Below are 57671 nucleotides of genomic sequence, written 5' to 3' on the forward strand. Positions count from 1 at the left end.
GTCGGTCAGCGCCGATACGACGCCCGCAGACACCCATTTGCCCGCCGCGTCGATCACCTGCGCGCCGGCGGGCACCGCGACGCCGCGGCCGGCGGCGACGATCCGCCCGTTCGCGATCACGACCGTGCCACCCTCGATCGGCGCGGAGCCGTCGCCGATCGCGACCGTCCCACCGGCGATCGCGACCGTTTGCGCGGCTGCGGGAGTCGCCAGCATCGTGGCGAGGAGCAGGAGCGCGCGCTTCACTTGACGTCTCCCGAGCCGGGCTGGCCGAGTTCGAAGTCGCTCACCGGGCGACGTTTCGGATCATTGGCATCGTAGAGCAAAGCGCCGTCGACCCAGACCTTCTCGGGCCGGGTGTAGACGCTGAACGGGTTGCCGTTCCACAGCACCACGTCGGCCATCTTGCCCGGCTTCAGGCTGCCGGTCTGCGCGTCGATGCCGAGCGCCTTGGCAGGCCCGAGCGACAGCCACTTCCACGCGGCCGCGTCGCTGATCTGGATGCCCGAGTGGCGCGCCGACGACAGCACCTTGGCAACTTCCTGATTGAGCCGCTGGATGCCGTTCTCGTCGTCGGAATGGATCATCGCGCACGCGCCGGCATTCTCGAGGATCGCGAGGTTCTCGCCGATCCCGTCATAGCTTTCCATCTTGAAGCCGTACCAATCGGCCCATACCGCCGCGCAGGTACCGCTTGCCTTCAAGAGGTCGGCGATCTTGTACGCCTCGACCGCATGGTGGAAGGCGGTGACGTGGTATCCGAACTCCTTGGCCATATCGAGGACGATCGCCATCTCGTCGGCGCGATAGCAATGGTTCTGGACCATGATCTCGCCCGATAGAACGCCGCGCAAAGTGTCCATGCCGATGTCGCGATCGGGGGCGTCGCCGCCCTCGGCCTCGTACTTGTCCCATTTGCGCTTGTAGGCGACCGCCTTCGCCCAGGTCTGGCGATCGACCGCGACATTGCCCATCCGTGTCGACGGCTCGCGGTTCTTGCTGCCGTAGACACGCTTGGGGTTTTCGCCGCACGCCATCTTCAGGCCGTAAGGCGCGCCGGGAAACTTCATCGCCTGCATCGTGCGGGCGTAGACGTTCTTGAGCACCACGCTGCGCCCGCCCATCAGATTGGCCGAGCCGGGCAGGATCTGAAGCGTCGTGACGCCGCCGTTCGCCAGCGCGCGGCCGAAGCCGGGGTCCTGTGGCCAGACGCTATGTTCGGCCCAGACGTCGGCGGTGATCGGCGCGGTCGCTTCGTTGCCGTCCGAATGCGCCTGCACCGAGGGTGTCGGATAGTCGCCGAGGTGGCTGTGGATGTCGACGATGCCGGGCGTCACGTACTTGCCCTCTCCGTCGATCACCGTCGCGCCGGCCGGGGAGTCGAGCGTTTGTCCGACCGCGACCACTTTGCCGTCCGCGAACAATATTGCACCGCCATCGATCCGGTTGCCCTCACCATCGAACACCGTGACGTTGCGCAAGAGCGTCGGCGCGCCGGGATAGGCGCGATAGGTCGAGGGATAAGGATCGCGCGCGTAACGAATCGGCGGCGCCTTCTTCGTGGCCGATGCGGGCTTTTCGGAAGTGGTCGTCGCACAGGCTGAAAGCGGCAGCGCCAGCAACGCTGCCGACAGCAGAGCGCGTCGTGCGCGGTTCGAATTCATCGCGAGGCCCCTTTTTATTCATTTTTTCTTGTCCCGATCATGGACGCGGTCTTGCGCTGCGGTCAAGCGACACCCGTGCCATTCGCGAGCAAAGCGCAGGGGATAAAAGGTTCCCAACCGATATTTACTGTCGCAAATACTTGTATGTTGATTTCATTTGCCCGGCGCGTTGACCTGTCCGGAAACGCTGTCTAGGGCGAGCTATGTAAATAAGGGAGCATCCCATGTCCGAAGATACGATGACCGCCAATGCAGTTGAGCTTGCCACCGAACTGACCATCGCATGGCTCGCCAATCCCAACACCCGCGCTTCGGGCGAGGATGTGCCGGCATTTCTGCGCACGATGCATGATGCGGTGACGAACCTGTCGTCGTCGACTGCACCGTCGGCGCCGGAAGAGCCCGCCGCAGAATATACGCCGGCGGTATCGGTGCGGAAGTCGCTTGCGTCGAAGGATCATCTGATCTCGCTGATCGACGGCAAGCCTTACAAGACACTGCGTCGCCATCTGGCCGGCCATGGCCTTACCCCGGACGACTATCGTCAGCGTTACGGCCTGAAGCCCGACTATCCGATGGTCGCCGAAAGCTACTCGGAAGCGCGCCGTGACATGGCCAAGAAGATCGGCCTCGGCCGCAAGCCTGGCGCACGCCGCGGCGAGGCTGCCGCTGCCGCCGAGCCGACGACCGGTGGGCGTGGCCGCCGTAAGGCCGCTCAGGCGGACGGCTGATCGCCCGAAACGCACGGGCGTCACGCCGATGTCGATCGTCGATCCGATGATCGCACCGGCGGTTGACCGCGCCCGTGCGTCGCTCGCGCAGGCCTTGCGCGATATGGTGGGCAGCGGCGAGCTGGACCTCGCCCGCCCGCCCGGCGACCGCGGACTGATCGCCGACACTTCGCCCGCTTGGCGGGTGCATGGCGATTTCTCCGCGATGATGATCGGCGGCATTTCCGCCTTGCTGGTACAAATGTTGCATCCCGGCGCCCTCGCGGGGGTCTGGGATAACAGCGACTTTCGCCGCGATCGGCTCGGTCGCTTGCGACGCACCGCGCAATTCATCGCCGTCACCACTTACGGTCCGACCGACCTGGCCGAGCGTACGATCGCGCATGTCCGCATGATCCACGACCGTATTCACGGGCAATTGCCGGACGGAACGCGCTATGACGCCAATGATCCGGTACTGTTGACTTGGGTGCATGTCGCCGAGACCGACAGCTTCCTGCGCGGCTATCTCCGCTACCGGGATGCAACCTTATCTCCCGTCGATCAGGACCAATATGTCGCCGATGTCGCGATCGTCGCGGAGCGGCTGGGCGCGCGCGACGTGCCGCGATCGCGTGCCGACATCGCCGCTTACTATCGCGCCGTCCGCCCGCACTTGCGTGGCGACCACCGCGTGCACGAAGTCGCCGATGCGTTGCTTGCTCCTGGTCCTGATCGTGCGCAGGCTGCCGGATTGGCGGTAGCGGCGGCGGCGGCGCTCGATCTGCTCCCGGACTGGGCGGCGGCGCTACATGATCGCCGCCCGCCGCCACTCGTTCGGCCGGCGATCCGGGCTGGGGCGGACGGAATGAGCCGCGTGCTGCGCTGGGCATTGCGCGCGCCCTGAACCGTTCGGCATGATCGCTCGTTCTTCGAGGAAAGGAGCCGGGACGATGCCGCTGACCACCGATACCGAGATCAAGACGTTGCTCGAAGAGGTGCGCACGATCGCACTGGTCGGGGCGTCCGATCGTCCGACGCGGCCGTCGAACGGCGTCATGGCGACCTTGCAGGGGCATGGCTATCGCGTGATCCCGGTCAATCCGCAGATCACAGGTACGCATATCCACGGCGAGTTCGTGTTCCGCAATCTCGAACAGCTCGGCGACCCGATCGACATGGTCGATATCTTCCGCCGCTCCTCGGAGGCCGGCGCGGTGGTCGATCAGGCGATCGCGATCGGGGCGAAGGCAGTGTGGCTGCAACTCGGCGTCATCGACGAGGCCGCGGCCGCACGTGCCGAGGCAGCGGGGTTGAAGGTGGTCATGGATCGCTGTCCGGCGATCGAGATCCCGCGGCTGGGCGTGGATCCGGTGGGCGCCTGAGCCCAATTCCTAACCGTCATTCCCGCGGAGGCAGGAATCCAGAACCTCTGACGTCTCGCCTTTATCGACAAGCCTGCGCGTCTGGATTCTCGCCTTCGCGGGAATGACGAAAGAGGGTGTGGACCCTCCCCAACACTCGTCGCACCTGTTACATTCCTCCCCAAGAGATAAGAAGGGGAGCCCATGTCCAGTCTGTTCCGGCGCAAGCCGATCGCGGTCGAGCACGGCGATGGTCCCGTGCTCGCGCGTACCTTGTCCTGGCCGCATCTCGTCGCGTTGGGCGTCGGTGCGATCGTCGGCACCGGTATCCTGACGCTGATCGGTGTCGGAGCGGATCGTGCGGGGCCGGCGGTGATGCTCAGCTTCGTCATCGCGGGGGCGATCTGCGCCTGCGCCGCGCTTGCCTATGCCGAGATGTCGACGATGATTCCGGCGTCGGGGAGTGCCTATACGTACAGTTATGTCGTGCTGGGCGAGGTGATCGCCTGGGTGATCGGCTGGTCGCTGATCCTCGAATATTCGCTGGTCGTGTCGACGGTGGCGGTCGGCTGGTCCGGCTATGCCTCGGCGCTGCTGACTTCGCTGGGCTTCCCGGTGGCGCTGACCAACGGGCCGGAATTGGGCGGGATCGTCAACGTGCCCGCGGTGTTCATCATCGCGGTCGTCGCCGGGCTGCTGTGCTTCGGCACAAAGGAGAGCGCGACGCTCAACGCGGTGCTGGTGGCGGTGAAGCTGGTCGCGCTGACCGTGTTCGTGTTCGTCGCGCTGCCGCATTTCGACGCCGCCAATCTCCATCCTTTCATGCCGCACGGCTTCACCGCCTCGGTCGATGCCGATGGCAAGGAGCGCGGGGTAATGGCGGCCGCCGCGATCATCTTCTTCGCTTTCTATGGGTTCGACGCGATCTCGACCGCGGCGGAGGAAACCAAGAACCCCGGACGCGACCTGTCGATCGGGATCATCGGGTCGATGTTCGGGTGCATCATCATCTATGTCGGCGTCGCGGTCGCGGCGGTCGGCGCGCTCAGCTACACGCATTTCGCGGGCTCGCCCGAGCCGCTGGCGCTGATCCTGCGCGACATCGGCAAGCCCGGCTTCGCAACCTTCCTCGCGGCCAGTGCGGTGATCGCGCTGCCGACCGTATTGCTGGGATTTCTGTTTGGACAGAGCCGGATCTTCTTCGTGATGGCGCGCGACGGGTTGCTGCCGGCCGGGTTGGCCAAAGTGTCGCGACGCGGCGCGCCGGTGCGGATCACGCTGATGACCGCCGCGCTGGTCGCGGTGATCGCGGGGGTTATGCCGATCGACGCGATCGCCGCGCTCGCCAATGCCGGGACGCTGGCAGCGTTCGTCGCGGTGTGCGTGTGCATGATGGTGATGCGCCGCCGCGCGCCGGATGCGGAGCGGACGTTCCGCACGCCGATGGCGCCGGTGGTGGGGACGCTGGGCGTGCTGGGGTGCGTGTATTTGTTCTTCAGCCTGCCGCAGAAGACGCAGGTATATTTCCTGCTGTGGAATATGGTGGGGCTGGTGGTCTATTTCGCTTGGGGGCGGAAGCGCGCGGTGGTGGCCTGAGGCTACCCTGACCGCCGTTCCCGCGCAGGCAGCGATCCAGGATCTCTGCCGTCGCGCTTCTATCAATAGGCCTGCTCGTCTGGATTCCCGCCTGCGCGGGAATGACGGTGGCGGATTATCGCTTCTTCACGAATTCCGCACGCAGGACCAACCCCTTGATGCCGTCGAAGCGGCAGTCGATTTCCTGCGGGTCGCCGGTCAGGCGGATCGACTTGATCGCCGTGCCGCGCTTGAGCGTCTGGCTGGTGCCCTTGACCTTCAAGTCCTTGATGAGCGTCACCGCGTCACCGTCGGCGAGCAGGTTGCCTACCGCGTCGCGAACCTCGACGCCGTCGGCCGTTGCCGCGGCACTGGCCTCACCCGCCGGCACCCATTCGCCGGTCGCTTCGTCGTAGAGATATTCCTCGCTCAACCTCGTGTCCCCCAAAAGCAGAAAGGGAGGACCAGCGGCCCTCCCTTCCCGAAATCACCCTGATCGTCGTCGCTTACGCGGCGAGGTTCCGCAGCACGTACTGCAGGATGCCGCCGTTCAGGAAGTATTCCAGCTCGTTGACCGTATCGATCCGGCAACGCGTCTGGAACTGCTCGGTCGACCCATCCTGGCGCTTCAGCGTGACGGTCACATCCTGACGCGGACGCAGGTCGGCGACGTGGTGGATGGTGAAGGTCTCGTCGCCGGTCAGCTTGAGCGTTTCGCGGGTCACGCCCTCGGCGAACTGGAGCGGGAGGACGCCCATACCGACGAGGTTCGAGCGATGGATGCGCTCGAAGCTCTCGGTGATAACCGCCCGCACGCCCAACAGGTTCGTGCCCTTCGCCGCCCAGTCGCGCGACGAGCCGGTGCCATATTCCTTGCCGGCGATGATGACGAGCGGGGTGCCGTCGGCCTTATGACGCATTGCGGCGTCGTAGATCGGCATCACCTGACCCTCGTAACGGCTCATGCCGCCCTCAACCCCCGGAACCATCTCGTTTTTGATACGGATGTTGGCGAAGGTGCCGCGCATCATGACCTCATGATGGCCACGGCGCGCGCCATAGCTGTTGAAGTCGGCGCGGCTGACCTGATGCTCCTGCAACCACGTCCCCGCCGGGCTGTCGGCCTTGATGCTGCCGGCCGGCGAGATGTGGTCGGTGGTGATCGAATCACCGAGGATCGCCAATGGCTTGGCCTCAATGATGTCGGTCACCGGGGCGGGAGTCATGCCCATGCCCTCGAAGTACGGCGGGTTGGCGACATAGGTCGAGCCGCCGCGCCACGCATAGGTGTCCGACGCGGTAACGTCGATCGCCTGCCACTTCGAGTCGCCGGCATAGACGTTGCCGTAGCGGGCGCGGAACATACCGTCGTCGATGTTGGCGGCCATGAGGTCGGAGACCTCCTGGTTGGTCGGCCAGATGTCGCGCAGGTACACATCCGCGCCGTCCGTGCCCTGACCGATCGGCGTCTCGTTCATGTCGGTGGTGACGGTGCCCTTCAGCGCATAGGCGACGACCAGCGGCGGCGAGGCGAGGAAGTTGGCGCGCACGTCGGGCGAGACGCGACCTTCGAAGTTGCGGTTGCCCGACAGCACCGAGGCGGCGACGAGATCGTTCTCGTTGATCGCCTTGCTGATCGGCGCGGCCAGCGGCCCCGAATTGCCGATGCAGGTGGTGCAGCCGTAACCGACCAGGTTGAAGCCGATCGCGTCGAGATCCGCCGACAGCCCGGCCTTGTCGAGATAGTCGGTCACGACCTGCGACCCCGGCGCCAGCGAGGTCTTCACCCACGGCTTCGGCTTCAGCCCCAAAGCGTTCGCCTTGCGCGCGACCAGACCGGCGGCGACCAGCACCGACGGGTTGGAAGTGTTGGTGCAGCTGGTGATCGCGGCGATCACAACGTCGCCGTCGCCGATGTCATGGCCACGCTCGTCGACCGCGACGCGCGCCGGCTTTTCCTTGTGGTACAGCTTGAACAGGTCGCCGTTGAACACCTCGTCGACGGTGTCGAGGCTGACCTTGTCCTGCGGGCGCTTGGGACCGGCGAGCGACGGGACGACCGTCGACATGTCCAGTTCCAGCGTGTCGGTGAACACGGGGTCCGGCGCGTCGGCATAGCGCCACATGCCCTGTGCCTTGGCATAGGCCTCGGTCAGTGCGACGACCTCGTCGGGGCGGCCGGTGAGGCGCATGTAATCGAGCGTCTTGTCGTCGACCGGGAAGAAGCCGCAGGTCGCGCCGTACTCGGGCGCCATGTTGGCGATCGTCGCGCGATCGGCGAGCGTCATCTGGTCGAGGCCCGGGCCGTAGAACTCCACGAAGCGGCCGACGACGCCCTTGGCGCGCAGCATCTGCGTGACGGTGAGCACCAGGTCGGTCGCAGTGATACCCTCGCGCAGCGCGCCGGTCAGCTTGAAGCCGACGACCTCGGGGATCAGCATCGACACCGGCTGGCCGAGCATCGCGGCCTCGGCCTCGATCCCGCCGACGCCCCAGCCGAGCACGCCCAGGCCGTTGATCATCGTCGTGTGGCTGTCGGTGCCGACCAGCGTATCCGGATAGGCGATCGTCGCACCACTTTTGGCGTGGTCACCGGTTTCCGCCGACGCCCAGACCGCATGGCCGATGTACTCAAGGTTCACCTGGTGGCAGATGCCGGTGCCCGGCGGCACGACCTTGAAATTGTCGAGCGCCTTGCTGCCCCACTTCAGGAACTCGTACCGTTCGGCATTACGGGCGTATTCGAGATCGACGTTCTCCTCGAACGCCTTGGGCGTGCCGAATTCGTCGACCATGACCGAGTGATCGATGACGAGGTGGACGGGCACCTGCGGATTGATCTTCGCCGCGTCGCCACCCAGCTTGGTGATGGCATCGCGCATCGCGGCGAGATCGACCACGCACGGCACGCCGGTGAAATCCTGCATCAGCACGCGCGCGGGGCGATACTGGATTTCACGGTCCGAACGGCGCTCCTGCTGCCAGTCGACGATCGCCTTTACGTCGGCCTCGGTGACGGTGACGCCGTCCTCGAAGCGGAGCATGTTTTCGAGCAGCACCTTCATCGAGAAGGGCAGGCGGCTGATATCGCCGAACTTCGCCTCGGCGGTCTTCAGCGAGAAATAGTCGTAGGACTTGCCCCCGGCCTGCAGCGTCTGGCGGGCGTTGAGCGTATCCTGGCCGATGGCCGTCATGGGCAAAGTCCTTTCTTCAAGGGCCGTCGCCCGGCGGCGTGCGCGTGTGGCGACGGGAGCGAATTTCTCGGTCGCCGCGGGCGATAGCAGCCGTGCCGCATGTGCGAAAGGGGGAGGGTTGTCAGCGTTTGTGGCTGTGGCGCTGGATGGTTGACCGTCAGGGTGCAGGCTCAGGTGAGAGAGCGGCTTTCCCAAAGACGATGGTATAACGGGAAAGCGGAGATGCTTCTTATTTGGCCCGGTTGATAACCAGATCGAGCGATCCCGTGGTCAAAGTTACCGAAGCGGCCGGAAGAAGGCCCGTATATCCTCCGCGAGAGCTTCAGGTTGTTCGAGTGCAGCGAAATGCCCGCTCTTGGGCATCATGCTCCAGCGCCGGACATCGAACACGCGCTCGACCCAGCTACGAGGAGGCATGGGCAACTCGCGCGGAAATACGGCCACACCCAACGGCACAGCGCTTCTCTCATCGGGAGCGAAGGCGAGCGGATCGAGCCTGTTTTCCTTGTAGAGCCGGAGCGATGCGTCGATCGTACCGGAGAACCAGTAGAGGGAGACGTTGGTGATGATCGTGTCCAGCGGGATCACGGCTTCGACATCGCCGTCATGGTCGCTCCAGGCATCAAACTTCTCGGCCATCCAAGCGGTGAGGCCGATCGGACTGTCCGACAGCGCATAGGCCAAGGTCTGCGGCCTCGTGGCCTGCAGGGCCGCATACGCCCCGCCCTCGGCCGCAAATGCCTTTACGCGATCGAGGAAGGACTGCTCGTCCGGAGTGACGGGGGCGACCGCTGCGTCGATGCAGGGTGCGAAGCTGCTTGGAATGTAGTTGAGGTGGACGCCCGTCAGCGCCTCCGGACGCTGTCTCGCCAGCCACATCGACACCCCTGCACCGATGTCGCCGCCCTGTGCGCCGTAGCGATCATAGCCCAGCCCAGCCATGAGACCGGCCCACATGCCGGCGATGATCCTGGTACTCACGCCGGTCGACTGCGGTGCCTGACTGAAACCATATCCGGGCAAGGACGGTACGACCACGTCGAACCCGTCCAGCGGGTCCCCGCCGTGCGCCGCAGGATCGGTAAGCAGCGGCAGGATGCGCTCCATCTCGATAAACGATCCCGGCCATCCATGTGTCAGTATCAGCGGCATGGGAGCGGGGCCGACGCCACGCTGATGGACATAGTGCACGTCCAGTCCGTCGATGCGGGAAATGAATTGCGGAAGCCTGTTGAGCCGGGCTTCCGTCGCTCGCCAATCGAAGCCGTTGGTCCATCGATTCGCCAGACGCCGTACCAGTCGTAGACTGGTGCCGTCTTCGCTGCTTTCGGGATCAATCGGGTCGATCAGCCGTGCTGCACCTACGCGACGCAGCAAGTCGGTAAGCGCTTCATCTTCGACTGCGATTTCGAATTTCCGCCGCGTCACTGCGTTCATCGTTTCAAACGGCGGCCAACGCGGCCTTCAAATCAACCTTGCTCCAGACACGATCGTCCTGCGGTGATAGCCCCCATCGTGCAGTAAATGCCTCAATTGGTGCATTTATCCATCAGGTTCGTTTATCCAGCCGGCGGCTGCATGAACTCTATCGTGATATGATCCGGGCCTGAAACATAGGCCACCAACGTTCCCTTTTTCGGGCCGCCGGGGATCGGCTGCGGACTTCCCTTGGCCTTCCATCCTGCCGCTTCGACGCGGGCGATGGCGGCGTGGATGTCCTTTACGGTGAAGGCGAGATGGGCGGCTCCGATCGATCCCGCGCTGTCGGGCAGCACCCCGTTCCGGTGCCCTTGCGAATAGTGCAGCAATTCGACCACGTAGCCGTCCGGTGCCGTGACGATCGCCGTCTTCACCTTCGGATCATTGACGCCTGTCACTTGACGCAGGAAGTCACCCCCCATCTCCGATTGCCGCTCCAGCGTGAAGCCGAGCGCTTCCGTCCAGAACCGGATGGCTTCGTCCAATGACGATACCGCGAAGCCCGTATGATCCGCAGCGATTACATTGGGGGTATAGGTCATCGCTGCATCCTTAGTGTGTCGGCCTTCCGGCGTATCGATCTGTGCGCCGGCAAGAACCGGCAGCAGCAGCATGGCGAATATGATCTTCGTCGTGACGCTTCAGGACTCGAACCCGTTCCCGCAACGGAACCTGTGTGGCGATTTCGACCTGCCGGTGCGCGCTGTCCTACATGCACCGCCCTGCGGTATCTGGCGGCAGCGCGGCGTGGGGGATCGCAGATGGATGATGAGACGAAGGAAGCCGGCGGTGGCGGCGAGGCGGCGTTCCGGTATCGGCATGACGGGTGGACGCCGATGCGGCAGGTCGCGTTCCTTCGCGCGCTGCGCACCACCGCGTGCGTGCGGGACGCGTGCGCGCAGGTCGGGTTGAGTTCGACCTTCGCCTATCGGGTCAAGCGGCGCCTTCCCGAATTGGGTGCTGCGTGGGACGCGGCGCTCGCCTATCAATTGCCGGCGCTGGAGCGTGCCGCTTATGCGCGGGCGGTCGAGGGCTGGCTGGAGCCGATCGTCTACAAGGGCGAGGTGGTGGCGCACCGGCGGCGCTATTCGGATGCGATGCTGCGCTTGTTGTTGCAGCGCGAGGATGCGCGGCCGGTCCCGGACATGGCGAAGGGGAGCGGCGGACGGCTGGTGACCTCGGCGCGGGCGCGGGCCGAGGCGGAGCTGTTGCAGCGGCTGAAGGCGATGGCCAAGCGGCAGCGGGCGCGTGGCGAGGGCGGGCCGCGGGCGTCGGGGCAGGAAGCGTCCGAAGAGCGATGAGCGGCCGGGGGCCGACATGGAACCGACCCACATTCGTCATTGCGAGCGCAGCGAAGCAATCCAGAGCCGGATCAGGACGCCCTGGATTGCTTCGCTGCGCTCGCAATGACGACTCCGGTTCGACATGATGTCATCGCGCCTACAGCGTCCCGATCATCTCGGTCAGCACCTGGAGGCAGGCGACGCCGAGTGCCTTCGACCGGTCGGCGCTCCACCCCAACGCCGGGTCGGGGTTGGCGTCGTGATCCTTGAACGGCATTTCCAGCGTCACCGACACCGCGCCGAACCGCTCGGCGAGCTGGTTGGTCGACATCGACAGATTGGCGGTGCCGGGGGCGGCCTTCTCGTAACCGAGCTGGGTCTGGAAGTCCGGGGTGTGCGCGGCCAGCCGGCGGCCGAACTCGGTGAAGCTGTTGCCGCGTGCGTCGTTCCACGACGGAACGCCTTCGAACCCGGCGATGAAATTGGCGGCGATCGCCTCGTCGCCGTGGACGTCGATCGCGAAGGTGACGCCGGTCGCGTCCATCTCACGCAGGACGCACAACACTTCGGGGCTGCGCTCGGGGGTCGGCGCGTGCCACTCGCGGTTCAGGTTCACGCCCGCCGCGTTGGTGCGCAGATGCCCGCGGCGCGTGCCGTCGGGGTTCATGTTCGGGACGACATGGACGGTCGCTTCGCGCAGCAACGGCGCGGCGGCCGGGCTGGTCAGCCAGTCGAGCGCGCCGTCCATCCACCATTCGGCCATCGATTCGCCGGGATGCTGGCGCGCGTAGAGCCACACCTGCTTCGCGCCGGTGCCGAGCCGGAAATAATCGATCGCCTGCCCGTCCAGCGTCGCGCCGAGTTCGCGATGCTCCACGCCCGGCCGCCCGGCGATCCGTGCGACCAGCCGCGCGTGCATCTCCATCGTATAGGGCGCGAAATAGGCGAACCACGCCAGGTCGCCCTGCCCGGTCCAGTCGAAGCTGAGCACGCCGCCGTCGTAGCGGGTGTCGATCATCCGCCACTGGTCGAGATCGGTCGAGGCGCGTGTCTTGTAGCCCGGCCAGCCGAACGGATAGGCCGACTCGCCTGCGTTGAGGATGCGGAAGGCGACGCGCTTGCCGCGCAGCCCGGCGACGCGGAAATAGAACCATTGGAAGAAGTCGGACTGGTGATCGTGGACGATCTCCAGATCGCAGCGCCAGTCGTCGCCCGCGCCCTCGACGCCGACAAGCTTGATGTTGCCGCCATCGAAGGCGGCGTTGATGTTGAGCGTCATTTTACCTCGACCGTCCGCCCCGATTCGCCGGGGAAATTCTTGAAGAGCGCGCTCGCGAGCCGTCCGGCGACCGATGCGGCGTCGGCGTCGGGCGCGCTGGTGTCGGTCAGCGATTGCGCCTGACCCTCCCAGATCGCGTCCGCGCCGTGGCGGATGCGGACCGCCAGCTCGGTGACCAGCCCGAGCCGCCCGCCCGAGTCGCCGCCGACCGGGAAGCTCACGCCGCCGCCCAGCCCGGTACCGCCGCGCCAGCCGCCCGAATAGCCACCGCCGCCGATCCCGATCTGGATCGGGGAGCGCTTCGGCGGCAGTCGACGCTCGGCGCGGGTGAAGCCGACGGTGGCGATGAAGTCGGGCTTGCTGCCCGGCGCGGCGCTGGTGAAGCCGTTGCGGAGCAGCTCGGCCTCTACCGCGGCGGCATAGGTCTTGTACTCGAGGCTCGCGGACGAGGGGCCGGGCAGCGGCTCGACCATGATCGTCCCGCGCTCCGCCACCGCATCGTAATGGAAGCGCGTCGCCTGTACCGGGAAGCGTTGCGGCCCGGTGGTGCAGGCGGCCAGCGGTGCCAGCGAAAGAACCAAGAAAATCGCGCGACGCATGACACACCCTCGATAAGATCGTTTCGACATAACAACGCACGCTTGCGGCGCAAGCTCCGGGCGACCCACGCTCGCACCGCAAGCGCCCGCTCGGTTGACTTTCACGGCCGCGCTCTCTAGGCGGCGCGCTTCCCAGTTTTCGAAGAAGCGCAGCCATGAAGATCCGCAACAGCCTGAAGTCGCTCAAGGACCGTCATCGCGACAATCGCGTGATCCGCCGTCGCGGCCGGACCTATGTCATCAACAAGACGAATCGCCGGTTCAAGGCCCGCCAGGGCTGATTTCCGGCGTGACGCCGACGTCGGTCATCTTCGACGTCGGGCACGTCCTGTACGATTGGAACCCCAGGGTTCTGTACGAGCGCCTGTTCGACGACGAACGGGCGCTCGACGTGTTCCTGAGCGAGGTCGCCACGCGCGAGTGGCATTTCCAGCACGATGCCGGTCGCCCGTTCGCGGAGACCAGCGCGGAGCTTGGCGCGCGATTCCCGGAACATGCCGCGATGATCGCGCTGTGGGGGCCACGATTCGGCGAGCAGCTCCCGGGGCAGATCCCCGGCATGATCGAGATCGTCGAGGAACTCGACGCGGCGGGCGTCCCGCTGTTCGCGATCACCAATTTCAGCCACGAATTCTTCCCGCCGTTCCGCGCACGCGAGGCGGCGGTGTTCGATCGCTTCCGCGACATCGTCGTTTCCGGTGACGAGCGGCTCGTGAAGCCCGATGCGGCGATCTACCGGCTTGCGCTCGGTCGTTTCGGACTGGCGCCGGGCGAGGCGTTCTTCATCGACGACAATGCCGCCAATATCGACGGCGCGCAGGCGCTGGGCATCCACGCGCATCTGTTCACCGACGCGGCGACGCTGCGTCCCGCCCTGGTCGCCGCCGGCCTGCTGCGCTGAGGCGCGGCGGAACGATCGGGCGTACCACGGCTTTCTGGCTCCGACCGCATCAGGAGAGAGCCATGGAAGACGATCGCGTATGGGCGTTCGAGGAAAGCCTGTGGACCGGCGACGCCGAACATTACCGTGAGTCGATCGACCAGTCGGCGCTGATGGTCGTGCCGCAGCCGCCGTACGTTCTCGAAAGCGAGGCCGCGATTGACGCGGTGTCGCAGACGCCGCGCTGGGAGAAGGTGTCGTTCAGCGACGGACGGATCGTGCGTCCGCAGGAAGGGCTGATCGTGATCGCCTATGGCGTCGAGGCAGTGAAGGGCGACGAACGCTATGTCGCGCATTGCACCTCGACCTACCGTCGGCTGGAACATGAAGTGTGGAAGGTCGTCCAGCACCAGCAGACGCCGCCGCTGACCGCAGAAGTGCGCGTGGCGGAAGGGTGATCGGGGCGCGCCAAGATTGCGAGCCGCGATCTTGGCGCATCACCTAGTGGATGAACTGGACTGTGAAGATAACGGCGCCGCATGCACAAAATTCGTGTCGCCGCGGTATAATTGATCTTCTAATTCAGCGATGTAGTCGATCAGCATCTGCATCGACAGCGGGTCGGTGATCATGGCCGAAGCACGTTGCGCAGCCGCCAATTCCGACCGCAATTTCTTTTTGCGAACCATCCGAATCATCGTCGTCCATCCCACGCCGTGCCGCACGGACTGACAAAGCTTGTGACGATTCGATTGTATAAATAAGTTCGTTGCGCAACCGAAACTTACAAGTGTGCGAGATGGTGTGACGAAGCGTTCTGCCACGTCGATAAACCGTGTTGCTTTTTGCGGCGTTAAGGGAACCAAGTTCGATCTAGCGAAAATAGTAACCGTGGCAGGTCGATAATTCGCGCCCATCGCTCTCCCGGTGGAGCGATGGGCGCGGGTAGGTCACTGCGCGTCGGGCGAGCGATAATCCTTCAACTCGTCGCCGACGATCTGGACGACGTGCAACACGTTGGTCGAGCCGGGAGTGCGGAACGGCACGCCGGCCATCACGATTACGCGGTCACCCGCCTTGGCGATCCCCTGACGCAGCGCGGTGCGCTTGGCCTTGGCGACCATCTCCTCGAACGACTCGACATCGCGCGTGTTGACGTTGTGCGTGCCCCACAGCAGCCCGAGCCGGCGTGCAGTGTCGGTGCTGGGCGTCAGCACAAGGATCGGCACCGACGGGCGTTCGCGCGCGATGCGGCGCGCGGTCGACCCCGACATGGTGAAGCAGATGATCGCCGCCGCCGAAACGGTGTCGGCGATGTTCTTCGCGGCCTCGGCGAGCGCGTCGGCGGTGGTCGGATCGGGGCGGGTGACGGTGAAGTGGATGCGATCACCGTGCATCGGGTCGCGCTCCACCGCGTCGCCGATCGCGTTCATCATCGCGACCGATTCGACCGGCCACTGGCCCGCGGCGCTTTCCGCCGACAGCATGATCGCGTCGGCACCGTCGTAGATCGCGGTCGCGACGTCAGAGACCTCGGCGCGAGTCGGCGACGGGCTCTGGATCATCGACTCGAGCATCTGCGTCGCGACGACGACCGGACGGCCCATGCGGCGCGCCGTCTCGACGATGCGCTTCTGCAGCGGCGGCACCGACTGCGGCGGCAACTCGACGCCGAGATCGCCACGCGCGACCATCACGCCGTCGCACGCCTCGACGATCTCCTCCAGCCGCTCGATCGCGGCGGGCTTCTCGATCTTGGCGAGCAGTGCGGCCTTGCCGCCGATCAGCTTGCGCGCCTCCCAAAGATCCTCGGGCCGCTGCACGAACGACAGCGCGATCCAGTCGACACCCTGGTCGATCGCGAAGGCGAGGTCGGAGCGATCCTTCTCGGTCAGCGCCGCCATCGGGATGACGACGTCGGGGACGTTCAGCCCCTTGTTGTCCGACAGCGGGCCACCGACCTCGACCGTGGTGACGATGCGATTTTCGTCATGGTCGGTGACGCGCAGCACCAGCTTGCCGTCGTCGAGCAACAGGCGTGCGCCCGGCTCGATCGCGGCGAAGATCTCCTTGTGCGGCAGCCGCACGCGCGATGCGTCGCCCGGCGTCGGATCATGATCGAGCGTGAAGGTGCTGCCATGTTCGAGCATGACGCGGCCGCCATCGAACTTGCCGACGCGCAGCTTCGGCCCTTGAAGATCGGCGAGGATCGTCGTCGGGCGCTTGAAGCGCTCCTCCATCGATCGGATCGCTTGGATGACCGCAATCTTCGATTGCTGGTCGCCATGGCTCATGTTCACGCGGAACGCATCCGCGCCCGCCTGGAAAAGGGTGGTGATCATCTCCAGCGTGTTGCTGGCCGGGCCGAGCGTCGCGAGCACGCGAACCTTGCGCGAACGCGGAGCGATATGATTCGGGTTCAGGGTCATGCACCTTCCTGCTTTGCCGGCACGGCCTTAACGAGTAACGGCGCAGGATCAAATCCGGGAGATGACATGGACCGCCTCGACACGCTGGACGATGCCGTAGCCGCGGCCGCTTTCCGCCGGCTCGTCCGACACTTGCGTCACCGCACCGACGCGGAGAATATCGATTTGATGGGATTGGCGGGTTTTTGCCGCAACTGCTTGTCCGACTGGGTGGGCGAGGCCGGCGGGCTCGACAAGGACGACGCGCGCGAGGCGATCTACGGCATGCCCTATGCACAGTGGAAGGCCGCGCATCAGGGCGATGCGACGCCCGAGCAGCTTGCGCGCATGGCCGAGAGCGTCGCGAAGAACGCCTGATCGCAGCCGGCGGGTCGATCACCGGCGACACCCTTGAGCATCGGCGCGCGCGGGCGTAGACGCGCCGCCGCACCCTTATCGGGTATCCACCACGCCGTCCCCGCCCGCGCGATTCGCACCGGCGTTGCGGGCGGCGTCGTTTTTTCTGGGGAAGTATGATGGCGGAAGAGCGTGGCGAAGGCATGGGCGGCGGTTCGGTGGCAGCCGACGAGCTGCGGCTGCTGATCGAGCGGGCCGAGCGGCTCGAGGAAGAGAAGAAGGGCATCGCCGACGACATCAAGGACGTGATGGCCGAAGCCAAGAGCCGCGGCTACGACGCGAAGGCGATCCGCAAGATCTTGCAGATCCGCAAGAAGAAACGCGAAGAATATCAAGAAGAACAGTCGATTCTCGAAGTGTATATGCAAGCACTTGGAATGATCTAGATCATAGTCGGCCGCTCATCGGGCGGCCGTTAATCTCGTCTTCGCTTCTTCCGCGATATATCGTTTTTTATCGAGCGGGCGTGGGGGTAAGCGACAGGTGCTGGCGGGTTTGCAGTCCGGTTTCCGGCCGCGGGAGGAACGGGTGACCGTGCTCGTCCCGTCGCGGATGCGGGTGGACGCACGCTGGCTCGACATCGTGATCCACAACGTTTCCTCGCGCGGGCTGATGGTCGGTTGCGATCAGGCGCCGGCGGTCGGCAGCTATGTCGAGATCCGGCGCGGGACGCTCGTGATCGTCGGCCGAGTCCAGTGGACCAAGGGCCGGTTTTTCGGGCTGCGCTCCCAGGACCGGCTGTCGGTCAAGGCGCTGGTCGACGAGCCGCGGCTTGCCAGCCGTCCCGACCGCAGCACCGCTCAACCCGAAAGCGACCGCCGCGCCGAACGCCGGCTGGCGCATGAAGCGCAGATGGCGCGCAAGATGGAGCGATCGCGCAGCTTCGCGTCGATGTTCCAGTTCCTGGTGCTGGTTGTGGTCGGCATGACGATGGCGGGGATCGCCGCGCATACCGTCTATTCGATGCTGTCGGCACCCGCGGCGCGGATCGAGGATGCGTTGAAGGTCAGGTGAGGGGCGGTCGAGGCGGCGGGCGTGAAGCTGACCCGTTCAGGGCGAACGGGTTTGTGCTTCGGGTCGGTGTTCGTTGCTCGGAGGGGGCGTCATTCCCGCGCAGGCGGGATCCAGAACCTCTGACGTGTCGCTTCTATCGCCGGACCTGCGCGTCTGGATTCCCGCCTGCGCGGGAATGACGGGTGGGCGGGGTAACCGGCTCGGTCAAGTTCGGGGCGACAGTAAGCTACGCCGCTTCGGCCGGGGCGGTCGTCCATCCCAGATGCGGGATCGTGATCGAGCGTTTGCCGCCCATGTCGGTGCGCGTCACGAACAGGTCGCGCCCCTCGATATAGCCGATCAGCCGCTTGACCCGCCCGATCGAGCTGGTGCCGTACGTATTCGCGATCGCGATGTCCGACGGGCAGGGTGCGCCGTCGCGCGCCGCCTTGGCGACCAGCAGAAACGCGCCGAGCATGTCGTCGGGCAAGCCGCCTGCCAGCGCGAGCACGCTCGCCCATTCCTCGGCGTGGGGATCGAAGATGCCGGCGCGCGCGCATGACAAGCGGCGGCTGAAGGCGGCGAGGTCAAGCGCGGGCTTGGCGATCCCCGCCATACGGCAGCGGACCTGGAAATCCTGATAGAGCACCGCCGCCGGACGGCCGCTGCTTTCGTCGTCGGTGACGATCGCGCGCAGCACCTCGGCATAGACCGCCTCGACCTCTTCCTCGTTACGGTCGGGCAGCGACGGCGCGGGGGTCGACGGCGCGGGCGCCTCGATGTCGGACAGCAGTTCGTCGGCGGGGACGCGGCGTGGGCGCGGGTCGAAGGTCATCGGCAGCGTCGGCGCGGTGTCGGGGGTGACGTCGAGCAAGCTCTGCAGGTCGACCGAATCGGCCTGCGGCAGCGGGACCAGCTTGGGGCTGCCGCTGCGCGCCTGCGTCTCGACCGTGCCGATCCGCACCGTGATCGGCCGCCGCGACACTGCGGGACCGAGCGCCATGAAGGTGCCGCGCGCGAGGTCGCGGATCGATTCGGCCTGCCGCCGCTCCATGCCGAGCAGATCGGCGGCGCGCGCCATGTCGATGTCGAGAAAGGTGCGCCCCATCAGGAAGTTGCTCGCTTCCGCGGCGACATTCTTGGCCAGCTTCGCCAGCCGCTGCGTCGCGATCACGCCCGCCAGCCCGCGCTTGCGCCCGCGACACATTAGGTTGGTCATCGCCGACAGCGAGGCGCGGCGGACCTCCTCGGCGACCTCGCCACCGGTGGTCGGCGCGAACAATTGCGCCTCGTCGACCACCACCAGCGCGGGATACCAATGTTCGCGCGGCGCATCGAAGAGCGCGTTGAGGAAGCCGGCGGCGCAGCGCATCTGCCCCTCCGCCTCCAGCCCCTCAAGGCTCAGCACGACGCTGGCGCGATGTTCGCGCAGCCGCGCGGCGATTCGCGCCAGCTCGCGCTCGGCATAATCCGCGCCCTCGATGACGACATGGCCGTAGCGTTCGGACAAAGTGACGAAATCGCCCTCTGGGTCGATCACCACCTGTTGCACCTGACCCGCGCTCCTTTCGAGCAGCCGGCGCAGCAGGTGCGACTTGCCGGACCCGGAATTGCCCTGGACGAGCAATCGGGTGGCGAGCAGTTCTTCGAGGTCCATGGTCACGGGCGCGCCGCGCTCGTCGCTGCCCATGTCTACGCTGACGGTCATGATCGCGCCCCGTGTGGCCGATCATGCCCCGGTTGAGCAAGCGCTTTGCGCGCCCGCGGCGCGCGGCTACGGGGATGCGTCTTCAAGGGGGAAAACTCGCATGGCGCACCGTCCACCGATCGCCGACCTCGCGCTGCGCATCATCGGCAAGCCGCGCCACTCGCTCGATGCCGAGGAACGCCGCGTCCTCGACAGCATGGATGCGGGGACGTTGGTCAGCCGCGATGCCGCCGACGAAGCCGATCTGCGCGCCAGCTTCGGCGACCGCCTCGCCGACAAGGTCGCGGCGGTCGGCGGGTCGTGGGGGTTCATCATCGCCTTCACGGTAGTGCTGGTCGGGTGGATGCTGCTCAACACCGACGTGCTCAAATATTTCGGGCTGCAGTTCGACCCCTATCCGTACATCTTCCTCAACCTGATGCTGTCGACGCTCGCCGCGGTGCAGGCGCCGGTGATCATGATGAGCCAGAACCGGCAGGCGTCGAAGGACCGGCTCGCCGCCAGCCTCGATTACGAGACCAATTTGCGAGCCGAGCTGGAGATCCTGCGGCTCCACGAAAAGATCGACGGGCTGGTGATCGAGCGGCTTGCGGCGCTGGAGGCCAAGATCGACCGTTTGGGGACAGACGGGTTGGCGAATGGTGCTCCGCGCGCGTAAAGGCACGGGATTATCCGTCAGAGGCGACCATGGCAGGCCATTCCAAGTTCAAGAACATCATGCATCGCAAGGGCGCGCAGGATAAGAAGCGCTCCGGCATGTTTTCCAAGCTCAGCCGCGAAATCACCGTCGCGGCGAAGATGGGGCTGCCCGATCCCGACATGAACCCGCGGCTGCGCGCCGCGATCAACGCCGCCAAGGCGCAGTCGATGCCCAAGGACAATATCCAGCGCGCGATCGACAAGGCGAGCAAGGGCGACACCGAGAATTACGAGGAAATCCGCTACGAGGGCTTCGGCCCCGGCGGCGTGAGCCTGATCATCGAGGCGCTGTCCGACAACCGCAACCGCACCGCGACCAACGTGCGCACCGCCGTGTCGAAGAACGGCGGCAACCTGGGCGCGAGCGGCTCGGTGAGCCATGGCTTCGATCGGATGGGGCTGATCAACTATCCCGCGACCGCGGGCGATGCCGAGAAGGTGTTCGAGGCGGCGCTGGAAGCCGGCGCCGAGGACGTGACCTCGACCGAGGAAGGTCACGAGATCTGGACCGAACAGGGCTCCCTCCACGAGGTGGCCAAGGCGCTGGAGCCGGTGCTGGGTGAGGCCGAGGGCGCGAAGCTGGCATGGCGGCCACAGACGATGGTCGAGGTGTCGGAGGGCGACGCGGCGACGTTGTTCAAGCTGATCGACGCGCTCGACGACGATGACGACGTGCAGACGGTGTGGGGGAATTACGAGGTGTCCGACGAGGTGATGGCGAAGCTGGGGTGATCATCCTCGGCCTCGACCCCGGCCTGGGCACGACCGGCTGGGGGGTGATCCGCGCCGAGGGGAACCGGCTGAGCCATGTCGGCAACGGCCAGATCCGCACCGACCCGTCGATGCCGCTGCCGCGCCGGCTCGCGAACCTCTACGCCGCATTGATCGACGTCATTCGCGCCGAACGGCCCGATGAGGCGGCGGTCGAGGAGGTGCTGGGGAATACCAATGCGCAATCGACGCTCAAGCTGGGGCAGGCGCGTGGGGTGGTGTTGCTGGCGGCAAGCGGCGCGGGGCTGACGATCGGGGAGTATCACCCCTCGACCGTCAAGAAGGCGGTCGTCGGCACCGGCGGCGCGGAGAAGCGGCAAATTCAGGCGATGATGGCGGTGCTGCTGCCCGGCGCCAAGCTGGCCGGTCCGGACGCGGCCGACGCCCTGGCGGTCGCGATCTGCCACGCGCACCATGTCGCAAGCGCGCAAGGGATGATGCGGCGCGCGCGGGCGGGGGCGTAAGGCCGCGCGTCCCCCTCCGTCATTCTCGCGAAGGCGGAATCCAGACGCGCAGGTCTGTCGATAGAGGCGAAGCGTCAGAGGTTCTGGATCCCCGCCTTCGGCCACGGGTCGAAGTTTATCCTGAGCGCCTGCCGTGCGGGCAGCCGAAGGGCGGGAATGACGGGAGTGTCAGGGCCGTATCATCAGCCCTTCGGTCTCGATGATACCGATCGCGTGGACCAGATGGTCGTCCCCAAACGTGTAGCGGATCGCGCGCGTGCGATAGCGCGGGTCGGCGATCACCCCCGCCGGCACGTCCGAGCGATCGTCGCATTCGTCGAGCACGAGGATCGAATCCCACCCCGGCGTGTAACTGATGACGTGGCGGTCGAGCTTGCCCAGCCGGTGCCGCTCCATCGCCACCCACGCCGCCTTGTCGTGCGCGACCGGTGCGCCGTTGATCGTGACCGCCAGGTCGGGCGCGAGATCGGCGGCATAGGCGTCGAAGGTCGCCGCCGTCGCGGTCGGTACGACCTGCGCGATGGCTGCCATGATATAATCGGGCGGCGGGGGGCCGGGGAGGCGGTGGCCACATCCGGTAGCACTGCCGCCAGCAACAGGACCAATCCCTTCGCCACCATCATTCGCCGCCTCCGACCTTCCGATGGTAGGGCAAGATGCTCCGCTGCGGGGTGGCTGGCAACGCCGATGATCACGCAAAGCCGCTCCCGTCATTCCCGCGAAGGCGGGAATTCAGACGCGCAGGTTTTCGCAAGAGGCGAAACGTCAGAGGTTCTGGATCCCCGCATTCGCGGGGATGACGGAGTTTGGTGGATAGCGGTCGACCAAGTTCAGGTGCAGACAATTGCGATTTGTCAGGAGGTTTTGATGCGCCGCATTCGAATTGCTCTCGCCATCCTGGCCGTGCCAATCGCCGGAACGTCTCCGGCTGCGCAGCCGAACGAGCGGGAACCAAGCGAGGCGGCCCTTGCGAAATTGGACCTTCAGCAGAAAGAGATGGTCGCGAAGGCCGATATTGACGGACTCGCGGCACTCTCTTCGTCGAAGTTGACGATCAACGCACCTACCGGCCGCGTCCTCACCCGAGAGCAGTTCATCGCAATGATGCGTAGCGGGCAGATCGGGGCCGAAAACTTTGAGCGCACGGTGGAGAGCGTCACGGTGAGTGGCTCCGTGGGCGTAGTAATGGGCAATGAGGTTTTCACGCCCACCGCACTAAGTGAGCTGGGACGCAGGTACGGCGTCGTTCCCCTGAAGCGCCGATACACCAACATCTATGTCCGCGATCGCGGCACATGGCGGTGGCTCGCACGACACGCTAACGTTGTCCTGACGCGTTAAGTAGCGTCGCGCTTTTGGGCGAGCCCCGCCCCATCACCTCACCGCGCAATACCCCCGCCGCGAGCACCGCCAGCGTCACCAGATCGCCCGCGGTCGACGTCATCGGCGCGATCTGGACCGGCTTTTCCATGCCGACCAGCATCGGGCCGATCATGTCGTCGCCGCCCAGTTCGCGCAGCAGCTTGGCGGAGATGTTCGCCGACTGCAGCCCCGGCATCACCAGCACGTTGGCCGGGCCGGACAGGCGCGCGAACGGGAAGTTCTTGAGCTGGCGCGGGTTGAGCGCGACGTCGGGGGCCATCTCGCCCTCATATTCGAAGCTCACCTTGCGGTCGTCGAGCACCTGTACCGCGCCGCGGATGTTGTCGAGCCACTGGCCGTTGGGGTTGCCGAAGGTCGAATAGCTGAGGAACGCGACGCGCGGTTCCTGCCCGAGCCGGCGCGCGACCGCGGCGGTCTGCTCGGCGATGTCGGCGAGTTCCTCGGCGGTGGGACGCTCGTTGACCGTGGTGTCGGCGATGAAGACGGTGTGTGATTGGCCGACCAGCACGTGGATGCCGAAGGCGGTGCGGCCGGGCGCGGGGTCGATCACACGCTTGATCTCGCGCATCGACTGCGCGAACGGGCGCGTCACGCCGGTGATCATCGCGTCGGCCTCGCCGAGCTGGAGCAGCACCGAACCGAAGATGTTGCGGTCCTGGTTGATCATCCGCTCGACCTCGCGGCGCAGGAAGCCGCGGCGTTGCAGGCGCGCGTAGAGGAAGTCGACCATCTTGGGCACCAGCGGCGAGACGCGGCTGTTGTGCAGTTCGTATTCTTCCGGGTTCGCGATGCCGAGCGCGCGCAGCCGATCGTACACGTCCTCGCGCCCGACCAGCACCGGCGTGCCATAGCCGCCTTCCTTGAAGGCGATGGCGGCGCGCAGCACGACTTCCTCTTCGCCCTCGGCGAACAGCACGCGCTTCGGATTGGCCTTTGCGCCTTCATAGGCGAGGCTGAGCACCGAAGTGGTCGGGTTGAGCCGCGCGCGTAGCGCCGCGGTGTAAGCGGCCATGTCGAGGATCGGCTTGGTCGCGACGCCCGAATCCATAGCCGCCTTGGCGACGGCGGCGGGGACGATCTCCATCAGCCGCGGATCGAACGGCGAGGGGATGATGTACTCGGGGCCGAAGCTGTGCTGGACGCCGTACGCGATCGCGACTTCCTCGGGCACGCGCTGCCGCGCCAGCTCGGCGATGGCGTTGGCGGCGGCGATCTTCATCGCGTCGTTGATGCCCGTGGCGCGCACGTCGAGCGCGCCGCGGAAGATGAACGGGAAGCAGATCACGTTGTTGACCTGGTTCGGATAGTCCGACCGCCCGGTGGCGACGATCGCGTCGGGGCGCGCCGCCTTGGCCAGTTCGGGGCGGATCTCCGGCTCCGGATTGGCCATCGCGAAGATGATCGGAGCGGGGGCCATGTCGACCACCATCTCCGGCTTGAGCGCGCCTGCCGCCGACAGACCGAGGAACACGTCGGCGCCGTGCAGCGCCTCGGTCAGCGTGCGGCGATCGGTGTTGGCGGCGTGCGCCGACTGCCATTGGTTCACGCCGTCGCGACCCTGATAGATCACGCCGGTGCGGTCGCAGATCAGGACGTTGTCGTGGCGGACGCCCATCGCCTTGATCAGCTCGGTACAGGCGATCGCCGCCGCGCCCGCGCCGTTCACGACGACCTTGATCTCGGACAGCTTGCGTCCGGTCAGCAGGCAGGCGTTAATGACGCCGGCGGCGCAGATGATCGCGGTGCCGTGCTGGTCGTCATGGAAGACCGGAATGTTCATCCGTTCGCGCAGCGTCTGCTCGATGATGAAACATTCCGGGGCCTTGATGTCCTCGAGGTTGATCCCGCCGAAGGTCGGCTCCATCAGTTCGACCGCGTCGATGATCCGGTCGACATCCTCGGTCTTCAGTTCGATATCGATCGAATCGACATCGGCGAAGCGCTTGAACAGCACCGCCTTGCCTTCCATCACCGGCTTGCTGGCCAGCGCGCCGAGATTGCCCATGCCGAGGATCGCGGTGCCGTTCGAGATGACGGCGACCAGATTGCCCTTGGCGGTATAATCGTAGGCGGTGGCGGGATCGTCGGCGATCGCCTGAACCGGGATCGCGACGCCGGGCGAATAGGCGAGCGCAAGGTCGCGCTGCGATGCCATCGGCTTGGACGGAACGATCTCGATCTTGCCGGGGCGCCCCTCCGAGTGAAACAAAAGGGCTTCGCGCTCGAACTGGACGTTGCGCTCGTCGGCTTGGGTGCGATCGTCGGTCATGTCGACAGCCCTTACGGAATGCGGGCGGCGATGGGAATATCTCCTAGCGTTGCTCGTGCGCGAGCAGATGTTGCTTGGCCGCCAGCCCGCCCGCAAAGCCGGTCAGCGCCCCCGATCGGCCGATGACGCGGTGGCAGGGGGTGACGATCGTGATCGGGTTGCGGCCGTTCGCCGCGCCGACCGCGCGGGTCGCGGTGGGGCGGCCGATCGCTCGTGCGATATCGGCATAGCTGCGCGTCTCGCCATACGGGATGGCGTCGAGCGCGCGCCACACGTCACGCTGGAACGCGGTGCCGCGCGGGCCGAGCGGAAGGTCGAAGGTCGTGCGGGTGCCGGCGAAATATTCGCCGAGCTGCGTCGCGGCGGCGGCGAGCACCGGATGGTCGGGACGCTCGGTCGTGGCTTCCAGCCGCACACGGCCCGGCTTGTCGTCGGGCCACAGGATCGCCACGAGCGCGGTGTCGTCGGCGACCAGCGTCAGGTCGCCGAGCGGGGAGGGAAGGGTGGTGCGGTGGAGCATGATGACGCTTCTATCGGCTTTCGCCTGCGGTCGCATCCCGCGGCTTGCGGTCAAAGTGGCGGGTGTTCGCCATCGGGGCGAGCGCGTATGATTGTTCAGTCATGGACCGACGGCGCATCCTCGAGGATTATCGCCGGTGGATGAATCTCGCCCGCGCCGAAGCCGATGTGGCGGCAGGACGCGTCCATTCGCACGCGATCGTCGGCGAATGGCTGAAGACCTGGGGCAAGCCCGGACGGTTCCCTTTCAAGGAGTGGCTTGCGCGCCGTGATGGCTGTCGGCATCGCGACACGACGTGCGCATCCCTGACACGCCACGCGACTCCCGGACCCTTTCCATGACCACCACACCCGCCCCGACGCCGATGATGGCGCAATATCTCGCGCTAAAGGCCGAGTCCGAGGATTGCCTGCTCTTCTACCGGATGGGCGATTTCTTCGAATTGTTCTTCGACGACGCGCGCGTCGCGGCGCAGGTGCTCGATATCGCGCTGACCTCGCGGGGCGAACATGCCGGTGAGAAAATCCCGATGTGCGGCGTGCCGGTCCATGCCGCGACCGCCTATCTGCAACGGCTCATCAAGGCCGGGCACCGCGTTGCGATCGCCGAGCAGACCGAGAGTCCCGAGGCGGCGCGCAAGGCGCGCGGATCGAAGGCGCTGGTCAACCGCGCGATCGTCCGCGTCGTCACCGCCGGCACGCTGACCGAGGAGACGTTGCTCGACGCGCGTGCCGCCAATTGGTGCGTCGCGATCGGTGACGTCGGCGGCGAGGTCGCGGTGGCGGCGGCGGACGTGTCGACCGGGCGGTTCGAGGTGATCGCCTGCGATCGAGCGTCGCTGGGCGCCGAGCTGGCGCGGCTCGGCGCGGCGGAGGTGGTCGCCGCGGAGGGCAGCGACGCGCCCGCGACCGTGTGGCGCCCGCGCGCCGAGTTCGACAGCGCGCGCGCCGAGGAGCGATTGAAGCGGTTGTTCGCGGTCGCGACGCTCGACGGCTTCGGGCAGTTCGGGCGCGCCGGGCTGGCGGCGGCGGGCGGGCTGGTCGCGTATCTCGACCACACCGCCAAGGGGCAACTGCCGTTCCTGCGCCCGCCGATGCTGGCCGCCGCGCGCGACACGATGGCGATCGACGCCGCGACGCGCGAGAGCCTGGAGATCACCTGCACCGCGCAGGGGCAGCGTAAGGGCAGCCTGCTCGACGCGACCGACCGCACCGTGACCGGCGCAGGCGCGCGGTTGCTCGCCGCCGATCTCGGCGCGCCGCTGATGGATCGTGCGGACATCGAGGCGCGGCTCGATCTGGTGCGGCTGTTCCACGACGATGCGGGAGCGCGCGACCGCATCCGCGCCGCGTTGCGCGCGTTGCCCGATATCGGTCGCGCGCTCGGGCGGCTCGCGGCGGGGCGGGGGAGCCCGCGCGATCTCGGGCAATTGCGCGACGGGCTCGATGGCGCGTGGGCGATCGGCGAGCGGCTCGGCAAGCTGGCTGACAACCCCGCGCTGCTCGCGCAGATCGCGCCGCGGCTGCGCGGGCATGGCGAGTTGATCGACCTGCTCAAGCGTGCGCTCGTCCCATCGCCGCCGATCGAGGCAAGCGACGGCGGCTATATCGCGGCCGGCTATGACCCCGCGCTCGACGCGCTGCGCGACACCGGCAGCGGCGGTCGGCGCGCGATCGCCGCGCTGGAGGCGACGTTCCGCGCGAAGACCGGGATCGCCGCGCTCAAGATCCGCCACAATGGCGTGCTCGGTTATCATATCGAGGTGCCGGCGCGCGCCGCCGATCCGTTGATGGCGGCGGACTCGGGATTCACGCATCGCCAGACGCTGGCAGGCGTGGTGCGCTTCAACGCGCCCGAGCTGCACGAGGTCGCCGCCAGCGTGACGCAGGCCGGTGCGCACGCGCTCGCCGCCGAGGCCGCGCATCTGGAGGACCTTGTCGCGCAGGCGCTGGCCGGCCGGCTGGCGATCGCCGCGACCGCCGACGCGCTCGCGCGGCTCGACGTCGCCGCGGCGCTGGCCGAGCGCGCGATCGAGGGCGGCTGGTCGCGCCCCGCCTTTGCGGACCACGCCTGTTTCGACGTCACCGGGGGGCGGCATCCGGTGGTGGAGGCGGCGTTGGCCAAGAGCGGCGACCGCTTCGTCGCCAACGACTGCGTGCTGGGCGAGCGTTCGCGGCTGTGGCTCGTCACCGGGCCCAACATGGGCGGCAAGTCGACCTTCCTGCGCCAGAATGCGCTGATCGCGGTGCTGGCGCAGGCGGGGGCCTATGTGCCCGCCGCCAAGGCGCGGCTCGGGCTGGTCGACCGGCTGTTCAGCCGCGTCGGCGCGTCGGACAATCTCGCGCGCGGCCGCTCGACCTTCATGGTCGAGATGGTCGAGACCGCCGCGATCCTAGCGCAGGCGACCGAGCGCAGCTTCGTGATCCTCGACGAGGTCGGGCGCGGCACCTCCACCTATGACGGGCTGGCGATCGCCTGGGCAGTGGTCGAGGCGATCCATGAGGATAATCGCTGCCGCTGCCTGTTCGCCACGCATTACCACGAACTGACGCGGCTGGCCGAGCGCTGCGACGCGCTGAGCCTCCACCACGTCCGCGCGCGCGAGTGGAAGGGGAGCTGGTGCTGCTCCACGAACTCGCCGACGGGCCGGCGGACCGCAGCTATGGCCTCGCGGTCGCGCGGCTCGCGGGGATGCCGCCTGCGACCGTGTCGCGCGCCAAGGCGGTGCTCGCGAAGCTGGAGGCGGGGCGCGCCAAGACCGGCGGGCTGGCCGCAGGGCTGGACGATCTCCCGCTGTTCGCCGCCGCCGCGCAGGCCGAGGAAGACACATGCGACGCGATCCGCGCCGAGGTCGAGGCCCTTGACGTCGACGCGCTGACCCCGCGCGAGGCGCTGGATACGCTGTACCGGCTGAAGGCGCTGGCGCGGGAGGTGTAGGGATTTCCCTGTCGCGACGTTCGGCAGGATCGGATGCGGTTTGCCGGGCGTCTTGCGGAGGGCAATCGACACCATAGAGGCGAGCAGGGCATGGCCGATACGACGCAACACGCTGCTGGCGAGCATCATCTGGTCCATCGCACGGGCTGGCTTCGTGCCGCAGTGCTGGGCGCCAATGACGGCATCATCTCGGTGTCGAGCCTGATCGTCGGCGTTGCCGCCGCACCCGGCGCCACGGCAGCCACGATCCTGCTGGCCGGTGTGGCCGCGTTGGTCGGCGGCGCATTGTCGATGGCGGCGGGCGAGTATGTGTCCGTCAGTTCGCAGGCCGATACCGAAACCGCCGACCTCGCGCGCGAGGCGGCGGAAATCGCCCGTGCGCCGCTGGCGGAAACGCGGGAACTGGCCGCGATCTACGAGGCGCGCGGGGTCGATGGAGCGCTCGCGCGACAAGTGGCGGAGCAGATGATGGCACACGATGCGCTCGGTGCGCATCGGCGCGACGAGCTGGGCCTTGCCGATGACGGCGGATCGCGACCGGTGCAGGCCGCGCTGTTCTCGGCGACGGCGTTCGCGGCAGGGGCCATCCTGCCGGTGGTCGCCGCACTCGTACCGCGCGGGTATGTCCTCTATACTGTGCCGGCGACGGCATTCGTGCTGCTCGCCTTGTTGGGCGCGCTGGGGGCGAAGGCGGGCGGCGCGCCGGTGGGGCGCGGGATGATGCGCGTCATCCTGCTGGGCGCGATGGCGATGGGCGTGACCGCGTTGATCGGCACGCTGACCGGTACGGTGATTTGAGTAGGGTCGGAACGGGACACCCTGGATTGCTTCGCTGCGCTCGCAATGACGGCCTCGGTTCGACATCACGTTTTCGCCGTCGAAGAGCGCTGTGCGACGATGAAGGAGCCGGCAAGTTCGGCCTGAACGGCCTCCGGGCATCGACGCTTTCAAAGCACGCGACCTTTTAACCCCGAGCCGCTATCTCCGCGCGCATGACCGGACGCTTCGACCACCTTCCCAACCGCCGCGCGATCGTCGACCGTCGCCTGCTCGCCGAGAAGGTCGCCGCCGCCACGGGCAAGGACACGTCAGCGCTGCGCCATCAGGTCAGCCTGTTGCTCAAGAGCGCGCTCGAAGCCGGGCGCGCCGAGATCGCGCGGCGGCTGATCGCCAACCCCTCGCGCGGGATCGAGGCGGCGAATGCGCAGGCCTATCTGGTCGATCAATTGCTGCGCGTGCTCGCCGATTTCACGACGCAGCGGCTGTACCCGCTCGCCAACCCCACCACCGGGGAACGGCTGCTGCTGCTCGCGGTCGGCGGCTATGGGCGCGGCGAGATGGCGCCCTTTTCCGACGTCGACATCGGCTTCCTCACGCCCGGCAAGCAGACGCCCTGGGCCGAGCAGGTCATCGAATCGATGCTGTACGCGCTGTGGGACCTCGGGCTGAAGATCGGCCATTCGAGCCGCTCGCTCGACGAGATGGTGCGGCAGGCGAAGGCCGACGTGACGGTGCGCACCGCCTTGCTCGAAGGGCGATACGTCTGGGGTGACGAGGATCTGTACGAGGAGGCGTCGCGGCGCTTCCACGACGATGTGCGGCGCGGCACGGAGCGGCAGTTCGCCGCCGACAAGCTCGCCGAGCGCAACGCGCGTCACGTCCGGATGGGCGACACGCGCTATGTCGTCGAACCCAACGTCAAGGAAGGCAAGGGGGGCTTGCGCGATCTCCACGCGCTGTTCTGGATCGGCAAATATACCTATCAGGTGCAGCGGTCGAACGAGCTGGTCGCGGTCGGGCTGTTCACGCGCGCGGAATATCGCCTCTTTCATCGCGCCGACAATTTCCTGTGGGCGGTGCGCTGCCACCTGCATCTGATCGCGGGGCGCGGCGAGGACCGGCTGACCTTCGATTACCAGCGCGAGATCGCGCAGCGGATGCATTACGCCGACCGCCCCGGCAAATCGGCGGTCGAGCGCTTCATGCAATTCTATTTCCTGCAGGCGCGCACGGTCGGGTCGCTGACCGGGCTGTTCCTCGCGCATATGGACGAGCGCTTCTCGCGCCGTCGGCGGCTGGGGCTCAAGATGGCGCGGACGCCGCGCAAGCTCGACGGCTTCGCCAATGACGGCGGGCGGATCGCGCTGCCCTCGGACGACTTCTTCCAGCAGGACCCGCGCCGATTGGTCGAGATCTTCGCGCTCGCCGCCGAACAGGGGATGGAAATCCACCCGCTCGCCTTGCGCTGCGCGACGCGCGACGCGCGGCTGGTCACCGCGGTGCGCCGCGACGCGCACGCCAATGCGCGCTTCCTCGACCTGCTCGCCGGCGCACATGATCCCGAATTGCCGCTGCGCTGGATGAACGAGACCGGGGTGCTGGGGCGGTTCGTGCCGGACTGGGCGCGGATCGTCGCGCAGATGCAGTTCGACATGTACCATCACTATACCGTCGACGAGCATACGATCCGTGCGATCGGGCTGCTCGCGCGGATGGAAGCCGGGGCGCTCGCCGACGATCATCCGCTGCCCAGCGAGATCATGGGGCAGATCGTGTCGCGACGCGTGCTGTATGTCGCGGTGCTGCTCCACGACATCGCCAAGGGGCGCGGCGGCGATCATTCGATCCTGGGCGCGGAGGTCGCGGAGCGGCTGTGTCCGCGCTTCGGGCTGACCCCCGCCGAAACCGAGACGGTCGCGTGGCTGGTGCGGCATCACCTGTTGATGAGTTCGACCGCGTTCCGTCGCGACCTGACCGACTTCAAGACGATCCTCGACTTCACCGAAGTGGTGCAGAGCCCGGAGCGGTTGCGGCTGCTGCTGGTGCTGACCGTCGTCGATATACGCGCGGTCGGGCCGGGGACGTGGAACGGCTGGAAGGGGCAGTTGCTCGGCGACCTCTACGATCGCGCCGAGGAAGTGCTGCGGCTCGGGCACAAACAGAAGGGGCGCGGCGAGCGCGTGCTCGCGAAGCAGGAGACGCTGCGTACCGCGCTGCAATGGGATGCCGACAAGCTGGCGGCCTATGTGCGTCGCCTGCCCGAGCCTTATTGGATCGCCGAGCCCAACGACGTGCTGGCGCATAATGCCGCCTTCGTCACGCAGACCGGCGACGTGCAGCTCGCGATCGACGCGCAAGTCTATCCCGAGCGGGGCGCGACGCTGGTGACGGTCTATGCCGCCGACCATCCCGGGCTGTTCAGCCGCATCGCGGGCGCGATCCATGTCGCGGGTGGCAACATCATCGATGCGCGCATCCACACCACGCGCGACGGCATGGCGCTCGACAATTTCCTGGTGCAGGACCCGCTGGGGCGGCCGTTCGACGAGGCGGGGCAGTTGACGCGGCTCAAGACCGCGATCGAGGATGCGCTGGCGGGACGCGGCAAGCTGACCGACCGGTTGAAGGCCAAGCCGCTGCCGCGCGCGCGCGCCGATGCCTTCCGGATCGAACCCAACGTGCTGGTCGACAACAAGGCGTCGAACCGCTTCACCGTCGTCGAGGTCGCGGCGCCCGATCGGCCGGCGTTGCTCAACCAGCTCGCCTATGCGCTGTTCCTGTCGAAGGTGACGATCCATTCTGCGCATGTCGCGACCTATGGCGAGCGTGCGGTCGACGTCTTCTACCTGACCGATCTGACGGGGGACAAGATCGCGTCGACGACGCGGGTGCGCGCGCTGGAGAAACGCTTGCTGGCCGCCGCATCGGGCGCGCCGCAGGAGGAGGCGGCTTAGGCTCGCATCAAAGCCCCACCAGCGCAGCATAACGCTGAATACGTATGTGACTTTCTTGTGACCCGCCCGGCGCGCCGCCTACGTCGCCGCCCATGAAACCCGAGGATCGTCCGCAGGAACGCGGACGCCGGGAGCAGGGGAGGATTTCCACATGAACGACCTGTCTGTAACGCCGATCGCGCGTCGGCGCTGGGCGGGTGCCAGCGCGCTGGCGCTGCTGATCGCCACCCCGGCGCTGGCGCAGGAAGCGACGCCACAGGCCGATGCGCCGGCCGGCAATCCGACCGCGAAGGTCACCGCCACGCAGTCCACACCGGTCGCCGATCCGACCCCCAACGCCAACGCCAATCCCGATCCGACCGCGACCGGCGCGGACGAGATCGTCGTCACCGGCATTCGCGCCAGCCTCGCCAAGTCGGCGGACATAAAGCGTCGCTCGACGCTGATCGTCGACTCGGTGTCGGCCGAGGATGTCGGCAAGCTGCCCGACGTCTCGATCGCCGACTCGCTCGCGCGCCTGCCCGGCGTCACCGCGCAACGCGTCGAAGGGCGTGACCAGAGCCTGTCGATCCGCGGGCTCGGCCCCGACTTCTCGACCACGTTGCTCAACGGTCGCGAGCAAGTGACGGTCGGCGACAACCGCGGGGTTGAGTTCGACCAATATCCGTCGGAATTCTTCAGCAACGTCAACGTCTACAAGTCCGCCGACGCCTCGCTGATCGCGGCGGGCGTGTCGGGCACGGTCGACCTCCGGATGCTGCGTCCGCTCGACCAGAAGGAGCGGCTGTTCATCGTCTCGGCGCGCGGCCAGCTCAACGGGATCGGCAAGCGCAACCCGGATGGCGAGCGTTGGGGCTATCGCGCCACTGCCACCTATGTCGACAAGTTCGCCAACGACACCCTCGGCATCGCACTGGGCGTCGCGGCGCAGGAATCGCCGACCAATTACGACCGCTACGAGGCGTGGGGCTACCCGAACCTCAACAACCTCTCGCAGAATTGCACCGGCGATGCGGCGGGGCCGTGCGTGCTGGGCGGCGCGAAGCCATACGTCCAGTCGAACATGCTCAAGCGCTATGGCGGCGTCGGCACGATCGAATGGGCGCCGAGCGACGCGTTCCACTCGACCTTCGACGCGCTCTACACGCACTTCACCGAGACGCAGAAGCTGCGCGGCATCGAATTCCCGCTCGCCTATAACGTCGCACCGACCGCGGGGACGGTGACGGTTACGGACGGGTTCGTCGACAAGGCGACGTTCAGCCCGCAATATACGGTGCAGCGCAACGACCTGAACGATCGCACGTCCGACATGTTCTCGCTCGGCTGGAACAACAATGTCCGGCTGAACGACGCGATCCAGCTCAACGTCGACGCCGCCTGGTCGCGCGCGACGCGGCAGGACGAATTGATCGAGACCTATTCGGGCACCGGTTATGGCGGCACGGGGCAGCGCGACACGATCACGATCACGCGCCAGAACAACGGCACCTACCAGATCGTCCCGACGCTCGATTACGCCGACACCAACATCATCCGCATCACCGATCCGGGCGGCTGGGGCTATAACGGCACCAATGCGGTGGTGCAGGCGGGCTTCCAGAACCGGCCGAAGTTCAGCGACGACCTGAAGTCGCTGCGCGCCAACCTGGCCGGCGATTTCCAGGGCGCGCTGGGCGTCATCAAGGGCTGGGAAGTCGGCGGCAACTACACGCAGCGCGAGAAGAAGGCGCGCTTCACGTCGTACTTCTATTGCCCGCCGGGTGGCGGCACCAACTGCACCGTCGCGAGCGGTACGCCGACGTCGATCGCGGTGCCGGGCGACGTGGTGCTCGACGAGCAGGTCTCGCTCGCCTTCCTCGGCGTGCCGCGGATGCTGACACTCGACCCGCGCGGCGTGCTCGGGCTGCTGACGCCGGTGTTCGACAATCGTCCGGAATCGCTCGCCAAGGTGTGGGGCGTGAAGGAGAAGGTGACCACCGGTTACGCGCGGCTGGTGATCGACGGCGAGGCCGGCGGCAAGGCGGTGAAGGGCTCGATCGGCGTGCAGGTGGTGCACACCGACCAAAGCTCCGACGGTCGCATCGCCGGGCTGAACGGCGGGGTGGTCACGCTGTCCGACGTGTCGGGCGGCGACCGCTATACCAACGTCATGCCCAGCGCGACCTTCTCGGTCGAGCTGATCCCGAACGGCTTCATCAAGATGGGCGCGTCGCAGACGATGGTGCGGCCGCGGCTCGATCAGGAGCGGATCTCGCAGAACGTCGCGATCAATCCCGGCAACGTCGGCGCGGGATCCGATCCGCTGCGCAGCCCGTTCTCCTCGGACGGCGGCAATGCGGAGCTGCGCCCGTACAAGTCGACCAACATCGACCTGTCGCTGGAGAAGTATTTCCGCGCCGGCGGCTATGTCGCGCTGTCGGGGTACTTCAAGCACCTGACCGACTATGTCGATCCGAACAACAATGTGCTGTACGATTTCTCGCCGCTGCTGTCGTCGCTGACGCCCGCGCAGCAGGCGATCGTCCAGTCGCAGAATGCGCAGTTAGGGCTGTTCAAGAACCCGGCCAATTCGGGTCGTGGCGAGATCATGGGCGCGGAGGCGACCGCGTCGCTGCCGTTGCGCATGTTCACCACCGCGCTCGACGGTTTCGGGCTGTTCGGCAGCGGCAGCTACACGCACTCCGCGGTCCGCTACGATAGCGCGCCCGCGACGGTGCAGACGGTGCCGGGGCTGTCGAAGTGGGTGCTCAACGGCACGGCCTATTTCGAGAAGAACGGCTTCCAGGCGCGTGCGACCTATCGTTACCGCTCCAACTTCCTTGCGGAAGTTCGTGGATTGTCGGCAACGCCGGAGCTGAATACCGCCAAGGGCGAGACGATCCTCGACGCGCAGATCGGCTATGAATTCCAGAGCGGCGCGTTGCAGGGGCTGACGATCCTAGCGCAGGCGAAGAACCTGACCGATCAGGAGTTCTTCCAGTACACCAACGGCGATCCGCGGCAGGTGCGGCGCTACCAGCGGTATGGCACCGATTACTACCTGGGGCTGACCTACCGGTTCTGATCTCCACCGTCATCCCGGACTTGATCCGGGATCCCGCTTCTTCTCACGACCGAAGAAGCGGGGCCCCGGATCAAGTCCGGGGCGACGGATTACGCCGACGCGCGCACCATCAAGGTCGCGGGGAGCATGACATTCTCGGTCGGCTCCCCCGCGATCCGCCGCACCAGCGTGTCAACCAGCAGCGCGCCGGCACGCGCATAATCCTGCGCCACCGTCGTCAGCGGCGGACGGGTCAGCCGCGCGGCGGGAATGTCGTCGAACCCCGCCACCGCGACATCCTCGGGCACGCGCCGCCCGGCTTCGTCGAGCGCGCGCAACGCCCCCAGCGCGATCAGGTCAGACGCGGCGAACAGCGCATCGAAGGGAATGTCGCGCGCGAGCAGTCGCCGCGTCGCCTCATAGCCGACCTGCTCCGACGACAGCGCGTCGACGTGCAGCCCCAGATCGACCGGGAGACCCGCGCGCCGCAGCGCGTCGCACAGGCCGCGATAGCGGTCGCGAAACTCCGGATAATGGTCGCTGGCAGTGCCGACGAACGCCACCCGCTGCCGCCCGCGCCCGATCAGGTGCCGCGCGACATCGCGCCCGCCGCCGAGATTGTCGCACCCCAGCACAGTGCCCAGCCCGTTGGGCTCGACCGATCCCCAGCGGACGAAGCGCGTCGACTGACCGACCAGTTGCTCGAGCCGGACGCGGTACAATTCCCAGTCGCCATAGCCGAGCAGGATCAGCCCGTCGGCCTTGCGGCTGTCGGCATAATCCTTGTGCCAATCCGCCGACAATTGCTGGAACGAGGTGAGCAGATCATAGCCGCGCAGCGCGCAGGTCTTCAGGATCGAGCCGAGCATCGACAGGAAGAAGGGGTTGATCGTCGAGGCGTCCGGCAACGGGTCTTCGAAGAACAGCAGCGCCAGCGTCTTCGCCTCGCCCCGACGCAGCGACGAGGCGGCGCGATCGACCTTGTAGCCCAGCTGCTCGGCGATCGCCGCGATCCGCAACCGCGTCGCGGCGCTGACCGTACGATCGCCGCGCAGCGCGCGCGAGACGGTCGGTTGCGAGACGCCTGCGGCGGCGGCGATGTCGAAGGAGGTGACGCGATCGGACAGCGGCGGGAGCCTTCAGGAGAAACCGCCTTTCTACTGCGCGGCACATGGGCTGTGAATACGTATGCTGCACGCTTGGCAAAGGCGAGCGCGGCTGCGCATCACGCCGCGATCGGGAGAGGAACGCCATGAAGAGCATCATCGCGGGCGCGTTGGCAGCGCTTTCGCTGGCCGGCAGTGCGTCGGCGCAGGATTTTCGCGCGCGGTCGCCGCAGGACGAGGTGATCTATTTCGCGCTCCCCGATCGCTTCGACAATGGCGATCCGGCCAACGATCGCGGCGGGCTGACCGGCGATCGGTTGCGGACCGGCTATGATCCGACGTCGAAGGGCTTTTATCACGGCGGCGACCTGAAGGGGCTGATGCGCCGCCTCGACTATATCGAGGCGCTCGGCGCGACCGCGATCTGGGTCGGCCCGATCTTCCGCAACAAGCCGGTGCAAGGGCCGAAGGGGCAGGAGAGCGCCGGCTATCACGGCTATTGGATCACCGACTTCGAGCATGTCGACCCGCATTTCGGCACCGACGCCGACTTCGCCGCGCTTGTGGCGGCGGCGCATGTGCGGGGGATGAAGGTCTATATGGACATCATCGTCAACCACACCGCCGACGTGATCCGCTACCGCGAATGCGGCGATTGCGCTTATCGGTCGCGCGCGGATTACCCGTATCAGCGACGTGGCGGCGTGAACGGCGCCGCGATCAATCCGGGTTTCGCGGGCGATCAGGTGCAGACCGCGGCCAATTTCGCGAAGCTGACCGATCCGAGCTACGCCTATACGCCCTACGTCCCAAAGGGTGAGGAGCGCGCCAAGTCGCCGGCGTGGCTCAACGACGTCCTGCTCTACCACAATCGTGGCAACACCACCTTCCGCAACGAAAACTCGACGATGGGCGACTTCGTCGGGCTCGACGATCTGATGACCGAAAACCCGCGCGTCGTGGCGGGAATGATCGACATTTTCGGCGGCTGGATCGACCGCTTCGGCGTCGACGGTTTCCGCATCGACACGGCGCGCCACGTCAACCCGGCGTTCTGGCAGGCGTTCGTGCCCGCGATGCAGGCACGCGCCACCGCGCGCGGCATCCCCAATTTCCACATCTTCGGCGAGGTCGCTGCCGACCAGCTCGATCCCGGTCCGCTCGCGGTTCATACGCGCGTCGACAAGCTGCCCGCGGTGCTCGACTTCGCGTTCCGCCGCGCGGTGCTCGATACAGTCGCGGGGTCGCGCGGCACCGATGCGTTCGAGACGCTGATCGCGGGCGACGCGCTGTACGAGGGCGGCGCGGCGGCGGCGGAGCGATTGCCGACCTTCGTCAGCAATCACGACAACGGTCGCTTCGCGTTCTTCGTGCGGCAGGCGTTCCCGAAGGCCGGTGATGCCGAGGTGCTGCGGCGCACGATGCTCGCCAATGCGATGCTGCTGACGCTGCGCGGCGTGCCGACGATCTATTCGGGCGACGAACAGGGCTTCACCGGCGACGGCGGCGACCAAGATGCGCGCGAGGACATGTTCGCCAGCCGCGTCGCCAGCTATAACGATAACCGCCTGCTCGGTACCGACACGACCAATGCGACCGCGCATTTCGGGCAGGACAATCCGCTGTTCCGCCAGATCGCGTCGCTGGCGCGCGTGCGGCGCGCGCAACCGGCATTGACCCGCGGCCGCACGATCCTGCGCGCGCGCGAGGAAGCGCCGGGGCTGCTCGCCGTATCGCGCATCGATCCGGCGACCGGGCGCGAGATCCTGCTCGCCTTCAACACCGCCACCACACCGCTCGACCGTTTGGTCGAAGTGGGTGGTGCGGGCAAGGCGACGACGCTGGCCGGGGAGGGCTGCGCCGCGCAGACCGCCGCGCCGGGATCGTTGCGCGTCCGCATTCCTGCGCTAGGCTATGCCATCTGCGCGATCGGAGAAGCCCGATGACCTATCCGTGGTGGCAGGGTGCCGCCGTCTACCAGATCTATCCGCGCAGCTTCGCCGATGCGAACGGCGACGGCGTCGGTGACCTGCGCGGGATCACCGCGCATCTCGATCATGTCGCGTCGCTGGACGTCGATGCGATCTGGATTTCGCCCTTCTACACCTCTCCGATGGCCGACTTCGGCTATGACGTCGCCGATTATTGCGACGTCGATCCGGTGTTCGGGACGCTCGCCGATTTCGACGCGCTGATCGCGCGCGCGCACGATCTGGGATTGCGGGTCATCACCGATCAGGTGTGGTCGCACACCTCGGACCAGCATTCGTGGTTCGTGCAGAGCCGTGCCTCGCGCGATGGCGAGAGGGCCGATTGGTACGTCTGGGCGGACGCGAAGCCGGACGGCTCCCCGCCCAACAATTGGCAATCGGTGTTCGGCGGCCCGGCGTGGACGTGGGATGCGCGACGCCAGCAATATTACCTCCACACCTTCCTCAAGGAACAGCCGCAGCTCAATGTCCGCAACCCGGCGGTGCAGGAGGCGCTGCTTGGCGTCGGCCGCTTCTGGCTGGAGCGCGGGGTCGACGGGTTTCGGCTCGATGCGATCAACCATGCAATGGGCGCGGCCGACCTGCGCGACAATCCGCCTGCGCCGCCCTCGAACAAGCCGCGCACGCGCTCGTTCGATTTCCAGCAGAAGACGCACAGTCAGGACCAGCCGGACATGCTGCCGTTCGTGGAACGCATCCGCGCGCTGACCGACGGCTATGACGCGCGCTTCTCGGTTGCCGAGATCGGTGGCGACGAGAGCGATTGGGTTCGCAAGGCCTATACGCAGCCGGGCCGGTTGGAGACGGCGTATGGCTTCGACTTCCTCTATGCCGACCATCTGACCCCCGCGGCGGTGCGCGCGGCGTTGTCGCAATGGCCGGGCGCGGACGGTGAGGGCTGGCCGAGCTGGGCGTTCGAGAACCATGACGCGCCGCGCGCCGTGTCGCGCTGGGCGCTGCCCGAGCATCGCGACGCCTTCGCGCGTGCCAAGATGGTGCTGCTGGCGGGACTGCGCGGCAACATCTTCCTCTATCAGGGCGAGGAACTGGGGCTGACGCAGACCGCGGTGCCGTTCGAGAAACTGCGCGATCCCGAGGCGATCGCCAACTGGCCGCTGACGCTCAGCCGTGACGGCGCGCGGACGCCGATGCCGTGGTCGGCCGAGGCGGTGGGGCATGGCTTCACCAGCGGCGAGCCGTGGCTGCCGTTCGGAAGCGATCATGCCGCGATGGCGGTCGATGTGCAGGAGGCGGCGCCCGGGTCGCTGCTGTACTGGACGAGGCGCGTGCTGGCGGTGCGGCGGGCCGAGCCGGCGCTGCGGCTCGGGACACTGCGGTTCGTGGATGCGCCGGCCGATGTGATCGCGTTCGAGCGCGCGCATGACGGTGAGCGGTTGCTGTGCGTGGTGAACCTGTCGCCGGAGGAACGTGACGTGACGGCCACTTATGGCGAGGTGTTGCTGGCGTGTGGCGTGGAGGGCTCGCGGTTCGCGGGGTATGGCGCGCTGATCGCGAGGGTGGCGTGATGGTCACCCCCAACAATATCCGTCACCCCGGCGAAGGCCGGGGCCCAGGTGGGGGACGTTTCCGCATCTCGCGAGCCGCCCCCAACTGGACCCCGGCCTTCGCCGGGGTGACGGCCAGTACGTGGGGTGACATCCCGGCCAACACGGAACACACCGCATGACCACCCCCGCCGCCGCCATCAATCGCTCGCCGGGTTGGCGAACATTTCCTTCGGCTTTTTCGGCATCCAGATCGGCTTCGCGCTGCAGAATGCGAATATGAGCCGCATCTTCCAGTCGCTGGGCACCTCGCTCGACGACCTCCCCGCCTTATGGGTCGCCGCGCCGCTGACCGGGTTGCTCGTCCAGCCGGTGATCGGCCATTTCAGCGACCGGACGTGGCTCGGTCGCTTCGGGCGTCGGCGGCCGTATTTCCTCGCCGGGGCGGTGCTCGCCGCGCTGTCGCTGTTCGTGATGCCGCTCAGCCCGGCGCTGCTGGTCGCGGCATTGATGCTTTGGGTGCTCGACGCGTCGCTCAACATCTCGATGGAGCCGTTCCGCGCCTTCGTCGGCGACATGCTCGACCGTGACCAACATGCCGCCGGCTATGGCGTGCAGACCGCGTTCATCGGCGCGGGCGCGGTGTTCGGGTCGATCTTCCCATGGTTGCTCGAACAGGTGGGGGTGTCGAACGTCGCCGCGCCGGGGCAGCTTCCCGACTCGGTACGCTTCGCCTTCTGGTTCGGTGGTGCGGCGCTGCTCGCCAGCGTGCTGTGGACCGTGGTGACAACGCGCGAATATTCGCCCGCCGAGATGGCGGCGTTCGACGGCGAAGCAGAGGCGGATGACGGCGCCATCGCGCGCGTGCTCGCCGCCCGCCCGGCGACCGCGCCGCTGCTGTGGATCGCGGCGGGCGCGGCGGTGGTCGTGCTGGTCGCGCTCGCCGGGCTCGAAAAGGAGATGTACCTGCTCGGCGCGCTGCTCGCCGGCTATGGCGCCGCTAGTCTCGTCGCGATCCGCGCCGCGCGCGCGGGGCGCTCGCCGGGGCTGCTCGGCCATATCGTCGGCGATTTCGCGGGAATGCCGCCGCTGATGAAGCGGCTGGCGGTCGTCCAGTTCTTCAGCTGGTCGGCGTTGTTCATCATGTGGATCAACACCACGCCGGTCGTGACGCAGGTGTTCTTCGCCGCGCCCGACGCCGCCAGCCCGGCGTATCAGCGCGGCGCGAACTGGGTCGACGTGCTGTTCGCGACCTATAACGGCATCGCGGCAGTGTCGGCGTTGCTGCTGCTGCCGTGGCTGTCGGCGCGGATCGGCAAGGCGCGGACGCATGTCGTCGGGTTGCTCTGCGGGGCGGCGGGCTTTGCGAGCATCTTCGTGATGCCCGATGCGCATTGGCTGCTCGTCAGCGAGATCGGGATCGGGATCGCGTGGTCGACGATCCTCGCGATGCCTTATGCGATCCTCGCCTCCGCCCTGCCGCAGCGAAAGCTTGGCATCTATATGGGATTGTTCAACGTCTTCGTGGTGACGCCGCAATTGCTGGTCGCGACGGTGATGGGGTCGATCACCCGCCACTTCTTCCCGACCGAACCGATCTGGACGATGGCCTTTGCTGCGGTGACGATGGCCGGCGCGGCGGTCGCGATGCTGCGGGTGCGGGAATAAGCCTGACGGTGAGCTAAGGTTCTACCACCCTCCACCCTCCACCGTTCGCCCTGAGCTTGTCGAAGGGCGTGTCGCGGGGCACGTGCTTCGACAGGCTCAGCACGAACGGTGGGGGATGATTGAGCCCGAACCAAACCCCGCCACGTTGCCCCGGGGTCACCCCCGAGGCGATGTCGCTTTACTCCACGAACGGCTCGACACTGATGTGCCGGCCGCGCAGGAACACATCCGCCACCGCGCGGAGCGGCGAGACGTCGACGTCCGATACGCCCGCGCGCACGATCGCGCCGAAGCGGTGGTAGAGCCCCGGATATTCGCCGTGCAGGTCGGCGTCGTGTGCCAGCGCTTCCTTGCCGTCGATCGTCAGCACCGATCCGCCCTTCGACAGCAACAGCGTGCCGTCGTCGGTCTCGACCTCAATGTCCCAATGCTGCGGGCCTTCCTGGCGGAAGTCGAGATCCATCGCGATCTCGGCCCCGGCGGTGTCTCGGAACGACACGCGCGCCGCGATCGGTGCCGCGCGGTTCGACGGCACGTCCAGCTCGGCGGTTTCGACAAAGAACGGGCGCGGCAGGATGCGCGTCGCGATCGACAGCGCGTTGATGCCCGGATCGAACACGCCGAAGCCGCCCGGCTCCCAGATCCAGTCCTGTCCAGGATGCCAGACGCGCACGTCTTCGCGCCAGGTGATCTTGGCGCGCTTCACCTCCCGCTCGGCGAGCCATGCGCGTGCGGGCTCGACCCCGTCGGCGTAGCGCGAGTGCCAGCTCGCGAACAGGCTGACGCCCTTCGCCGCCGCGGCGTCGCGCAGCGCGATCACCTCGGCGAGCGTGGCGCCCGGCGGCTTCTCGAGGAAGACGTGCCAGCCCTGCTCGATGCAGAATTGCGCGATCGTGCGACGCACCTGCGGCGGGGTGCACAGCGACACCGCATCGACCTCCAGCCCACTCTTGGCGAGTTCGTAGACGTCGCGGAAGAACGGCAGACCGTTCACGCTTTCGCCGCTGCGGCTGACGGTGGCGACCAGTTCGAAGCTCTTGCCGGCAGCGATCGCGGGCAAATGCTGGTCGTGGGCGATCTTGCCCATGCCGACCAGGGCGAGGCGGATCGGCGCGGTCACAGCGCGCGCACCACGACGGGCGCGGCGGCGGCATCGGTCAGCGTGTTGCGCAACGGAAGCGCGAACGGCGCGGCGGCGATCTCGAACACGTCACCGGGCTGCGTCTTGACGCCATCGGCAACCGACAGCGTCGCGGTGCCGAAGAAATGGACGTGCACGTCACCCGGCCGGCGGAACCCGGCGTATTTGAAGTGATGGTGTTCCAGATTGGCGAGATGGTGCGACATATTGTCCTCGCCGGTCAGGAACGGCTTTTCCCACAGCGTCTGGCCGTCGCGGACGATCTTGCTGGTGCCGCGGATATCCGAAGGCGGCGTGCCGAGCAGCAACTCCGCACCGAGCGACGCCTGCCGCAGCTTGGAGTGCGCGAGCCACAGGTAATTGTGCTTCTCGGTCACATGGTCGCTGAACTCGTTGGCGAGCGCGACGCCGAGGCGATAGGGCGTGCCGTCGTCGCCGATCAGGTAGATGCCGGCCAACTCGGGCTCCTCGCCGCCGTCCTGCGCGAAGGCGGGCGATGCGAACGGCGCTTCGGGCGCGACCAGCGACTGGCCGTCGCCCTTGTAGAACCATTCCGGCTGCTGCCCGACCAAGCCCTCGCCGGGCTTGCCGCCCTCGACGCCCTCAAGGAACATCCGCATCGAATCGGTCTGGTGCTCCGCCGACGACGCCGCCTTGTGCATCGCGTCGCGCCCCGACGCCGAGCCGAGATGCGTCAGCCCGGTGCCCGCCAGCATCAGCCGCGCGCTGTCCTCGTGATCGATCGCGGGGAGCAGGTGCCCGGCGTCCAGCTCGGCAGCGATGTCGACGGTCTCGTCGCTGCGGCGCTGCGCCGCGGCCTCGGCGAGCGTCGTGCCCGCGGCGATCGCCGCCAGCGCCAGTTCGCGGGTCGTCTCGACCCCGGTCAGGAAGACCGCGCGGTCACCCTCGGCGAGGATCACGCGGCGACGCCCGTCGTCACCGCGATGTTGAAGCAGACGGGTATCGGTCATGCGATGTCCTTGAGCGCGGAAAGATAGCGGCGTGCCTCGGCGGCGACCGCGTCGGCAGACTTGCCGGGACGATAGAGGTTGGAGCCGAGCCCGAAGCCGTCGGCCCCGGCGGCGCGCCATTCGGCGACATTCTCGGGCACGATCCCGCCGACCGCGAGCATCCGCAGCGCCTTTGGGAGCACCGCGCGCTGCGCCTTGAGATAGCCGGGGGTGGTGCCATCGGCGGGGAACAGCTTGAGCGCGGTCGCGCCGGCCGCCAGCGCCGCGAAGCCCTCGCTCGGCGTGAAATAGCCCGGCATCGAGATCATCCCGCGCGCGGCGGTCGCGGCGATCACATCGGTGTTGACGTTGGGCGAGACGATCAGCGTGCCGCCGACGTCCTGCACCCGCGCGACATGCTCGACCGTCAGCACCGTGCCCGCGCCGATCATCGCGCGGTCGCCGACGCGCTCGACCAGTAGCTTGATGCTGTCGAACGGATCGGGCGAGTTGAGCGGCACCTCGATCAGCGTGAAGCCGGCGTCGACCAGGGCATCGCCGACCGCGGGGGCCTCGGCCGGGGTCAGCCCGCGCAGGATCGCGACGAGCGGCGCGGCGGCGAATGCCGCGTCGAAGCGCGTATGTGTCTCGGTCATCGTGTCAATTCCCAGAGGCGGTGGATACCGGCGGCAAAGGCGCGCTCGCTGTCGAGCGTCACCGGCGTGCCGCCGCCGTGCCGGATCGCTGCGGCATAGAGATCGGCGAGCGCGCCACCCGCGAGCAATTGCACGGTGCGCCCCGCGAGATCCTCGCGCGCGCCGACATCCGCCCCGATCAGCACGCCGCTTGCGAATGCCGCTGCATCGTCGGGGGCGAGCCGCCCGAGCAGCACACGCGCGCGCACCTCGAATAGCGCCACGGTCAGGTCGCGCGCGCCCGCGCCACGCGCCAGCCCGTCCTGAAATGCCGCGCCGTCCGCGACCGTACCGTCGAGCATCCCGGCAAGGATGCCGTGCCCGCGCAGCAAGGCGAACAACTCGCCGGTCAGCGCGGTGGCGATGTCGGTGACGTGTCCGGCCTCGGTCGCGATCCATTTGTTGTGCGTGCCCGGCTGGCAGAACAAGGCGTCGGCGGGGGCGAGCCCGGCGGCGATCGCGCCAAGCACCTGCACCTCTTCACCGCGCATCACGTCGGCGCGCGCCGCACCGCGTAACGCGACGCCCGGCACCAACGTCGCCGCCGCGTCGTCGATCGTCAGGCAGCCCGCCGCCAACGTCTCCAGCCCGGCGGGCGCATCGACATACGGCACCTCGCGCCAGCCGCGATTCGACCCGACCATGCCGGCCGCGATCACCGGCAGTTCGCCGAGCGTGGCGCGGATCGCACTGATTTCCGAAGGATAATCTTCCGGCGTCAGCGACAGGATGCCGCGCGGGTCCTTGACCGACGCCTCTGCCACGCCCGCCGCGGACATCCGCCACGCGCGCCGGTTCGTCGTTCCCCAATCGATGGCGATGTAGCCGCCCGACACGTCATCCTCCCGATTTATTTGTAGGACATAAAGCCTTGAGCGAGGAGGTCAAGGCTGTGCGCCGCGCGCGTGATCCTGTAGGCCGAGGCGATCGGGACAAGGAGAGAAAGATGACCGAAGTGCGGACGTTGTGGCGCGGCGCGGCGACGCTGGGCGAGGGGCCGGCATGGGACCCGATGCAGAAAGTCCTTTGGTTCGTCGACATCAAGCAGCAGCGCGTGCACCGCTATGATCCGGTCTCCGGCGAGGTCGCTGCATGGGCGGCGCCGGCGCAGGTCGGCTGGGTGCTTCCCGGGGCAGGCGGCGTGATGCTGGCCGGGTTGCAGACCGGGCTCGCGCGCTTTGATCCCGACACCGGCGAGTTCTCGCACCTCGCCGATGTCGAGCCGGACCTGCCGGGCAATCGCCTCAACGACGCGACCGTCGCAAGCGACGGCTCGGTCTTTTTCGGGTCGATGGACGATCGCGAGAGCGCGATCACCGGGCGCGTCCATCGCTGGGACGGCCAGCGGGTGACGACCACCGCGATCGATCCGGTTGCGATCACCAACGGCCCCGGCCTGTCCCCCGACGGCGCGACGCTATACCATGTCGATACGCTCGGCGGGGTGATCCATGCCGTTGCGCTGTCGCCCGACGGCACGACCGGCGCCGCGCGGGTCTTTGCGACGATCGACCCGGCCGACGGCCATCCGGACGGTGTGACGGTCGACTCGGGCGGCAACGTCTGGGTCGGACTGTGGGGCGGTTGGTGCGCGCGCTGCTACGCGCCCGACGGTTCGCTGCGGCAGGAGGTGAAGCTGCCCGCCGCCAACATCACCAAGATCGCGCTCGGCGGCCCTGACCTCAGAACCGCATTCGCGACCAGCGCGCGCAAGGGTCTCGACGACACGGCGCTTGCCGATCAGCCCGATGCGGGCGGGTTGTTCGCGTTCGATGTCGAAGTGCCCGGCCAGCCGCTCGCGCCGGCTCGGCTCGGCTGACACGAAAAGGCCGGCGGCTCGTGGGAGCCGCCGGCCTTTTTCGTCATTCCCGCGAAGGCGGGAATCCAGACGCGCGGACGTCGGTTGTTGAACCGGTACGTCAGAGCGTCTGGATCCCCGCCTCTGCGGGGATGACGACCATCAGTGCACCGTCTCTTCGACCGGCACGTCGGGCAGCGCGTTGGTCGCCTTGGCCCCCCACAGCGCATAGAAGAGGATGTACAGCTCGCACGCCGCGGTCAGCAGGAACGACGGCTGCAAGCCATAAGCGTCGGCCAGCTTGCCCTGCACCACCACCAGCGCACCGCCGGCGATCGCCATGATCAGCAGCCCCGAACCTTCCTCGGTCAGCGGCCCCAGTCCCTTGATGCCCAGCGTGAAGATCGTCGGGAACATGATCGAGTGGAACAGCCCGACCGAGATCAGCGCCCACATCGCGACGGGGCCGGTCGTGAACACCGTGATGAGCATCACCACGAACGCGCCGATCGAGAAGGCCGCCAGCACCGTCTCCGCCGGAATCCGCTGCATGATCGCCGAGCCCGCGAACCGCCCGATCATCATCCCGCCCCACAGGAAGGTCAGGTAACGCCCGGCCTGTTCGGCAGTGACGTTGGCGATCTGCGGCTGGCTGACGAAGTTCACGAACAGGTTGGCGACGCCGATCTCGGCGATCAGGTAGATAAAGATCGCCGGGATGCCGAACACCAGGTTGCGGTGCTTCCACAGCGAATGGTTCTTGCGATCCTCCTTGGCGACGCGGCTCGTCGAGGAGCCCATCGCCGGCAACGGGAAGCGCGCGATGATGACGGCGAGCACGACCAGCACGATCGCGACCAGCACATAAGGCAGGACCACCGATTGCGCGTCGGCGAGCCGCTCCGCTTCGGTCAGCACCGTGCCGGTCGCGGCGGTGCCGCCCTTCGAGCGGCCGAGGATCAGATAGGCACCGAACAGCGGCGCGAGCATCGTCCCCGCCGAGTTGAGTGCCTGGACGAGGTTGAGCCGCGACGAGGCGGTTTCGGCGGGGCCGATCACCGCGACATACGGATTGGCGGCGACCTGCAGCAGCGTGATCCCGCTGGCGATCACGAACAGCATGACCAACGTCACGCCATAGCTCGGCAGGCTGGCGGCGAGCACCATGCCCAGCGCGCCCGCGGCCATGATGAGCAGGCCGACGACCAGCGACCGCTGGTATCCGATCCGCTCGATCAGCTTGGCGGCGGGGATCGAGGCGAAGAAATAGGCGATGAACCAGACGCTTTCGATCAGCGTCGTCTGCGTGTAGTTCAGGTCGAACACGCTGCGCAGGTGGGGCAGCAGCGTGTTGTTGATGACGGTGATGAACCCCCACATGAAGAACAGGCTGGCGAGCAGCGTCAGCGCGCGGCCGTAGCCGGGCATCGCGCCCGTGCTGCCGCCCGCGCGCGTCGCGCCCGGTGAAATGGGGGGTCCGGCCATCATCCTCTCCTCAACCTGGTCATGTTCGCGCGGCGGGGTTGCGCCGCAGAGATATGTCTGACTATATTCGCCGCGAAGAAGCGGTCAATGCGGCAAACGCTGTTGGCTGGCAAGTGCGGGAGGGGTGTCGGTGAGCATTTCGGTGGCGCGTTGGAGTGTGGGCGCAAGCATGGCGCTGGCGAGTGTTTTGGCGAGCTCTTCGGCGCTGGCCGCGACCGCGGAGCGCGCGGCGTTCGGAACCTTGCCCGATGGCACCGCGATCGAGGCGGTGACGCTGAAGGGCAGCAACGGCGTCAGCGCCCGGATCATGACGCTCGGCGCGACGCTGCAGTCGTTCAACGCGCCCGACCGCAACGGCAAGGTCGCCGACATCACGCTCGGCTATGACGACGCCGCCAGCTACGTCACCAACCCCAATTTCTGGGGCCAGACCGTCGGCCGCTATGCCAATCGCATCGCCGGCGGCAAGTTCTCGATCGACGGCAAGGCGTATCAGCTGCCGCTCAACGACAAGACCAACTCGCTGCACGGCGGGACCAAGGGCTTCGACAAATATATCTGGCGGATCACGTCGGTGAAGTCGGGCCCGCAGGCCAGCGTGACGATGGTCATCACCAGCCCGGCGGGCGACCAGGGCTATCCGGGCACGCTGCAGGTTTCGGCGACCTACAGCCTCGACGACAAGGGCGCGTTGACGATCGATCTCTATGCGAAGACCGATGCCGCGACGGTCGTCAACCTGACCAACCATGCGCTGTTCGATCTGGCGGGCGAGGGCTCGGCAGCGGGCATCTATCCGCAGCTGCTGACGATCCCCGCGGCGCGCTACACGCCTGTCAACGCGGCGTTGATCCCGACCGGCGCGCTGGCGCCGGTGGCCGGCACGGTGTTCGACTTCACCAAGCCGCGCGCGATCGGGCAGAGCGTCCGCGACGGCAACGACGCGCAGATCGTGATCGGACGCGGCTACGACCACAATTTCGTGCTCGACAAGGGCGCGACCAAGGAGCCGGGGCTGGCGGCGCGCGTCGAGGACGCCGCGTCGGGGCGCGTGCTCGAGGTCTTGACCACCGAGCCGGGCGTGCAATTCTATTCCGGCAACTTCATCGACGGCTCGTTCGTCGGCAAGCAGCGCCACGTCTATCGCATGGGCGACGGCTTCGCACTGGAGCCGCAGAAGTTCCCGAACACCCCCAACCAGCCGTCGTTCGGCTCGGCGCGGGTCGATCCGGGCAAGCCCTATCATCACCGCATGGTGTACCGCGTCTCGTTGGCGCGCTGATCCCCGGAGTTTGCTGACATGACCGCCCCCCACGATCCGACGAAGCTGCGCAGCCGTGCGTGGTTCGACAATCCGGCGAACATCGACATGACGGCGCTGTATCTGGAGCGCTATCTGAACTTCGGGCTGACGCTGGAGGAATTGCAGTCGGGGCGCCCGATCATCGGGATCGCGCAGACCGGCTCCGACCTTTCCCCATGCAACCGCCACCATCTGGTGCTCGCGGAGCGGGTGCGTGAGGGCGTGCGCGAGATGGGCGGGATCGTGCTGGAATTCCCGGTGCATCCGATCCAGGAAACCGGCAAGCGCCCGACCGCCGGGCTCGACCGGAATCTCGCGTACCTCGGGCTGGTCGAGGTGCTGTACGGCTATCCGCTCGACGGCGTGGTGCTGACGATCGGCTGCGACAAGACGACCCCGGCGTGCCTGATGGCGGCGGCGACGGTCAACATTCCCGCGATCGCGCTGTCGGTCGGGCCGATGCTCAACGGCTGGCACAAGGGCGAGCGCACCGGCTCGGGGACGATCGTGTGGAAGGCGCGGCAGTTGCTGGCGGCGGGCGAGATCGACGATGCCGAGTTCATCCGGCTGGTGGCGTCGTCGGCGCCGTCGACGGGCTATTGCAACACGATGGGCACCGCGACGACGATGAACTCGCTGGCCGAGGCGCTCGGCATGTCGCTGCCCGGCTCGGCGGCGATCCCGGCGCCGTACCGCGACCGGCAGGAGGTCGCGTATCTCACCGGCAAGCGGATCGTCGAGATGGTCGCCGAGGATCTCAAGCCCTCGGACATCCTGACCAAGCAGGCGTTCCACAATGCGATCAAGGTCAATTCGGCGATCGGCGGGTCGACCAATGCGCCGATCCACCTTGCCGCGCTCGCGCGCCATGTCGGGGTCGATCTGCCGATCAAGGATTGGGAGACCGAGGGGCACAAGGTGCCGCTGCTGGTGAACCTGCAGCCGGCCGGCGAGTATCTCGGCGAGGATTATTACCGTGCGGGCGGCGTGCCGGCGGTGGTCAACCAGTTGATGGAACAGGGCCTGATCGCCGAGGACGCGCTGACCGTCAACGGCAAGACCATGGGCGACAATTGCCGCGGGCGCGAGATCGAGGACGAGAAGGTCATCCGTCCGTACGACGCGCCGCTCAAGGAAGAGGCCGGGTTCATCGTGCTGTCGGGCAATCTGTTCGACGCCGCGGTGATGAAGACCAGCGTCATTTCGCCGGAGTTCCGCGACCGTTACCTGTCGAACCCCAACGACCCCGAGGCGTTCGAGGGGCCGGCGGTGGTGTTCGACGGGCCGGAAGATTATCACGCGCGGATCGACGATCCGGCGACGGGGATCACGCCGGAGACGCTGCTGTTCATGCGCGGCGCGGGGCCGGTCGGCTATCCGGGCGCGGCCGAGGTCGTCAACATGCGGCCGCCGGCGTATCTGATCACCGAGGGCGTCCATGCGCTGCCGTGCATCGGCGACGGGCGGCAATCGGGGACCAGCGGGTCGCCGTCGATCCTGAACGCCTCGCCCGAGGCGGCAGCGATGGGTGGCCTCGCGCTGCTCAAGACCGGCGACCGGGTGCGGGTCGATCTGTCGAAGGGGACGGCCAACGTGCTGATCTCCGACGCGGAACTGGCCGAGCGGCGCGCGGCGCTGGAGGCGGCGGGGGGCTATGCCTATCCGGCCTCGCAGACGCCGTGGCAGGAGATCCAGCGCGCGGTGGTCGGGCAGATGAGCACCGGCGCGATCCTGGAGGGCGCGGAGAAGTATCAGCGCATCGCGCAGACCATGGGGTTGCCGCGCGATAATCACTGATCGTTGATCGTGTGTCCTGAGCCGTCGCCCCGGGCTTGATCCGGGGCTTCGCTTCTTCTGTGCGCGGTTGCGAAGAAAGCGGGACCCCGGATCAAGTCCGGGGCGACGGGAGGGGAGGTCTTCGCCCTTTCCCAGCCGTTCGTGCTGAGCCTGTCGAAGCGCGGGTTTCGCGGGCAAACTCCTTCCGTCATTGCGAGCGTAGCGAAGCAATCCAGGGCGTCCTGGTCCGGCCCTGGATTGCTTCGCTGCGCTCGCAATGACGGAGGCGCCTACGATCGACGCGCTCCAGCTTCCTGTGCGGAGCATCTCCCCGCCCATCAAGCCGCCAGCGCAACCTCGGTATCGCGCTGCGCCTGCCTGATCAGTCGCTCGGTCACGGCCCGCGCCCCCGCGCCGTCGCCATTGGCGATCGCCTCGAACAAGGCGCGGTGGAGCGGGATCGGGTCCTGATATTGCGCGGGCGTGCGATATTTGAAGAACGTCGTCCATCGCACCGCCGCCGCGATGCTGCTCGACAGGCTCACCAGCAATTCGTTGCGCGTCGCGTGCAGGATCGTCGCATGGAAGCGCTGGTCGGCGCTCTGCCCCTCCTGCGTGCGCAGCCCGTGTGCCGCCATGATCTCCAGCGCATGTCCCATCCGCGACAGCTCGGCGGCGCTGCGCTGGCGCGCGGCCAGTTCGGCGGCGGCGGGCTCGACGATCAGCCGCAACTGGAACAGGCTGCGCACGAAATCGAGCGACGGCGCGCCCTCGAACATCCATGCCAGCATGTCGGGATCGAGCAAATTCCAGTGCGCCCGATCGCGCACCCGCGTCCCCGCCTTCGGCCGGCTCTCGACCAGCCCCTTGGCGCTCAGCATCCTGAGCGATTCGCGGATCACGCTGCGCGATACGCCGAACTGCTCGGCCAGCTCCAGCTCGCCGGGCAGCGTGACGGTTGCGGGATGGCGTCCGGTGACGATCGCGGCGCCCAGATCATGCGCGATCGTCACGTGCGCCGGCCCGCGACGCTCGCCTCTCTCCACGCTGCCCCTAATTATCATGCCGCAGCTTAGGCTGTCGTGGCGCGCAGGAGCAAGGCGCGGTTAGTCGGCCCAGGCGAGTGCGCGACGCAATTGTCCGGCGGCGTCGTCGGTGAACGGTCGGCCATGCGCGAACACCACCCGCTCGGGCGCGAGCGCGACCAATGTCGCCACCGCAGCGCGCAGGTCGCGCCCGCCGAAGCGGAGTATCGGACGCAGGTAACGCGGCGTCGTCCCCCACGCCCCGCCGCTCAACCGCGCGATGAAGGCGGTTATCGGCGGCAGCCGTTCGGGCTCCATATGCTGGACGACATCGGTGAGCACCAACGTGCGCGACGCGCGGTGGTGGAACCAGACCTCGTTGAACCCCGCCGCACCCGCGATCAACCCTTGATCGACCGCCTCGGCCCATTCGGGCGGCGGCACCGCGTCCAGTTCGCGGTCGATCCGCAGCCCGCTGCGCTGGACCTGCCCGCGCTCGCCGAGCCCCGGCGCGGCCCATAGCAGCGCCTTGGGATAGGCGCGTTGCCACGCCGGCAACCGCGTCCAATGCGCGATGTTCGGCGCGATCAGATGCCGCACGATGCCCAGTTCGGCGAGCGCCGCCGCCAGCGCCGGCGTGAAGCGCGTCGGCGAATGCAGCATCAGCGAGCGATCGGGCAGCCGCATCACCGTCATGCGGATCGGCAGCGACAGACCGGACGCGATCATCGGCCCGCTGTCGACGATCCACACGTCCTTGCCGAACGGCTTGAGCACATCGAGCGGCGGGTAGCTGGCGGGCGCGTCGCTATTGCGTTCGCGCGCTGCCAGCCATGCGACCGCACCGGCGGCGACCGCCGCGCCGCCCAGCGCGATCTTGGTGTTGCGGTTCATCGGTCAGCTCCCTCTGCATCCGTCGATCGAGCGCTGCCAACGCCCGAGCCGCGCGATCGGTGGCACGGATACTGGCCAAGCGGCATTCGCGACGGCATAGCCGCGCCGATGCAGCTTGTCGCCCAACGCGCCCATCTCTCCGCGCTCGCCGACGCCGGACGCCTGCGCACGCTCGCCCCGCGCCGCGGCGTCGATCTGTCCTCGAACGATTATCTGGCGCTGTCGACCGCACCGCGGCTGGTGGCAGCGGCACAGACCGCCCTGGCACAGGGCGTCGCGCTCGGCTCGGGCGGGTCGCGGCTGTTGCGCGGCAACGACGCCGAGCATGAGGCGCTGGAAGACGAGGCGGCGGCGTTCTTCGGCGCGGAGACGGCGTTGTCGTTCGGCTCCGGCTATGCCGCGAATACCGCGCTGCTGTCGTCGGTGCCGCAACCCGGCGACCTGATCGTGCACGACGCGCTGGTCCACGCCAGTATGCACGACGGGATGCGGCTCGGTCGGGCGACGTGCGTCGCGGCGGCGCATGGCGATCCGCAGGCCGCCGACGACGCGATCGCGGCGTGGCGCAGGGGTGGCGGCACCGGCACGCCGTGGATCGCGGTGGAAAGCCTGTACAGCATGGACGGCGACCTGACCGACGTCGCCGCCTATCTGGGGGTCGCCGACCGTCACGACGCGCTGCTGGTCGTCGACGAGGCGCACGCGACCGGCGTGTGGGGCGAGTACGGACGCGGCGCGGCGGAGGCGTGGCACGGGCGCGATAACCTCGTGACGCTCAACACCTTCGGCAAGGCGCTGGGGTGCGAGGGCGCGGTGCTGTGCGGGCCGGCGATCGTCCGCGACTTTCTGGTCGCGCGCGCACGGCCGTTCATCTTCTCGACCGCGCCGTCGCCGCTCGCCGCCGCAGTGGCGCGTGAGAGCCTGCGCATCGTCCGTGACGAGCCGGAGCGGCGCGCGAAGCTTTACGCGTTGATCGACGCGGCGCGGCGGCATCTCGCCCCGCTCGGCGCGCGCGTCGAATCGCAGATCGTGCCGCTGGTGATCGGCGACGACCGGGAGACGATGCGCGTCGCCGCCGCCGTGCAGGCGGCGGGGTTCGACGTGCGCGGTATCCGGCCGCCGACCGTTCCGGCGGGCACCGCGCGGCTGCGGATCGCGCTGACGCTCCATGTCACCGAGGCGGAGATCGCCGCGCTGGCGAATGTGTTGAAGGAGGTACTGCCATGAGCGGGACGATCATCGTCACCGGCACCGACACCGATGTCGGCAAGACCGTGTTCGCCGCCGCGCTGACCGTCGCGCTCGGCGCCCGCTATTGGAAGCCGGTGCAGGCCGGCTTGGCGGACGGCAGCGATGCGGGCAGCGTCGTGCAGCTCGGCGTCGACGCGGCGAAGGTCGTGCCGGAGGCGTATCGCCTCGCCACGCCGTGTTCGCCGCACCGCGCCGCCGAGATCGATGGCGTGACGATCGATCCCGCGGGGCTCGCGTTGCCGACGGGTGACGGGCCGTTGGTGGTCGAGGGTGCGGGCGGGGTGCTGGTGCCGCTGACCCGGGGTTGGTCGTTCGCCGATCAGGCGGCGGCCTGGGGTCGGCCCGTGGTGCTGGTCGCGCGCACCGCGCTTGGGACGATCAACCACAGCCTGTTGTCGATCGAGGCGTTGCGCGCGCGCGGCGTGCCGCTGCTCGGCGTCGCGTTCATCGGGGATGCGGTCGAAGACAGCGAGGACGTGATCGCGGAGATCGGCAAGGTACGTCGGCTCGGGCGGCTGCCTCGGCTCGCCGACCTCAACGCCGCGACGCTCGCCGCCGCCTTTGCCGCGCATTTCGATATCGGGGATTTCCGGTGAGTTCGGTTTGGCATCCCTTCACCCAGCACGGGCTGCAGGAGCCGATCCCGTGCGTCGTGCGCGGCGAGGGCGCGGTGCTCCACACGGCCGACGGGCGGCGCGTCGTCGATGCGATTTCGTCGTGGTGGGTGACGACGCACGGCCATGCGCATCCGAAGATCGCCGCCGCGATCCGGGCGCAGGCCGAACGGCTCGACCAGATGATCTTTGCCGGCTGGACCCACGAGCCGGCCGAAGACGTCGCCGCCGGGCTGCGCGCGATCATGCCGCCGTCCCTGACGCGGGTGTTCTTCTCCGATTCGGGATCGACCAGCGTCGAGGTCGCGCTGAAGATGGCGCTGGGTTACTGGCTGGCGAAGGGCGAGCTGCGCCACCGCATCCTCGTCATGGAGCATGGCTATCACGGCGACACGATCGGCGCGATGTCGGTCGGCCAGCGCGGCGTGTTCAACCGTGCCTATGCACCGCTGCTGTTCGATGTCGAGACGATGCCCTATCCGGCGGCCGGGGCGGAGCAGGCGACGCTCGACGTGCTCGACCGCGCCTGTGCGGCCGGCGCGGCGGCCTTCATCGTCGAGCCGCTGGTGCTCGGCGCGGGCGGGATGCTGTTCTACGCGCCCGACACGCTGCGCCGGATGCGGGAGATTTGTGCGCACCACGGCGTGCTGTTCATCGCCGACGAGGTGATGACCGGCTGGGGGCGCACCGGCACGTTGCTGGCGTGCGAACAGGCGGGGATCGAGCCGGATATCCTGTGCCTGTCGAAGGGGCTGACCGGGGTGCGCTGCCGCTGGCGGTGACGATGGCGAGCGAGCCGATCTTCGAAGCGCATTGGTCGACCGATCGCGCGAAGATGTTCTTCCACTCGTCGAGCTACACCGCCAACCCGATCGCCTGCGCCGCCGCCGCCGCCAATCTTGCGATCTGGCGCGAGGAGCCGGTGCTGGAGCGCGTCGCGCGGCTGAACGACGCGCAGACGACGCGGCTTGGCGAGCTCGACGGCATCCGCAACCCGCGCGTGCTCGGCACGATCGCGGCGTTCGAGATCGGCGCGGGGGAAGGGTATCTCTCCGACCTCGCGCCCCGCCTGCTGGCGGCGTTCCGCGAGCGCGACGTGCTGCTGCGCCCGCTCGGCGACACGCTCTACGTCATGCCGCCCTATTGCATCGGCGACGACGATCTCGACCGCGTCTATTCCGCCATTTCGGAGGTGTCGGCACGCCACCGATAACGCCGACGTGCGTTATGGAAGGATGACCGTACGATCCCGAACAGCTGCCTTCGCGTCGTTCCTGTGGCGTCGCTGGCGTGGCTGGTGGTCGGATCACCGCGCGATCGCGCGGGAGCGGGCGGCTGCACTGGAGGCCAGGGCGCGCGAGGCGCTGTCGCTCGACGAGGCGCAGCGGCTTGCGATGGAGGCGGCGGCGTTGCGCGCGGCGGTCGATGGCGGGGGGCGGCGCAAGGGGATCATTCCGTTGCTGCGCAACTGATCCGGCGCGCCTAAGCTGGCCCGACATCAGGGGAGGCTTCATGACCGCGACGCCCGACGTGCCGGTGCTCCACGGCTATTTCCGCTCGACCGCCGCCTATCGCGTGCGGATCGCGCTCAACCTCAAGCAGCTGGCGTGGCGGGACGCCTTCCACCATCTGCGCCACGGCGAGCAGCGTGCGCCAGATTACCTGCGGCTCAACCCGCAAGGCCTGGTGCCGGCGCTGGAATGGAACGGCGCGGTGCTGACGCAGAGCCTCGCGATCTGCGACTATCTGGACGAGCGCATCCCTGCGCCGCCATTGCTCCCCGCCGATCCGGTCGCGCGTGCGCAGGTGCGCGCGTTCGCGCAGGTGATCGCATGCGACACGCATCCGGTGCAGAACCTGCGCGTCTTGCAACGGCTGCGCGCCGCTGGGCTCGACGAGGCCGCGGTCAATGCGTGGGCGCACGACACGATCGCCGACGGGCTCGCCGCCTGCGACGCGCTGATCGCAGGGCAGGCGGGGCCCTATTGCTTCGGCGCGCAGGTGTCGCTCGCCGACCTTTGCCTCGTTCCGCAACTGGTGAACGCGCGGCGGTTCGGGGTCGCGCTGGCGTGGCCGCGGCTGCTCGCGGTGGAGGCGGCGTGCCTCGCGCTGCCCGCGTTCGCCGATGCCGCCCCGGAGCGGCAGCCGGACGCGGAATAGCTACGCCACCACCCGCCCGCGCGCGCCGCGCCCGACCATCACCGTCGCGACCGCGCCGACCAGCATCAGCACCCCGCCCAGCACGATCACTACGCGGGCATCGCCGCCCAGCAGGTTGCGATAGAACAGCGGGATCGACAGGCTTTCGATCATCATCGGGATGACGATGAACATGTTGAAGATGCCCATATAGACGCCGTTGCGCGCCGGCGGGATCATGCCCGTAAGCATGATGTACGGATTGCCCATCATCCCCGCCCAGCCGATGCCGATGCCGATCATCGCGACGAACAACCAGCCCTCCGACGGCAACGCCGGGATCGCCAGCATCGCCGCGCCCGAGGCAGCGAGGCAGCAGGCATGGACCGCCTTCGCGCCATAGCGCTTCGCCAGCGGCATCAGCGCCAGCGCGGCGACGAACGCGACCGCATTGTAGAAGGCGCCCAATTGCCCGACCGTCAACACGGTGTCGCGGAACGCGGTGCTGCCGGTTTCGACGGTGCCGTGAAGCGAGCGTGCCAGCGCGAAGGTGATGAACTGCCAATAGGCGAACATCGCATACCATTGGCACAGCATCGCCAGCGCGAGCTGCCGCATCGGCTTCGGCATTTCGACCAAGGCGGATCTCAGATCGGCCAGCGTCGCACGCAGCGTCAGCGGCTCGGCCGCCAGCCGCGCCTGCTCCTCCGGCGGCAAGGGCAGTTCGGGGACGCGCCAGACCGACCAGAGGATCGTCGAAAGCGACAGCACCGCACCGATCAGGAACGCGATCCGCGTGATGTCGGGAATGCCATTGGCATCGACCGCATCCTTGTTGAAACCGATCCACACCAGCAACGACGGCGCGAGATACGACAGCGTCTGCGCCAGCCCGGTGAACGCCGATTGCGTCAGGAACCCGGTCGCGCGCTGCTCCTCCGCGAGCCGGTCGCC

51 protein-coding genes and 2 pseudogenes (2 of these 53 cut by a window edge) are annotated in these 57671 nt (G+C 67.5%); 30 read left to right on the forward strand and 23 right to left on the reverse strand.

The genetic code is table 11. From position 1 onward, the window contains the following. Both QP166_RS01100 and QP166_RS01105 read right to left on the reverse strand, forming a co-directional pair. On the reverse strand, positions 1-246 hold the 5' end (the start) of the coding sequence (locus QP166_RS01100) for an amidohydrolase family protein (RefSeq protein WP_333914238.1). Its footprint begins 1050 nt before the window's first position; 246 of the gene's 1296 nt are visible here — the first part of the coding sequence; the start codon lies at positions 244-246; its stop codon lies beyond the left edge, outside the window. Beyond that, positions 243-1664, reverse strand: a complete 1422-nt coding sequence (locus QP166_RS01105; RefSeq protein ID WP_333914239.1) for an amidohydrolase — start codon at positions 1662-1664, stop codon at positions 243-245. Before QP166_RS01105 ends, QP166_RS01100 begins: the two co-directional genes overlap by 4 nt. 224 nt (positions 1665-1888) lie before the next feature. Here QP166_RS01105 and QP166_RS01110 point away from each other — a divergent pair, with 224 nt between their 5' ends. The 4 genes from QP166_RS01110 to QP166_RS01125 all read left to right on the forward strand — a co-directional run bounded on the left by QP166_RS01110 (position 1889) and on the right by QP166_RS01125 (position 5334). After that, the gene (locus QP166_RS01110) at positions 1889-2395 is read left to right on the forward strand and encodes a MucR family transcriptional regulator (RefSeq protein ID WP_333914240.1); all 507 of its coding nucleotides are present in this window, start codon (positions 1889-1891) and stop codon (positions 2393-2395) included. 28 nt (positions 2396-2423) lie between these two features. Then, positions 2424-3281, forward strand: coding sequence for an oxygenase MpaB family protein (locus QP166_RS01115; protein ID WP_333914241.1), 858 nt, complete (start codon positions 2424-2426; stop codon positions 3279-3281). Positions 3282-3327: 46 nt separating this feature from the next. Further along, positions 3328-3759: a CoA-binding protein gene (locus QP166_RS01120; protein ID WP_333914242.1), complete on the forward strand. Its 432-nt coding sequence runs from the start codon at positions 3328-3330 to the stop codon at positions 3757-3759. A gap of 183 nt (positions 3760-3942) precedes the next feature. Continuing rightward, entirely contained in the window at positions 3943-5334 is a 1392-nt protein-coding gene (locus QP166_RS01125) for an amino acid permease (protein ID WP_333914243.1), read from the forward strand. A gap of 115 nt (positions 5335-5449) precedes the next feature. On the opposite strand, the gene QP166_RS01130 is transcribed toward QP166_RS01125, so the two are convergent. From QP166_RS01130 to QP166_RS01145, 4 genes are all read right to left on the reverse strand, one after another. Further along, a complete protein-coding gene (locus QP166_RS01130; RefSeq protein WP_333914244.1) occupies positions 5450-5746 on the reverse strand; it encodes a zinc ribbon domain-containing protein YjdM in 297 nt (98 codons plus the stop codon). 73 nt (positions 5747-5819) lie between these two features. Next, entirely contained in the window at positions 5820-8507 is a 2688-nt protein-coding gene (gene acnA, locus QP166_RS01135) for an aconitate hydratase AcnA (RefSeq protein ID WP_333914245.1), read from the reverse strand. A 276-nt stretch (positions 8508-8783) separates the two neighbouring features. Beyond that, complete coding sequence (locus QP166_RS01140; protein ID WP_333914246.1) at positions 8784-9944, reverse strand: epoxide hydrolase family protein; 1161 nt, start codon at positions 9942-9944, stop codon at positions 8784-8786. A gap of 122 nt (positions 9945-10066) precedes the next feature. After that, a complete protein-coding gene (locus tag QP166_RS01145) occupies positions 10067-10600 on the reverse strand; it encodes a VOC family protein (RefSeq protein WP_333914247.1) in 534 nt (177 codons plus the stop codon). Positions 10601-10747: 147 nt separating this feature from the next. Here QP166_RS01145 and QP166_RS01150 point away from each other — a divergent pair, with 147 nt between their 5' ends. Beyond that, on the forward strand, positions 10748-11287 hold the full coding sequence (locus QP166_RS01150) for a hypothetical protein (RefSeq protein ID WP_333914248.1): 540 nt from the start codon (positions 10748-10750) through the stop codon (positions 11285-11287). A 139-nt stretch (positions 11288-11426) separates the two neighbouring features. On the opposite strand, the gene QP166_RS01155 is transcribed toward QP166_RS01150, so the two are convergent. Next, positions 11427-12548, reverse strand: coding sequence for a M14 family metallopeptidase (locus tag QP166_RS01155; protein WP_333914249.1), 1122 nt, complete (start codon positions 12546-12548; stop codon positions 11427-11429). Further along, entirely contained in the window at positions 12545-13147 is a 603-nt protein-coding gene (locus QP166_RS01160) for a DUF4136 domain-containing protein (RefSeq protein WP_333914250.1), read from the reverse strand. Before QP166_RS01160 ends, QP166_RS01155 begins: the two co-directional genes overlap by 4 nt. Positions 13148-13302: 155 nt before the next feature. Between QP166_RS01160 and ykgO the strand changes: the two genes are divergently transcribed. The 3 genes from ykgO to QP166_RS01175 all read left to right on the forward strand — a co-directional run bounded on the left by ykgO (position 13303) and on the right by QP166_RS01175 (position 14485). Then, a complete protein-coding gene (gene ykgO / locus QP166_RS01165; protein WP_003046794.1) occupies positions 13303-13428 on the forward strand; it encodes a type B 50S ribosomal protein L36 in 126 nt (41 codons plus the stop codon). An 8-nt stretch (positions 13429-13436) separates the two neighbouring features. Then, complete coding sequence (locus QP166_RS01170; RefSeq protein ID WP_333914253.1) at positions 13437-14048, forward strand: HAD family hydrolase; 612 nt, start codon at positions 13437-13439, stop codon at positions 14046-14048. Positions 14049-14110: 62 nt separating this feature from the next. Next, positions 14111-14485, forward strand: coding sequence for a DUF4440 domain-containing protein (locus QP166_RS01175; RefSeq protein WP_333914254.1), 375 nt, complete (start codon positions 14111-14113; stop codon positions 14483-14485). A gap of 39 nt (positions 14486-14524) precedes the next feature. On the opposite strand, the gene QP166_RS01180 is transcribed toward QP166_RS01175, so the two are convergent. Then, positions 14525-14944, reverse strand: coding sequence for a hypothetical protein (locus QP166_RS01180; protein WP_333914255.1), 420 nt, complete (start codon positions 14942-14944; stop codon positions 14525-14527). Positions 14945-14977: 33 nt separating this feature from the next. Continuing rightward, positions 14978-16456 (reverse strand): pyruvate kinase, encoded by a 1479-nt coding sequence (gene pyk / locus QP166_RS01185; RefSeq protein WP_333914256.1) that lies wholly within the window; start codon positions 16454-16456, stop codon positions 14978-14980. Between the two features lie 66 nt (positions 16457-16522). Between pyk and QP166_RS01190 the strand changes: the two genes are divergently transcribed. From QP166_RS01190 to QP166_RS01200, 3 genes are all read left to right on the forward strand, one after another. Then, complete coding sequence (locus tag QP166_RS01190) at positions 16523-16813, forward strand: DUF1244 domain-containing protein (RefSeq protein ID WP_333914257.1); 291 nt, start codon at positions 16523-16525, stop codon at positions 16811-16813. Between the two features lie 158 nt (positions 16814-16971). Further along, positions 16972-17238, forward strand: coding sequence for a DUF2312 domain-containing protein (locus QP166_RS01195; RefSeq protein WP_184036625.1), 267 nt, complete (start codon positions 16972-16974; stop codon positions 17236-17238). Between the two features lie 142 nt (positions 17239-17380). Further along, complete coding sequence (locus tag QP166_RS01200; RefSeq protein WP_333914258.1) at positions 17381-17866, forward strand: PilZ domain-containing protein; 486 nt, start codon at positions 17381-17383, stop codon at positions 17864-17866. 226 nt (positions 17867-18092) lie between these two features. Here QP166_RS01200 and QP166_RS01205 read toward each other — a convergent pair whose 3' ends face one another. Continuing rightward, positions 18093-19553 carry an ATP-binding protein gene (locus tag QP166_RS01205; protein ID WP_333914259.1) on the reverse strand — a complete coding sequence of 487 codons (1461 nt, stop codon included), beginning with the start codon at positions 19551-19553 and terminating at the stop codon, positions 18093-18095. A gap of 100 nt (positions 19554-19653) precedes the next feature. Between QP166_RS01205 and QP166_RS01210 the strand changes: the two genes are divergently transcribed. From QP166_RS01210 to ruvC, 3 genes are read left to right on the forward strand one after another with little or no spacing between them, the layout of a single operon-like run. After that, on the forward strand, positions 19654-20211 hold the full coding sequence (locus tag QP166_RS01210) for a DUF1003 domain-containing protein (protein WP_333914260.1): 558 nt from the start codon (positions 19654-19656) through the stop codon (positions 20209-20211). A gap of 29 nt (positions 20212-20240) precedes the next feature. After that, positions 20241-20984, forward strand: a complete 744-nt coding sequence (locus QP166_RS01215) for a YebC/PmpR family DNA-binding transcriptional regulator (RefSeq protein WP_333914261.1) — start codon at positions 20241-20243, stop codon at positions 20982-20984. After that, positions 20981-21487, forward strand: coding sequence for a crossover junction endodeoxyribonuclease RuvC (gene ruvC / locus QP166_RS01220; protein ID WP_028967736.1), 507 nt, complete (start codon positions 20981-20983; stop codon positions 21485-21487). The genes QP166_RS01215 and ruvC overlap by 4 nt, the downstream gene beginning before the upstream one ends. 168 nt (positions 21488-21655) lie before the next feature. Here ruvC and QP166_RS01225 read toward each other — a convergent pair whose 3' ends face one another. Beyond that, positions 21656-22018, reverse strand: a complete 363-nt coding sequence (locus QP166_RS01225; RefSeq protein ID WP_333914262.1) for a hypothetical protein — start codon at positions 22016-22018, stop codon at positions 21656-21658. A 156-nt stretch (positions 22019-22174) separates the two neighbouring features. On the opposite strand from QP166_RS01225, the gene QP166_RS01230 reads away from it, so the two are divergent. Further along, positions 22175-22828 carry a nuclear transport factor 2 family protein gene (locus QP166_RS01230; RefSeq protein ID WP_333914263.1) on the forward strand — a complete coding sequence of 218 codons (654 nt, stop codon included), beginning with the start codon at positions 22175-22177 and terminating at the stop codon, positions 22826-22828. Here the strand turns inward: QP166_RS01230 and QP166_RS01235 are convergent. Then, positions 22806-25139, reverse strand: a complete 2334-nt coding sequence (locus tag QP166_RS01235; protein ID WP_333914264.1) for an NADP-dependent malic enzyme — start codon at positions 25137-25139, stop codon at positions 22806-22808. The genes QP166_RS01230 and QP166_RS01235 overlap by 23 nt on opposite strands. Positions 25140-25182: 43 nt before the next feature. Next, positions 25183-25659: a methylated-DNA--[protein]-cysteine S-methyltransferase gene (locus tag QP166_RS01240; RefSeq protein WP_333914265.1), complete on the reverse strand. Its 477-nt coding sequence runs from the start codon at positions 25657-25659 to the stop codon at positions 25183-25185. Positions 25660-26023: 364 nt separating this feature from the next. Here QP166_RS01240 and mutS point away from each other — a divergent pair. From mutS to QP166_RS01260, 4 genes and pseudogenes are all read left to right on the forward strand, one after another. Further along, positions 26024-28596: pseudogene (gene mutS, locus QP166_RS01245) on the forward strand (DNA mismatch repair protein MutS). Positions 28597-28686: 90 nt separating this feature from the next. Further along, positions 28687-29394: a VIT1/CCC1 transporter family protein gene (locus tag QP166_RS01250; RefSeq protein WP_333914266.1), complete on the forward strand. Its 708-nt coding sequence runs from the start codon at positions 28687-28689 to the stop codon at positions 29392-29394. 194 nt (positions 29395-29588) lie between these two features. Continuing rightward, complete coding sequence (locus QP166_RS01255; protein WP_333914267.1) at positions 29589-32330, forward strand: [protein-PII] uridylyltransferase; 2742 nt, start codon at positions 29589-29591, stop codon at positions 32328-32330. Between the two features lie 151 nt (positions 32331-32481). Then, positions 32482-35397, forward strand: coding sequence for a TonB-dependent receptor (locus QP166_RS01260; protein WP_333914268.1), 2916 nt, complete (start codon positions 32482-32484; stop codon positions 35395-35397). Between the two features lie 89 nt (positions 35398-35486). Here QP166_RS01260 and QP166_RS01265 read toward each other — a convergent pair whose 3' ends face one another. Beyond that, positions 35487-36503, reverse strand: a complete 1017-nt coding sequence (locus QP166_RS01265; RefSeq protein ID WP_333917222.1) for a LacI family DNA-binding transcriptional regulator — start codon at positions 36501-36503, stop codon at positions 35487-35489. Positions 36504-36628: 125 nt separating this feature from the next. Between QP166_RS01265 and QP166_RS01270 the strand changes: the two genes are divergently transcribed. The 3 genes from QP166_RS01270 (at position 36629) to QP166_RS01280 (ending at position 41646) form a co-directional block, all read left to right on the forward strand. Beyond that, on the forward strand, positions 36629-38428 hold the full coding sequence (locus tag QP166_RS01270) for an alpha-amylase family glycosyl hydrolase (protein ID WP_333914269.1): 1800 nt from the start codon (positions 36629-36631) through the stop codon (positions 38426-38428). Further along, entirely contained in the window at positions 38425-39999 is a 1575-nt protein-coding gene (locus tag QP166_RS01275) for an alpha-amylase family glycosyl hydrolase (RefSeq protein WP_333914270.1), read from the forward strand. The genes QP166_RS01270 and QP166_RS01275 overlap by 4 nt, the downstream gene beginning before the upstream one ends. A gap of 126 nt (positions 40000-40125) precedes the next feature. Then, positions 40126-41646 carry an MFS transporter gene (locus tag QP166_RS01280; protein WP_443027173.1) on the forward strand — a complete coding sequence of 507 codons (1521 nt, stop codon included), beginning with the start codon at positions 40126-40128 and terminating at the stop codon, positions 41644-41646. Positions 41647-41824: 178 nt separating this feature from the next. Here the strand turns inward: QP166_RS01280 and QP166_RS01285 are convergent, their stop codons facing one another. From QP166_RS01285 to QP166_RS01300, 4 genes are read right to left on the reverse strand one after another with little or no spacing between them, the layout of a single operon-like run. Continuing rightward, entirely contained in the window at positions 41825-42766 is a 942-nt protein-coding gene (locus QP166_RS01285) for a Gfo/Idh/MocA family protein (protein WP_333914272.1), read from the reverse strand. After that, positions 42763-43758: an AraD1 family protein gene (araD1, locus tag QP166_RS01290; protein WP_333914273.1), complete on the reverse strand. Its 996-nt coding sequence runs from the start codon at positions 43756-43758 to the stop codon at positions 42763-42765. Before araD1 ends, QP166_RS01285 begins: the two co-directional genes overlap by 4 nt. Continuing rightward, positions 43755-44393, reverse strand: coding sequence for a 2-dehydro-3-deoxy-6-phosphogalactonate aldolase (locus QP166_RS01295; RefSeq protein WP_333914274.1), 639 nt, complete (start codon positions 44391-44393; stop codon positions 43755-43757). Before QP166_RS01295 ends, araD1 begins: the two co-directional genes overlap by 4 nt. Then, the gene (locus QP166_RS01300; RefSeq protein ID WP_333914275.1) at positions 44390-45268 is read right to left on the reverse strand and encodes a 2-dehydro-3-deoxygalactonokinase; all 879 of its coding nucleotides are present in this window, start codon (positions 45266-45268) and stop codon (positions 44390-44392) included. The genes QP166_RS01295 and QP166_RS01300 overlap by 4 nt, the downstream gene beginning before the upstream one ends. 110 nt (positions 45269-45378) lie before the next feature. Between QP166_RS01300 and QP166_RS01305 the strand changes: the two genes are divergently transcribed. After that, positions 45379-46251, forward strand: coding sequence for an SMP-30/gluconolactonase/LRE family protein (locus tag QP166_RS01305; protein WP_333914276.1), 873 nt, complete (start codon positions 45379-45381; stop codon positions 46249-46251). Between the two features lie 141 nt (positions 46252-46392). Here QP166_RS01305 and QP166_RS01310 read toward each other — a convergent pair whose 3' ends face one another. Continuing rightward, positions 46393-47715 (reverse strand): sugar MFS transporter, encoded by a 1323-nt coding sequence (locus QP166_RS01310; RefSeq protein WP_443027174.1) that lies wholly within the window; start codon positions 47713-47715, stop codon positions 46393-46395. A 169-nt stretch (positions 47716-47884) separates the two neighbouring features. Here QP166_RS01310 and QP166_RS01315 point away from each other — a divergent pair, with 169 nt between their 5' ends. Together QP166_RS01315 and QP166_RS01320 are read left to right on the forward strand one after the other, a co-directional pair. Beyond that, the gene (locus tag QP166_RS01315) at positions 47885-48997 is read left to right on the forward strand and encodes an aldose epimerase family protein (RefSeq protein ID WP_333914277.1); all 1113 of its coding nucleotides are present in this window, start codon (positions 47885-47887) and stop codon (positions 48995-48997) included. Between the two features lie 18 nt (positions 48998-49015). Continuing rightward, on the forward strand, positions 49016-50815 hold the full coding sequence (locus tag QP166_RS01320) for an IlvD/Edd family dehydratase (protein WP_333914278.1): 1800 nt from the start codon (positions 49016-49018) through the stop codon (positions 50813-50815). A gap of 317 nt (positions 50816-51132) precedes the next feature. On the opposite strand, the gene QP166_RS01325 is transcribed toward QP166_RS01320, so the two are convergent. Both QP166_RS01325 and QP166_RS01330 read right to left on the reverse strand, forming a co-directional pair. Next, a complete protein-coding gene (locus tag QP166_RS01325) occupies positions 51133-51807 on the reverse strand; it encodes a FadR/GntR family transcriptional regulator (RefSeq protein ID WP_333914279.1) in 675 nt (224 codons plus the stop codon). A 93-nt stretch (positions 51808-51900) separates the two neighbouring features. After that, positions 51901-52713 carry a DUF4336 domain-containing protein gene (locus QP166_RS01330; RefSeq protein ID WP_333914280.1) on the reverse strand — a complete coding sequence of 271 codons (813 nt, stop codon included), beginning with the start codon at positions 52711-52713 and terminating at the stop codon, positions 51901-51903. 108 nt (positions 52714-52821) lie between these two features. Between QP166_RS01330 and QP166_RS01335 the strand changes: the two genes are divergently transcribed. The 5 genes and pseudogenes from QP166_RS01335 (at position 52822) to maiA (ending at position 56738) form a co-directional block, all read left to right on the forward strand. Continuing rightward, the gene (locus QP166_RS01335) at positions 52822-53940 is read left to right on the forward strand and encodes an 8-amino-7-oxononanoate synthase (RefSeq protein WP_333914281.1); all 1119 of its coding nucleotides are present in this window, start codon (positions 52822-52824) and stop codon (positions 53938-53940) included. Further along, positions 53937-54560 carry a dethiobiotin synthase gene (gene bioD, locus QP166_RS01340; protein ID WP_333914282.1) on the forward strand — a complete coding sequence of 208 codons (624 nt, stop codon included), beginning with the start codon at positions 53937-53939 and terminating at the stop codon, positions 54558-54560. Before QP166_RS01335 ends, bioD begins: the two co-directional genes overlap by 4 nt. Further along, positions 54557-55791: pseudogene (locus QP166_RS01345) on the forward strand (adenosylmethionine--8-amino-7-oxononanoate transaminase). Before bioD ends, QP166_RS01345 begins: the two are co-directional and overlap by 4 nt. 22 nt (positions 55792-55813) lie before the next feature. Next, complete coding sequence (locus QP166_RS01350; protein WP_333914283.1) at positions 55814-56050, forward strand: hypothetical protein; 237 nt, start codon at positions 55814-55816, stop codon at positions 56048-56050. A gap of 40 nt (positions 56051-56090) precedes the next feature. Further along, on the forward strand, positions 56091-56738 hold the full coding sequence (maiA, locus tag QP166_RS01355) for a maleylacetoacetate isomerase (RefSeq protein WP_333914284.1): 648 nt from the start codon (positions 56091-56093) through the stop codon (positions 56736-56738). On the opposite strand, the gene QP166_RS01360 is transcribed toward maiA, so the two are convergent. Then, positions 56739-57671 carry the 3' portion of an MFS transporter gene (locus QP166_RS01360; protein ID WP_333914285.1) on the reverse strand. Its footprint extends 381 nt past the window's final position, so 933 of the gene's 1314 nt are visible here — the last part of the coding sequence; its start codon lies off the right edge, out of view — the gene reads right to left on this strand; the stop codon is at positions 56739-56741. It abuts the gene before it with no gap.

The organism is Sphingomonas sp. LR60 (assembly GCF_036855935.1).
In the GTDB taxonomy this organism is placed as follows: domain Bacteria; phylum Pseudomonadota; class Alphaproteobacteria; order Sphingomonadales; family Sphingomonadaceae; genus Sphingomonas.

Coding starts and splice junctions, on each gene's coding strand:
- QP166_RS01105 (WP_333914239.1), bottom strand. CDS start 1,664: ATGAATTCGAACCGCGCACGACGCGCTCTGCTGTCGGCAGCGTTGCTG.
- QP166_RS01110 (WP_333914240.1), top strand. CDS start 1,889: ATGTCCGAAGATACGATGACCGCCAATGCAGTTGAGCTTGCCACCGAA.
- QP166_RS01115 (WP_333914241.1), top strand. CDS start 2,424: ATGTCGATCGTCGATCCGATGATCGCACCGGCGGTTGACCGCGCCCGT.
- QP166_RS01120 (WP_333914242.1), top strand. CDS start 3,328: ATGCCGCTGACCACCGATACCGAGATCAAGACGTTGCTCGAAGAGGTG.
- QP166_RS01125 (WP_333914243.1), top strand. CDS start 3,943: ATGTCCAGTCTGTTCCGGCGCAAGCCGATCGCGGTCGAGCACGGCGAT.
- acnA (WP_333914245.1), bottom strand. CDS start 8,507: ATGACGGCCATCGGCCAGGATACGCTCAACGCCCGCCAGACGCTGCAG.
- QP166_RS01140 (WP_333914246.1), bottom strand. CDS start 9,944: ATGAACGCAGTGACGCGGCGGAAATTCGAAATCGCAGTCGAAGATGAA.
- QP166_RS01145 (WP_333914247.1), bottom strand. CDS start 10,600: ATGCTGCTGCTGCCGGTTCTTGCCGGCGCACAGATCGATACGCCGGAA.
- QP166_RS01150 (WP_333914248.1), top strand. CDS start 10,748: ATGGATGATGAGACGAAGGAAGCCGGCGGTGGCGGCGAGGCGGCGTTC.
- QP166_RS01155 (WP_333914249.1), bottom strand. CDS start 12,548: ATGACGCTCAACATCAACGCCGCCTTCGATGGCGGCAACATCAAGCTT.
- QP166_RS01160 (WP_333914250.1), bottom strand. CDS start 13,147: ATGCGTCGCGCGATTTTCTTGGTTCTTTCGCTGGCACCGCTGGCCGCC.
- ykgO (WP_003046794.1), top strand. CDS start 13,303: ATGAAGATCCGCAACAGCCTGAAGTCGCTCAAGGACCGTCATCGCGAC.
- QP166_RS01175 (WP_333914254.1), top strand. CDS start 14,111: ATGGAAGACGATCGCGTATGGGCGTTCGAGGAAAGCCTGTGGACCGGC.
- QP166_RS01180 (WP_333914255.1), bottom strand. CDS start 14,944: ATGGGCGCGAATTATCGACCTGCCACGGTTACTATTTTCGCTAGATCG.
- pyk (WP_333914256.1), bottom strand. CDS start 16,456: ATGACCCTGAACCCGAATCATATCGCTCCGCGTTCGCGCAAGGTTCGC.
- QP166_RS01190 (WP_333914257.1), top strand. CDS start 16,523: ATGGACCGCCTCGACACGCTGGACGATGCCGTAGCCGCGGCCGCTTTC.
- QP166_RS01195 (WP_184036625.1), top strand. CDS start 16,972: ATGGCGGAAGAGCGTGGCGAAGGCATGGGCGGCGGTTCGGTGGCAGCC.
- QP166_RS01205 (WP_333914259.1), bottom strand. CDS start 19,553: ATGACCGTCAGCGTAGACATGGGCAGCGACGAGCGCGGCGCGCCCGTG.
- QP166_RS01210 (WP_333914260.1), top strand. CDS start 19,654: ATGGCGCACCGTCCACCGATCGCCGACCTCGCGCTGCGCATCATCGGC.
- QP166_RS01215 (WP_333914261.1), top strand. CDS start 20,241: ATGGCAGGCCATTCCAAGTTCAAGAACATCATGCATCGCAAGGGCGCG.
- QP166_RS01225 (WP_333914262.1), bottom strand. CDS start 22,018: ATGGCAGCCATCGCGCAGGTCGTACCGACCGCGACGGCGGCGACCTTC.
- QP166_RS01230 (WP_333914263.1), top strand. CDS start 22,175: ATGATCACGCAAAGCCGCTCCCGTCATTCCCGCGAAGGCGGGAATTCA.
- QP166_RS01235 (WP_333914264.1), bottom strand. CDS start 25,139: ATGACCGACGATCGCACCCAAGCCGACGAGCGCAACGTCCAGTTCGAG.
- QP166_RS01240 (WP_333914265.1), bottom strand. CDS start 25,659: ATGCTCCACCGCACCACCCTTCCCTCCCCGCTCGGCGACCTGACGCTG.
- QP166_RS01250 (WP_333914266.1), top strand. CDS start 28,687: ATGGCCGATACGACGCAACACGCTGCTGGCGAGCATCATCTGGTCCAT.
- QP166_RS01255 (WP_333914267.1), top strand. CDS start 29,589: ATGACCGGACGCTTCGACCACCTTCCCAACCGCCGCGCGATCGTCGAC.
- QP166_RS01260 (WP_333914268.1), top strand. CDS start 32,482: ATGAACGACCTGTCTGTAACGCCGATCGCGCGTCGGCGCTGGGCGGGT.
- QP166_RS01270 (WP_333914269.1), top strand. CDS start 36,629: ATGAAGAGCATCATCGCGGGCGCGTTGGCAGCGCTTTCGCTGGCCGGC.
- QP166_RS01275 (WP_333914270.1), top strand. CDS start 38,425: ATGACCTATCCGTGGTGGCAGGGTGCCGCCGTCTACCAGATCTATCCG.
- araD1 (WP_333914273.1), bottom strand. CDS start 43,758: ATGACCGATACCCGTCTGCTTCAACATCGCGGTGACGACGGGCGTCGC.
- QP166_RS01295 (WP_333914274.1), bottom strand. CDS start 44,393: ATGACCGAGACACATACGCGCTTCGACGCGGCATTCGCCGCCGCGCCG.
- QP166_RS01305 (WP_333914276.1), top strand. CDS start 45,379: ATGACCGAAGTGCGGACGTTGTGGCGCGGCGCGGCGACGCTGGGCGAG.
- QP166_RS01310 (WP_443027174.1), bottom strand. CDS start 47,715: ATGGCCGGACCCCCCATTTCACCGGGCGCGACGCGCGCGGGCGGCAGC.
- QP166_RS01315 (WP_333914277.1), top strand. CDS start 47,885: ATGGCGCTGGCGAGTGTTTTGGCGAGCTCTTCGGCGCTGGCCGCGACC.
- QP166_RS01320 (WP_333914278.1), top strand. CDS start 49,016: ATGACCGCCCCCCACGATCCGACGAAGCTGCGCAGCCGTGCGTGGTTC.
- QP166_RS01330 (WP_333914280.1), bottom strand. CDS start 52,713: ATGAACCGCAACACCAAGATCGCGCTGGGCGGCGCGGCGGTCGCCGCC.
- QP166_RS01335 (WP_333914281.1), top strand. CDS start 52,822: ATGCAGCTTGTCGCCCAACGCGCCCATCTCTCCGCGCTCGCCGACGCC.
- bioD (WP_333914282.1), top strand. CDS start 53,937: ATGAGCGGGACGATCATCGTCACCGGCACCGACACCGATGTCGGCAAG.
- QP166_RS01350 (WP_333914283.1), top strand. CDS start 55,814: ATGACCGTACGATCCCGAACAGCTGCCTTCGCGTCGTTCCTGTGGCGT.
- maiA (WP_333914284.1), top strand. CDS start 56,091: ATGACCGCGACGCCCGACGTGCCGGTGCTCCACGGCTATTTCCGCTCG.